The sequence below is a fragment of the Enterococcus gallinarum NBRC 100675 genome, from assembly GCF_001544275.1.
Lineage (GTDB): Bacteria > Bacillota > Bacilli > Lactobacillales > Enterococcaceae > Enterococcus_D > Enterococcus_D gallinarum.
In genome coordinates, this window is the sequence record NZ_BCQE01000005.1 from 1 (window position 1) to 57671 (window position 57671).

Sequence of the window (57671 nt, forward strand, 5' to 3'; positions counted from 1 at the left end):
CCATGAAAAACAGACCTGCTAGTCAGCAGATCTGTTTCAATAACACGTTCTACGCTTTTAAGAAACGGCGCATTGAGATGACCGATCCTAATGACCCGATCACGATTCCGATCAGAGCCATGACACCACAAACTTGCAGTAGAAATTGATTTGGTGCGATCAGACTATAATTGGAACGTAGCAGTGCGGGATTGACTAACAAGTAAACTTGGTGATAACCAAAATACATAATAGCGATAGGGACAATTGATCCCAGCAATCCGATCCAGCCACCTTCTAAGAAGAAAGGCCAGCGAATGTAACCATTTTTAGCGCCTACCAAGCGCATGATTTGAATCTCTCTTTGACGAGACAAGATCGTGATCCGAATCGTATTTGAAATCAAGAACATTGCCACAAAGATCAATAGGATAGCAGCCCCAAGCCCCCACGTACGAACCGCAGCTGATAGAGCAAAGATCTTGTCAGAAGAATCGCCACCATAGTCTGCTTTGAAAACATTTGGCAAATCTCCAGCTTGTTTTGCAATTTCTTTCGTGTATTCAGGATCTGTGGCGCTAACAACGTATACGTTATAAAGCGGGTTGCTGTCTCCTTCAAATAAGTTCCAAGAATCCCCCATCGCATCCTGAATTTTTTTCAATTCATCATCACGACTCGAAAAACGAACGTCTGAAACATTCGGTAATTCTTTAAGCGATTGTTCCAAAGTATCCATGTCTTTTTGTTCTGTTCCGATATCCACAAAGACAGAAACATCCACATTCTTACGGATGTCTTCGGCTAACTTCGTTGCATTTAAAATAACACCCAAAAAGATACCGACTAACGTCAACGTGATCGTGACTGCACTGAGTGACGCGATCGTCATCCAGCCGTTTCGTTTTAAACTTTTGATACTCTCAAGGAGATGACGGAAAAACGTTCTAATCATCGTAACCATATTCTCCTTCCGCTTGGTCGCGAATGATCCGACCATTTTCAATTGCGATTACACGGTGACGAATCGTATTGACGATCGTGCTATTGTGTGTCGCCATCACTACTGTTGTTCCTTGTGCATTGATCCGATCCAACAACTTCATGATCTCCCAAGAATTCTCAGGATCTAAATTTCCTGTTGGTTCATCTGCAATCAATACTTTCGGGGTATTCACGATTGCTCGTGCAATAGAAACCCGTTGTTGCTCCCCGCCTGAAAGCTCACTTGGGAAGACCCGTACTTTGTGTTTCAATCCTACAAGGTCCAATACTTCCATTACCCGTTTTTTAACCTCCCGAGGCTTGCGGCCAATAACTTGCATCGCATAAGCAACATTCTCATAAACCGTTTTTCGCGGAAGCAATTTATAATCTTGGAAAACAACACCGATTTCGCGGCGCATCAATGGCACTTCGCGATTCTTGATCGTCAACAGGTCATACCCTGCTACATTAAGAACACCCTTAGTTGCTTTTTCTTCACGATACATCAATTTGATAAAGGTCGATTTCCCTGCACCGGAAGGTCCGACGACATAAACAAACTCACCTTGATCAATTGAAATCGAAAGATTACGGATAGCAGTCGTACCATTAGAGTACTTTTTCATTACTTCTTTCATTTCAATCATGCAGCTATCTCTCCATCTCACTTTTTTTCATACTGGCTTATTATAGCATGAATATATTTCACAATGCTTTCAACAGATTACAATTATATTTCAATCTGTTTAATAGCCCAGTATAGTTATTTTTGATTTAATTTCAACTTGAGGTAGGCGTCGATAAAGCCGTCTAAATCACCATCCATTACTGCTTGTACATTCCCTGTTTCAAAGTTAGTCCGGTGATCTTTGACCATGGAATACGGATGAAAGACATAGGAACGAATTTGTGAACCCCAACCGATCTCCATCTGTTCTCCGCGAAGAGCTGCAGCTTCCTGTTCTTTCTTTTCTACTTCTAGTTGATAAAGTTTTGCTTTCAACATTCCCATTGCTTGTTCCCGGTTTTTCAACTGCGAACGTTGTGCTTGACTGGCCACAACGGTACCAGTTGGAATGTGCGTGATTCGTACAGCAGACTCCGTCTTATTGATGTGCTGACCGCCCGCACCGCTCGCACGATAAGTATCGATTTTCAAGTCATCACTATTGATTTCGATATCAATCGCACCATCCAGCTCTGGCATGACATCTACCGAACAAAAAGAGGTATGCCGTCTTTTGGCTGAATCAAATGGTGAGATCCGAACTAAGCGATGGACGCCTTTTTCTGATTTCAAATACCCATAAGCATTATGGCCTTTGATCAACAAAGTGACACTCTTGATTCCGGCTTCGTCTCCTGCCTGATAGTCCAATGTTTCGACTTGGTATCCATGTTGCTCGCAAAAACGAGTATACATCCGCAACAACATACTGCCCCAATCTTGGGACTCGGTGCCGCCAGCACCTGGATGCAGTTCGATGATTGCATTGTTTCGATCATATGGTTCATCTAACAGCATAGACAGTTCATAAGTTCCCATTTTTTCATTCAAAGCTTGGATACGTTCTGCTAATTCTGCTTCCATCTCTGCATCTGGTTCTTCTTGGATCATTTCCAAAAGAACTTCTAACTCTTCAAATTCTTCTGCCAATTGATTGAACTGATCGTAGGTTTCTTTATTGGCATTGTTCTCGTTGATCACCTTCTGTGCTTGCTCAGAATTATCCCAAAACGTAGGGTCCGCCATCTGGTGTTCTGCTTCAGCGATTGCCTCTTCTAACTGATCTAAGTCAAAGAGACCCCCTAAAACTATTTATTTTTTCATTCATTTGATTCAATTGATTCCGAATATCTGCGATTTCCATTTGAATTCCTTCTTTCTTCACGCGTATTGTAAATGAACGGAAAAGGCTGGACAAGAAAAGCTGCCAGCCTTTTTCCTAACGTATCAATTCTTCTATTTTTTGCCGTGACAGTTTTTGAATTTTTTGCCACTGCCGCAAGGACACGGATCATTACGGCCAACATTTTTGAAACTAGGATCTTCTTCTGGGACTGTTTCAGTTTCTTGAGCTTCTCCTTGAGCGACTTGTTCTCGTTGTACATTTTGGCGAATCTCAGCTTTCATGAACAAGCGTGTCACTTCATATTCGATCGCTCCCACCATATCTTCAAACATGTTGTATCCTTCAGTTTGGTATTCAACCAATGGATTGTTCTGACCATATGCTCGCAGACCGACTGACTGTCTTAATTGGTCCATCGCATCGATATGGTCCGTCCATTTCGTATCCACCACTCGCAGAATAACTACTTTTTCAAATTCTAACAATTGTTCTTGACTGTTTAATTGGGCTTTTTTCTGCTCGAAAACTTCTTCTGCCCGTTGATAGAGATAGTCTTTGATTTCTTGTGGTTTTTTGCCTTTGATATCATCAACAGAGATGGAATCTTCATGCACTAAAGCATTTCCGGCAAAGTCGACGATCCCTTCATAATTCCAATTGCTTTCTTCTAATTGGGTATGGCTATCGACAACTCGTTCAATCGATCGTTTGACCATATTCATCAATGTTTGTGAAAGATCCTGCTCTTCCATGATCACTTCTTGACGTTGACCATAAATGACTTCCCGTTGCTCACGCATAACATCATCGTATTGCAAAACGTTTTTCCGGGTATCGTAGTTGTTACCTTCTACTCGTTTTTGCGCAGATTCTACTTGTTTAGACAACATCTTACTTTGAATCACGGCATCTTCTTCATCAATCTTCATCCGATCCAAGAACACTTTGATCCGCTCAGAACCAAACCGTTTCATCAAATCATCTTCCAACGAAAGATAGAATTGAGAAACCCCTGGGTCTCCTTGACGCCCAGAACGTCCTCGTAATTGGTTATCGATCCGGCGAGATTCATGACGTTCCGTACCGATGACCGCTAATCCGCCTAATTCAGCAACACCTAAGCCTAATTTGATATCTGTTCCCCGACCAGCCATGTTCGTTGCGATCGTTACAGCACCTTTTTGTCCTGCGTTCAGAATGATTTCAGCTTCTTTAAAGTGATTTTTGGCATTCAGTACTTCATGAGGGACTTTCTCTCTATCCAACATACTTGAAAGCAGCTCGGAAGTTTCTACAGCTACTGTACCAACAAGCACTGGTTGCCCTTTACGATGCCGTTCTTTGATATCTTGCACCACTGCGTGGAACTTGCTTTCCAGCGTTGGATAAAGTAAATCTGCCCGGTCATCACGAACGATTGGTCGATTGGTCGGAATCTGAATGACTTGCATATTGTAGATTTCACGAAATTCTTCTTCTTCTGTTTTTGCAGTACCAGTCATACCAGAAAGTTTTTTGTACATCCGGAAGTAGTTCTGGAAAGTGATCGTAGCCATCGTTTTGGTTTCATCTTCGATCTCAACATTTTCTTTTGCTTCGATCGCTTGGTGCAATCCATCAGAATAACGACGTCCATCCATGATCCGTCCAGTAAACTGGTCAACGATCAAGACTTTGCCTTCTTGTACGACATAGTCGATATCGCGGATCATGATATAATTCGCCCGCAACGCTTGGTCCATATGATGGGTCAACGCTGTATTTTCGATATCATACAAGTTTTCCAAGCCAAATGTTTCTTCGGCTTTCTCGATCCCTTTTTCAGTCAATCCAATTGTTTTTGATTGGATGTCGATTTTGTAGTCTTCTTCTTCTTTTAATCGTTTCACAAAATTATCGACCCGATTGTATAGTGCAGTCGATTTTTCTGCTTGTCCAGAAATAATCAATGGTGTTCTGGCTTCATCGATCAAGATTGAGTCGACTTCATCGACGATGGCATAATTCAATGGCCGTTGAACCATTTGATGGCGGTAAACCACCATATTGTCGCGTAAATAGTCAAAGCCTAGTTCATTATTCGTACTGTAGGTGATATCGCAGGCATATGCAGCCCGTTTTTCTTCTGCTGTCTTCGAATTGATGTTTAACCCAACAGTCAATCCTAAGAAATTATACAACTCACCCATTTCTGTAGAGTCACGAGTTGCCAAGTATTCATTGACCGTTACAACATGTACACCGGCACCACTTAACGCATTCAAATAAACCGGCAATGTCGCAGTCAAGGTTTTCCCTTCACCGGTACGCATTTCAGGGATATTTCCGTCATGAAGCACGATCCCCCCCATTAATTGGACATGGTAAGGATACAGTCCTAAGACGCGTTTTGCCGCTTCGCGAACCACAGCAAAGGCTTCCGGCAATAATTGGTCTAACGTTTCACCTTGTTGAAAACGACCGCGAAATTCATCTGTTTTTTCGCGCAATTGTTCGTCAGATAAAGCGGCCATTTCGTCCGCATGAGATTCAACTTGTGAAGCAATATGGTCAAGACGTTTTAATTCTTTTTTATCATTCTCGATTAATTTTCTAAAAAAATTGGCCATGCCTATATAATTCTCCTTTTATTTCTACTTTTCCTAACTGGAAACTCTCCTAACTATTTTATCACTAGTTCATCATAAAGGAAATATTTTTCGGCGTAGTTCATGTTTCTCCACGATTTTTTAACTCTTTTTTTCTTTTTTCAATTGCTTTAAATAGATTTCTTTTACGCCCATTGCTTCTTGTGTCCAAAAGAAACGCTACTTCTCTTGCTCCTTAAAATAATCTCTGAAACAGAAAGCAATCGTTTGCTTTACGACCGATGGAAAAATGAGCTGCCACATTTTCATTTGCTTTTCAAATGTGAATAGAATAACTAAGTTATTTCCAGGAAATTTCGACCTTATCATTCCAACTGTAGAAAGGTTTTATGTTAGATTGATTTCTAATTTTTCTTTTAAGCAATAGAAAACTAAAAAAGTTGTTCATTTTCTGCTTGACTATTATTGCAATCGATTGCATAATTAGGTCTGTAAACGCAAACAATTAATTTTTAGGAGGAACAAGAATGAAGGTAGATGTAAAACGATTACTTATTGGGGGAAGTATTTTAAGCTTGTCTGCAATCGTACTAGGCGCTTGTGGCAACAGCAACGACGATGCTGCTTCAAGCAATGGCAGTGCAGCGGAGTCTAGTGCAAAAGTCGAAGGTGATATTAAATTATGGGTAGACACCGAACATATTGATGCCTTACAAGGGCAAGTCGACAAATTTGAAAAAGAGTATCCTGATGTAAAAGTAACAGTTGCAGCTGGTTCTTCTGCCGATGCCAAAGCAGACGTCTCAAAAGACCCTGAACAAGCAGCCGATGTATTCATGATGCCTCATGACCAAGTAGGACAAATGGCTGAAGCTGGTCTGATTTATCCAATTGGCGATAAGCAAGCAGCAACAATCAAAGATACAAACGTGGAAGCAGCAGTTGATGCCGTGACTTGGAAAGACAAAATTTACGGCTATCCTTACGGTGTTGAATCTCAAGTGCTTTATTACAATACTTCTACATTGACAGCAGATGATGTAAAAACTTGGGAAGGATTGACTTCCGCTGGAAAAATCGGTACCAACTTTGCAGAAGACGGTGCAAACTACATTTTTGGCCCTCTATTTATGAGCAACGGAAATGTTCTTTATGGAGAAGACGGTGAAGATATTAATGGAACCAATTTCAACAACGAAGCTGGTGTGGAAGTCTTACAATGGATCGCCGATCAAAAAAATAATAGCGGTGTCCTTCAAGCCAGCGAATCCGCGTTGTCTGATTTGCAATCTGGAAAATCAGATGCATTCCTTTCAGGTCCTTGGTCAAAAAATGACGTAGAAAAAGCGCTTGGAGACAACATGGGTGTTGCCGCCTATCCAACGATCGACTTCGGTAGTGGTGCGAAACAAATGAAAGCTTTCTTAGGTGTAAAGCTTTATGCTGTCAACCAACAAACCGAAGCGCCATTAGCAGCTATGGCTTTAGCAGAATATTTAAGCAACCAAGAAACACAAGAAATCGAATTTACTGAAAACGGCGTTGTCCCTTCAAATAAAGATGCACAAGAATCCGATGCAGTAAAAGCTGATGCAGTAGCAAAAGCTGTGATGGAAATGTCTGATGCAGAACACTCTGTCGTGATGCCTAAATTACCTGAGATGGTTTCTTTCTGGCCACCAATGGATGCGTTAATCAACGATACCTATAAAGGTCAAATTAAACCGGATCAGTTCCAAGATAAACTCGATAAGTTTGTTTCCGATATTTCAAAAGTAACAGAATAATCAACAACACATCACTATACATGACAAAGGGAAAGCCTGCTTTCCCTTTTCTAGTTAATTACGAAAGCAAGGTGAGAGGATATGTTCAGGAAAAAAAATGCGTCGCATATCACTTTTAGAGAATTATTCAAAAAAGGCGATCTAGCGACAAAGCTATCTTTTATTTTGATGGGAAGCGCCAATTTCGCCAATAAACAATGGCTGAAAGGAATTATTTTCATCGTATCACAAGTTGGTTTTATCGCTTGGTTCATAAGAAATGGTTTCCACGCTCTTCTGATGCTGCAAACATTAGGAACACAAAAACAAGGGTTGGTCTATAACGAAGCACTTGGTATTGAAATCTTGCAAAAAGGTGACAATTCAATGCTCTTATTGCTTTTTGGTATTGCTTCCCTGCTCGTTTGTACACTCTTGATTATTCTCTATATCATTAATTTGAAAAGCGCCCGTCATTTGTACGAATTAAAACAACAAGGACTTAAAATCCCTACGACACGCGACGATTTACATAGTCTGGTGAACGAACGCTTTCATGCAACATTGATGACAATCCCATTGATTGGTGTCTTATTTTTTACTATCTTACCGCTCTTATATATGATTTCGATTGCCTTCACCAATTATGATCACAAAAATTTACCCCCAAAAAATCTGTTTACTTGGGTAGGATTGAAGAATTTCTCTAATGTCATTACTGGTGATATGGCGTCCACCTTTTTCCCAGTACTAGCTTGGACATTGACATGGGCTGTTCTCGCAACGATCACTTGTTTCTTCTTCGGCGTAATCTTAGCCTTGTTGATCAACGCGAAAGGGATCCGTTACAAAAAATTGTGGCGCACCATTTTTGTTTTGACGATGGCAGTTCCTCAATTCGTATCACTTTTGATCATGCGTAACTTACTAAACGGTTCTGGTCCGATTAACTCACTCTTACTGAATTGGGGATGGATCTCTTCTTCGATCCCGTTTCTGACCGATCCTTTCTTTGCGAAAGTCAGCATTATCTTTGTGAACATGTGGATTGGGATTCCAGCAACCATGCTTGTAACAACAGGAATCTTACAAAATCTTGATCAGGAACAACTAGAAGCAGCCGAAATTGATGGCGCCAATAAATTCCAAATTTTCCGCTCCATCACATTTCCTCAGATATTGTTTGTAATGATGCCCGCATTGATTCAACAGTTTATCGGCAACATCAACAACTTTAATGTTATTTTCTTATTGACTGGCGGCGGCCCATCTAACTCTAATTTTTATGGTGCTGGCTCGACCGATCTGTTAGTAACGTGGCTGTACAATTTGACAGTCAACACGATGGATTACAATTTAGCTTCCGTAATCGGTATCTTGATCTTTATCTTATCTGCTGTCTTTAGCCTGTTTGCATACACGCGAACAAATTCTTATAAGGAGGGGTAACAATGTCTGTAAAGAAAAAGAAATCCGGCTACCAACAAGGGCAGTCAAAAACCCGTTTTCTGATTTATACGATTTTGATCATTCTTTCTGTTCTTTGGTTATTCCCGATCGTTTGGATCATTTTGACAAGTTTTAGAGGAGAAGGCGGGGCCTTCGTTCCTTATATCATTCCCAAAGAATTCACTTTTGAAAATTACCGACAACTATTAGCCAATGATAGCGGCAGCTACCCTTTTGTTCGCTGGTTCTTGAATACATTGTTTGTTGCTGTCTGCAGCTGTCTTTTGTCCACATTTATTACAATCGCAATGGCCTACTCCCTTTCCCGGTTGCGCTTTCGACTTCGTAAACCTTTCTTGAAAGTTGCCTTGGTATTGAATATGTTCCCAGGCTTTATGAGCATGATCGCTGTTTATTATATTCTAAAAGCCCTCAACCTAACACAAAGTTTATTGGCGCTGATCTTAGTTTATTCGGCTGGAGCGGCACTGGGATTCTATGTTGCCAAAGGGTTCTTTGATACGATTCCAATGGCGCTAGATGAATCTGCCATGATCGATGGTGCCAATAAATGGCATATTTTTACCAAAATCACATTGCCGTTATCAAAACCAATTATCGTCTACACATCTTTGATGGCCTTCATGGGTCCTTGGATGGATTTCATCTTTGCTCGAATCATCATGGGTGATGACGTCAAAAACTATACCGTTGCGATCGGACTTTATTCTATGATGACAAAGACAACAGCCAATTCGTTGTTTATGTCCTTTACAGCTGGCTGTGTGCTGATCGCTATTCCAATCACCCTACTCTTTATCTATATGCAAAAATATTATGTACAAGGAATTACTTCCGGTTCAGTGAAATAACCCTCTTCCTGCCTCACTTCTTTTAAGCAAAACTAGCAATCGCTGAGTGACTCTCGACTCGACGATTGCTAGTTTTTGTTTTTGATCTTCCCTATGCCTCTTGACTAGCTAACGCTACTTCAACACCTTGTTCTTTCAATGTTGAGACATGCATTTCTCCCCAATGACAGAGAGCATCCAATACGCTACTTAATGTCAGACCATAGTCGCTGAGAGAATAGACAACCTTTGGTGGGACTTGGTGATAAGAGGTTCGCAAAACGATACCGTCTGTCTCCAACTCTCTTAGTTGCTGCGTCAGCATTTTTTGACTAATATCAGGTATCCGTCGCTTCAAATCACTCGGACGCAAGGCGCCATCTCGCAGATTACACAGAATAATCGGTTTCCATTTTCCACCGATCACATCCATAGTAGCTTCCACACCAATGTTATATTTTTTGGGGGTCATACTTCAAACACTTCCTTTAAATTTACAAAAGTTACTTTTTTGACACTATAGCACAAAAAAGTAGGTACTATTCATCTGAACTTTTTTAGTATAAGGTATATTTACCAAAAATCAAGGAGGAAATTTATATGATCCACTCATTAACCGACACAATTACATTGAACGAACAAGTCAGCATTCCTGGCTTTGGTTTGGGCGTCTTTCAAATTCCTGATGAAGAAGTAGCTACTGTTGTAAAAAACGGCATTTTGAAAGGTTATCGTTTGATTGATACCGCGCAAATATATGATAATGAAAGAGGAACAGGCCAAGGGATCAAAGAAGGGCTAGCAGCAACTGGACTTACACGAGAAGAACTCTTTGTGACTTCTAAAGTTTGGAACAATTATTTGACCTACGATGAAACGATCGCAGCTTTTGAAAAGTCCCTCGCGCTTTTGCAATTGGATTATTTAGACCTTTATTTGCTCCACTGGCCTGGCAAAAATGCGTATCAAGAATCTTGGCGGGCACTTGAAGACCTCCATCAAGCTGGAAAGATCAAAGCCATCGGCGTCAGCAATTTTCAGATCCATCATTTGAAGGAATTGCTCGCTACAGCAAAAGTCAAACCTGTGTTAAATCAAGTGGAACTACATCCAAAATTAGCTCAAAAAGAACTGCGTGATTATTGTCAGCAACAAGGGATCAAGATACAAGCTTGGTCTCCATTGATGCAAGGTCAGATTCTCCAACATCCGACCCTCGTAAAGATGGCTCAACGCCATCACGTATCCCCTGCACAAATCGCCTTACGCTGGCATATCCAGCAAGATATTTTACTGGTAGTTAAGACAGTTAATCCTGACAGAATGGAACAAAATCAGCAACTCTTTGATTTTTCTTTGACGGAAGAAGATATGCGTGTACTTAATCGTTTGAATGAAGATCACCGGGTAGGTCCCGATCCGGATCAATTTAACTTTAACTAAGGAAATGGAGTGAAGGAAATGGAATTAGGATTAACAAAGAAAACAGCACTGGTCACTGGCTCTACGAAAGGTATTGGGAAAGCAATTGCATTCGAGTTGGCAAAAGAAGGCGCAGATGTCATCGTCAATGGACGGCAAGAGGACAGTGTCAAAGCTGTCGTTGCTGAGTTAAAAGAAAAATTTCCTAAGACGAATCCTCAAGTGGCTCCATATGATCTAGCCGATGCAGCAGCTCGCCAACAGCTTTTTGACCACTTCCCTAAAGTAGATATTCTTGTCAATAATATGGGGATCTTCGAACCAATGGATTACATGGAAATTACCGATGAAGTTTGGGAACATTTTTTCCATGTGAATGTTTTGTCGGGAAATGCTTTAGCAAAATTTTATTTGCCTCATATGCTCCAACAAAACTTCGGTCGTGTGATTTTTATTGCCAGTGAGGAAGCCGTTATGCCTTCTGGAGAAATGCCGCAGTACAGCATGACAAAAACGATGAACCTCTCTTTGGCTAAAAGTTTGTCAAAACTCACCGCTGGGACACAGGTCACTGTAAATACGATCATGCCTGGTTCAACACTGACCGAAGGCGTAGAAACGATGCTGAAAACGATGTATCAAGAAAGTGATTTGCCGGAGTCCATGTGGGAAGAAGATTTCATGAAAAAGCATCGCCCACTGTCTCAAATTCAACGACTCATTCGTCCAGAAGAGATTGGACGCTTTGTAGCTTTCGTTGCTAGTCCTTACGCATCCTCTTTCTCTGGAGCCGCCTTGAGACTCGACGGTGGTTTAGTACCAACGATTTATTGATTTCTCAGTAAAGAACTATGGCAAAAAGACTTTAGCAAACACAGTAGCCGAAAGGCCATAAAATTGCCTCTATGATCCTGCAGATCGGATTTACACCTGCAGGATCATAGGGGCAATTTCATTTCACTCAGCGAATCATTTCATTTAGCGACCCCTTTTATCACAGCTTTTTTATTCAAAAAAACAGAGCAAATCACTCTGCTCTGTCAAAAAAGACTTTTTTGGGGATTTCCGGCAAGTCATTCTTTGATCAATCGGTTTCGATCAATCCATACTTGCCGTCTTTACGGCGATAAACAATGCTTGTGCCGTTTGTTTCGGCATCTTCAAAAATGAAGAAGTTATGTCCTAGCATATTCATTTGCAAAACGGCTTCTTCGCTATCCATCGGTTTTAGAGAAAGACGTTTTGTACGTACAATGTCTAGTTCTGCTCCATTGGTCTCTTCTTCGTTTGTATCCGTTGTGAATAAGTCGCCATTGTCTGGAGCCACTAAAGCTGTTTCCCGAGATTTACGGTTGATTTTCGTTTTGAATTTACGGATTTGGCGTTCCAATTTATCAACAACCAAATCAATACTTGCATATAGATCAGGAGAAGTTTCTTCCGCACGCAAGACTAGGAATGGTAACGGAATGGTTACTTCAACTTTTGCTGTTTTTTCGGTATATACTTTCAAATTAACATGCGCTGTTGCTTCAGGCACATCATTAAAATAACGTTCTAGTTTACCTACTTTTTTCTCAACGTAATCGCGGATCGCTTCAGTTACCTCGATATTTTCGCCACGTACATTATATCTAAACATAAAAATTACCCCTTTCGTCTACCACACTAAGAAGGAAAAGGACCACTCTCTTCTTCTTCTTAACTCTATTATATCGAAGTATCTTGCATTTGGAAAGCAAATCGCTAAGATTTTTTTAAGCGTTTACAATTCCTTATCTGGCAAAAGAAAAGGACGTGATCGTTTTCGGCTGGCAAGTCAAAAGTACTTCTGCTGCATGATAAATTGTTTGTCCAGTCGTATACACATCATCCACCAGCAACACACGTTTGTCCTTGATTTCTTGACCCTTTTCGATAATAAATGGTTGCGGAGCTGCTAATCGTTCATTTCTAGTCATTGCTGCTTGAGGAGGTAAATGGATCTTTTTCTTTAGTAAGGATCGGTAATCAATCCCAGCAGCTTGTAATACTGCTGTCACTTGATTAAAGCCACGCTGCTGATAGCGTTCATGAGAAAGGGGGATCGGGATGACCAGATCATAGAGCAGTCCTTTGAAAGCTTGCTTGATCTCTGGGAGAAAGGTAGCTCGCAGACGAAAATCGCCCATTAATTTGTATTGATGGAGCCACTCCTGCATTCCTTGATTGTATCTCATCAGAGCACGATGCTGCAGCTGAAACTTTGGATAACGTTGCCGCCAATAGCGACAATCCCGACAATTTTGGCTTTCATTACAACATGTCTTGCAACAGCTAGTCAAATCAATAAGCTGCAATTTACTCCCACAGTCTGGACACTTCTCTGAAGCAGGAATTCCTAATGGCCATAAAATCTCCCGCAGCCACAGTTCTCGTGCAAACTCCTGTTGGCACCAGCTACACTTCACTTGCCAGCCACTCCTTTGCTAATCGATTCATCGCTTGGATTTCTAAGATCGCCTTACGAATCGCTGATGTTGCTTGATCATAGAAAAAGAGAACTTCTCCTTGATTGAATGGACCTTTTCGATCAACTCGTCCAGCGATCTGGACCAGTGCTGATTTAGAAAAAACAGGATGATCCGCTCCCATCACCACTACAGAAACATTTTCAAAGGTAACACCTCGTTCCAAGATGGTAGTTGTGAAAAGAATCTGATACTTTGAATTGCGCGCCTTGACTACTTTTTCTATTCGAGCAGGGTCTTTTGCTGAAACACTGGTTATCGTAACCTCTTTTAAGAATGATCGAACAGCTTTTTCTAGCCGTTCCATAAAAACAATACTTGGGCAAAAAACTAAGACAAAATTTGTTTGAGACAGGCGTTGCAGATGAGACAATAAGCGCCGTAATCTTCTTTTTGTTTGATACACGTTACGCCAGCCTTCATACCAAATCAGTTGAGGAACGATCAGCGGTCGCTGATGAAAACGCAGCGGCATTTTTTCCACTGCAAAATTTGATGTTTCTTTTAGTAATGCATCTGAAGGTGTGGCACTTAGATAAATCAGACAGCCGGTCGCTTTCAATGCATTCATTAACCCAAATCTTAGTTGCTGGTCCCCTTCATAAGGAAAAGCATCTACTTCATCAACGATCATCAAATCAAACGCCTGATAAAAATGCAGAAGTTGGTGAATGGTCGCAACAAGCAAGTCTGTATAGCGATACTCCTCTTCTGAATCTCCGTAAAGCAGTAAACAAGATTCTTTGGGGAATGCTTGTTGGATCCGAGGGAACAGTTCGCGGCACACATCGATTCGCGGAGAGACGACAGCTACCCGATGTCCTTTTAGTCTCGCCACTTGTATCACCTCAAAAATCATTTCCGTTTTGCCAGAGCCGGTTACTGACCAAACCAATGTCGCTTTTTTTTGTTGATAATTTCTTACCAACGCTTGTGAGATTCTTTTTTGAAAGACCGTTAGCGGACCTGGCCAATCAATCTCTGGAAAGCTGACATCGCTTTGTTCGGGAACTGTCACAAAGATTTTTGACGTATCTGACCGACCGTAATGAATACAGGTGGGGCAATAGTGAATCCCTGTTGGCAGCTGTACCGTCTCTTTATTGAAGCAGCTGCCACAACGCTGACATTCAATCTGTCCCTCATTGACTAAGACAGCTGGACGAATTTGACCATTTGTTTTGTCGGCATTGCTGCATTCCCTTTCGTTTACTAAAATTTGACGTCCGCCTACTCCCATCTCACTCTTCCTTCCATTATTTTTGTATATCCAAACCTTCAAAGCAGTGCCTTTTTCGAGGCTTTTTAATTTTTGAAAGTCTTGAACACTCGACACAAATAAAGTACGCCATACACAAAAAAAAGAACCTTACTAGTTCTCATTTTCTGCCAAAACAGAGAAATTCGAAACCTGTAAGGTTCTAATCAATAGTCTTAAGTAATCGTTGAAAACGGATTGGGCTTATTCACCAATCAATGTCAATGCTTGATCCAACACTTTTTCACCATTCATCATACCATAGTCAGCCATGTTGATAACTTCCAATGGGATTCCCTTTGGTGCTAAACGTTTTTCAAAATCGCCTTTCATGAAACGAACTTGAGGGCCTAATAATAAAACGTTCACATCTTTGCTTTCTAAATGTTGATCTGCTTCTGAAGCGGAAACAGCAAAAATATCTGTATCAAGACCTTTTGCATCAGCAGCTTTCTGCATTTTTGTCACTAATAAGCTGGTGCTCATTCCTGCGGAACAAACTAACATAATCGTTTTTTTAGCCATATCGAACACTCCCTAAAATTTTAAATAATATAACATTACCTATTCCTAGTATAGAACAAGTTTCAAATTTGTCAACGCTTACTGTCTATTAACCAATTGGACTTGACCAATTGATTGAAAACAACATATTCCTTCTTTAAATTCACGTGAACCACTTCATATCTTGCATTCAACCAAGCATAGGCCCCGTTTTCCGGATGCCGATAATCATTAGCCCACCAATCAATGCTTTTGCGGGCACTCTTTGGCAGCCCTGTCGCCGGAAATAACAGTTCATCAAATTGTGTGAAAGTCAATGTGACTTGAGAACCGCCATTAGATTTTAAGTAATGAGTGATGATATCGTATTTCTTGCGTTTACTCAATGGCAACGCCTCCTTTTTTATCCGTTCACTTATTCTTTACTGATTTCTTTCATTGAAACTTTTCTCCACATTACCTATACTGAAAATAAAAGGAGGAGCCTATGAAGAATAGTTACCGCACCATTCGTGAGGATGGACAAAGTGAACAAGAAATCAAGAAATCCCGATTCATTTGTTCCCTTAAACGTGTCACTTCCGAAGAGGAAGCCAAAGCATTCATCCTCGCCCTCAAAAAAGAGCATTGGAAGGCCAATCATAATTGCAGTGCTTTTGTTATTGGCGAAAACAACGAGATCCAACGAAGCAGCGACGATGGGGAACCAAGCGGTACCGCTGGTGTTCCCATGCTAGATGTTCTCAAAAAAAATGAATTAATCAATGTGGTTGCTGTTGTGACCCGTTACTTTGGTGGAACGAAATTAGGCGCTGGCGGTTTGATCCGCGCTTATGCAAGCACTGTTGCCGCTGCCTTAAAGGAAATCGGTATCGTTGAAGGGACACTTAACCAAACACTTTATTTGACCATTGATTATCCTCAGCTAGGAAGGCTGCAGAATCACTTAGAGCATCAAAACATTCACTTGTCATCCATTGACTATACGGATAAAATCCGAGTAACGCTGATGGTTCCCGAAACATCCTTGCCCGCGATAGAAGCCGATCTAACAGATCTGTTACAAGGACAACTAGAGATCGCACATGGCCCTGTCAGCTATGTGGAACGACCGATTTCCTGAGAAACAGATCAAATTTGTGTTGTCATTACTTGCTAGTGAAGCAGAATGATTGTTCAAATAGCTAATTGTCAAGCGATGCCTCATGAATCTGCTTGAGGCATCATTTCTGACAATTCTCTCTACTCTTTCACCTCGTTTACTAGCTTCGCTTTTATCTTTCACTTTGGTCAATATATCTTTCTATTTCCTGTCTTATTTTTCTAAATAAAACTCAAAACGATTCCCTACGTATTGTGTACGCACGTATTCAAATGGTTGTCCGTTTTCAAAACAGGTAATTTGCCGCATTCTTAAAATTGCATCCCCGCGTTTAATCTGCAAGTAATCAGCGATTTGCTCCGAAGCAATCATTGCTGAGATCGTTTGTGAGGCAGCCCCGATCTTATGACCACCCTTTTCTTCTAACACATGATACAAAGATGAGATGATTTCTTCTTTACTAAAATTGTGAATCAGTTTCTCTGGAATACTCGCCACTTCAAAACAAATAGGTACATCATCTGCATAACGAATGCGTTCCATCCGTAAAATCGTCTCATGCCCTTCTAATTGCAACTTTTCCATTTCACTCGAACTTGGTGCTGTCAAGAAGTAAGCCACTGCTTTACTAGAAGGCACCCGTCCAAGTGAGCGCATGATCTCAGTAAAACTCGTGGTTCCGCTCATTTTCTCCTGTACTTTCTGACGAGCCACATAAGTTCCTGATCCAATTTTTCTTTCCAAAATCCCTTCGTCGGCTAGTGTCTGAATAGCTTGGCGCAATGTCATGCGACTAACACCGAATTGTTTCGCTAACTCGCGCTCAGAAGGCAAACGGTCACCGATTTTGTAGGTTTCATTCTCGATGTTTGCTTTGATTTGATCATGTATCTGTATGTATACGGGTAAGTTCTCTGCCATAGTCTATTCCTCCATTCAGTTTCTATTATAACTGGTATATACCTAAATAACCAATGAAAAAACTAAAAAGACTGTCAATTTAAGGGAAAAATCCTTTTTTTCATTCTGTTCTTCTTGCAAAAGACAAAATAAGAAAAAAAGTTCCCTCAAATTGGTACAGTCTTATTGGATAGTTAAAGCGCTGAATGTTAGTTGCTGCTTTGCAAAGCTTTATTGGCCGTTGCCAACATTAAACGAATCCGATTCAATTGATTGACCATGGAGACTCCAGGATCATAATCAATCGCAGCAATATTGGCTTTAGGATATTGGTGCCGCAGTTCTTTGATCACACCCTTGCCGACCACATGATTTGGCAAACAACCAAAAGGCTGCATGCAAACGATATTAGTCACATCGGATTTCAATAGATCAATCATTTCACCAGTCAAAAACCACCCTTCACCCGTATGATTACCAATAGATAAGATTTTGCTAGCATCATCTGCTAATTGATAAATCGAGTGTAATCCTTCAAATCGCTGAGAAGCCCGTAACGCTCGGTCCATCGGTTTTTGGATCCGTTCGATCAATCCAATGGCAAATTCAGCGATCCATTTGCTTTTTTTGGCCATTCCTAGGTTTTGATAGCGCCAAATCTGATTATAAAGCGAATAATTCATAAAACCAACCATGTCTGGTACTACCGCTTCTGCCCCTTCAGCTTCCAAGAGCCGCACGATATCATTATTAGCCGTAGGTGAGTACTTCACTAAGATCTCGCCTACCACACCGACTCGCGGCTTGATGATATCTTGCAAATCAATGGTATCAAAATCGGCAATGATTTTTTTCATATTATGGTTGAACAAAGTAAAAGAACCGTTACGTACGTTTTTTTCGACTTTTTTGAGCCACGTTTCATGAAGCCGATCCACAGAACCAGAGATGGCTTCATAAGGCCGCGTACGATAAACAACTCGTTCAAATAAATCTCCATACAAAAATGCAACAGCTACCCGTTTCAGCATTGGTAATGTAAACTTAAAGCCAGGATTTGACTCCACGCCTTGATTTCCCATGGAGACCGAAACGACGGGAACTTGTGGAAAACCCGCATCGTTCAATGCTTTACGCAGCAGCGGGATATAATTGGTTGCCCGACATCCTCCGCCCGTTTGTGTCATCAATACGCTAGTGTTTTGCAAGTCATATTTTCCACTTTGGAGTGCTTCGATCAATTGACCGATGGAAATAATGGCTGGATAGCAAGCATCGTTATTTACGAAACGCAGGCCCACATTGACTGCTTCTCGATCATCCGCCGGCAAGCAGACCACATTGTATCCCGAAGCTTGCAGTGCCACGTCGACTAACCCGCTTTGATGGATTGGGCTTAGCATGGGTAATAACAAAGTATGTTGTTTACGCATTTTTTTAGTAAATGTGATCTTGGCAGGTTCTTCAAAACGTTGAGTAGGAATAAAATGGTTTTTCTCCCTTTCATTGACAGCTGCCTTAAGAGAGCGTAAGCGGATCCGAATGGCGCCTAAATTAGCCCCTTCATCGATTTTCAATACAGTGTACAGTTTGCCATATTGTTCCATGATCTCTTCTACTTGATCTGTTGTGACGGCGTCGATTCCACAACCAAAGGAGTTTAGTTGGACCAATTCCAACTGCTTGCTTTTGGCGACGACCCGTGCTGCGGCATATAAACGAGAATGGTAAACCCACTGATTAACGACACGTAAATGACCGACATTTCCCAAATGCGCAATGCTATCTTCTGTTAATACATGAAAGCCCTCTTGGGTGATCACTTCTGCGATCCCATGATTGATCTCCGGATCCAAATGATAGGGTCTGCCAGAAAGTACGATGCCCCGCTGATTGGTTTCGGTCAGCATCCGTAAGGTTTTTTCCCCTTGCTGACAGACATCTAGCTTAAATTGATCCAATTCTTCAAAACCATGCCGCAATGCGTGCGCGATCTCTGTCTCAGTGATACCCAAATCTTGGAATTCTTCCGTCAACACTTTGACCATCGAAGCTTCGTCTGCCAAATTTAAAAACGGGTTCCGATAATCCACACGACCAGCGCGGATATCATCCAGATTGTTGCGAATGACGTCAGGGTAGCTTTGTACGATGGGACAGTTGAAATGATTCTCAGCCTGCGCTGTTTCTGGTCTTTCAAAAATAATTCCTGGATAAAAAATCAATGGGACCCCTTGATCAATCAACGCTTGAATATGTCCATGAGCGATTTTGGCCGGATAACAAGCGGTATCACTTGGAATCGTCTCGATACCTTTCTCATACAATTTTTTGTTTGATCGTGGGGACAATTCAACGCGAAAGCCCAGTTCTGTAAAAAAAGTATGCCATAACGGATAGTTTTCATATAGATTCAATACACGAGGAATGCCGATACGCCCACGAGACGCTTCTTTTTTGCGAAGCGGGCGATACTTAAACAAGCGGCGGTATTTGTAATCGACTAAATTTATCTTGCGCTCTTCTTTTTTGATTTTGATGCGGGCACCCCGCTCGCAGCGATTTCCGGTAATAAATTTGCGTCCATCCGAGAATAAAGTGACAGTCAGCATACAATTATTTTCACATAACCCGCAATGAGTGAATTCTTTTTCAGCAGTAAACTGGCTCAAATCATCACTTGAAAGCAAGGTTGTGACTTCACCAATCTCGTAATTTTCTAACGCAATCAGTGCTGCACCATAAGCACCCATCAAGCCAGCGATTGATGGCCGAACGACTTCCCTGCCGCTGATTTTTTCAAAAGCTCGTAACACCGCCTCATTATAAAAAGTTCCTCCTTGGCAGACGATTTTCTCGCCTAGATCTTCCGGGCGCCGAATTTTGATCACTTTATACAAGGCATTTTTGATCACAGAATAGGAGAGACCCGCAGAAATATCCCCGACAGACGCGCCTTCTTTTTGGACTTGTTTCACTTTTGAATTCATGAATACCGTACAGCGAGAACCAAGATCGACTGGATTCTTGGCAGTAGTGGCTGCCAACGCAAATTCTTTGACTTCGTATTTCAGCGAACGCGCAAAGGTTTCAACAAAGGACCCACAGCCTGAGGAACAAGCTTCATTCAGCTGGATCGAAGAGAGCGCACCATCTTTGATAGTCATGGCCTTCATATCCTGCCCACCAATGTCCAAAATAAAATCGACCCCCGGTTGGAAATGTTCGGCGGCTTTATAATGAGCCATCGTTTCAACTTCACCAATGTCAATTTTCAGTGCATTTTTGATCAACTGTTCCCCATACCCTGTGACCGCAGCTTTCCCAATGAAGACAACTGGGGGCATCTGCTGATACATTTCCTGTAATACCCGCATGGTGGTTTCCAATGGCTGCCCTTCATTGTTGCCATAAAAAGAGTAAAGAATCCTCCCCACTTCGTCGATCAATACGACTTTCGTTGTCGTTGAACCCGCATCGATGCCGAGAAAGGCTGCTCCTGTATGAGAAGCAAGTTTTTTTTCTTCCACCGAAGATTGTCCATGACGCTGTCTAAAAACTGCGAGCTCTTCTTCCGTAGCAAATAGCGGCGCCAATGTGTGGGACGGTTGCAATTTCGCTGAATCATCGGTTGATAACCGAGCTAATAATGTATTGAGTTGAGCTGTTTCTTCTCCATATAAAGCGGCGCCGATCGCAACAAACAGCTGGGGATTTTCTGGAAAAATAACGTCTTCTTCAGCAATCTGCAGTGTCTCCACAAAGCGGCGCCGTAGTTCAGACATGAAATAAAGGGGACCACCTAAAAAAGCCACTTTCCCCTTGATTTTACGACCAGCAGCTAACCCTGCAATCGTCTGATTGACCACTGCTTGAAAAATACTGGCGGCGATATCGGCTTTATCCGCTCCTTCATTGATCAAAGGCTGCACATCTGTTTTTGCGAATACCCCGCAGCGGGAAGCGATAGGATAGATCGTTTGATAATTTTTCGCTAAATCATTTACACCATTGGCATCGGTTTTCAACAATACCGCCATTTGATCGATAAACGCACCCGTCCCACCTGCACAGCTACCATTCATTCGTTGTTCCAACGCCCCTTCAAAAAAGGTTATTTTGGCATCTTCTCCCCCTAATTCAATGGCAACATTTGTTTCAGGAATCAGTGTCTCAACTGTTTTAGTACAGGCAATGACCTCTTGCACGAAAGGGATCGCTAAAACTTCGGCCAGTCCCATCCCTCCAGAGCCAGTGATTGCTAGTGCGACCTGTTGATTACCGATGACTTCCTGAGCTTCCAGTAAAACTTTTTTTGTGGCAGTTTTGATATCCGAATAGTGGCGTTCATACTTGGCAAAGAGGGGCTGCTTTTTTTCATTCAAGACCACCATTTTGACAGTCGTCGATCCTACATCGATACCAGCATTTAATTTTTTCATAGGGTGCCTCCGCTTTATCCAACACTTTGTTGATTATCTTACAAACTGTTTGTTATAATACTTATGTCTATTTTAAGAACAATCTATTGACATTTCAACAAACAGATTCATGTGATGTGTGAGATAAGCAACAGGAACGGTAAAAGTGTCGCTTAAATTGAGAGGAAGTTCACAAAATGAAAAAAGTTGATTTGCGGGTTCAACGTACGAATAAACATATCATGGAGGCTTTTATCCGACTCGTAGAGCAAAAAGGCTACGATCAAGTGACTGTCCAAGATATTGCCGACGAAGCCATGATCAATCGTGCGACATTCTATGCTCATTATAAAGACAAACAAGATTTATATGAAAAAATTTTTGATATGGCAATCGACTCCTTTACTTCGATTTTGTCCCTTGAAGATTTAGTCCAGGGAAATCGAATCAAGATCAAACGAGTCGAACTGGCGATGACAAAAATCTATCAGCACATTCAGGACAATCGCTTTTTTTATCTGACTATCATGGATGGCGCGGCCATCGAATTAGTCCGGCAACGAATCGCGGAGATTCTCTATGAACAATATGACCATATTTTTTCAAAATTAAAAATTACAGAAAGCTCTATCGAAGTACCACTGGATTTCGTTATTGAATATATGACATCGATTTTTGTTGGTACTCTGCACTGGTGGCTTACTGCCGATAGTCAAATGACTCCTGACCAACTAGCTAAACTGGTCATTAAATTAGTCGCCAATGGACACTTAACCGTTCTCGGTATCGAAATCGAAGGGTAACATACGGGAAGAAGAGTATTATCGTATAAATCAAAAAACCGAACCAGAGTTGCCTCCCCAGTACTTCCTCTCAGAAATCAGGAAAACGTGAAACGGGTGACAACTCTTGTCCGATTTATTTGTTATTAGGCTGTTTTACTCAATGTCTTTTCGCGATCAATGATTCTTTGAACGCCATTTGATTGTATCTTTTGTTTTACGCAATTGTGTAACTTTGATACCTTTTGGTGCAATACGAATAGCATAGTCTTCACGTTTGACAACATCATAAACATGCTCAGCTGCTTCGGTGACTTTTTCTTTTAGATTCAATTTAAATTTCATCTTCTCATCTCCTGAGTTCTTTACCTATAGCCTATCGTAAATAAAAAAAATCTTCAACTTTTAACCCTTAGAATTTTGCTATAAATAACGAAGAAAAGTCAGCAAGACATGCTTGCTGACTTTTCTTGATTGTTCACTGACTGGGGTAGCTGGATTCGAACCAACGCATGACGGAGTCAAAGTCCGTTGCCTTACCGCTTGGCTATACCCCAATGGTGGAGGAGAGTGGATTCGAACCACTGAACCCGAAGGAACGGATTTACAGTCCGTCGCGTTTAGCCACTTCGCTACTCCTCCAAACGGCTTTTAAAAAACCTGACTCAGTTATAATACCTAAAAATATAACAAATTGCAAGAGCAAAATGTCATTTTTTTTAAGAAATTATTCATGTAAGTTCCATTGGCGCAAAATCGTTTCAATTGCTGCATCCAAAGTTCGGCTTGCACCTAAATCTTCTTCGCCTAGAAAGCTTTGGAATTCTTTCGGACCGGATGCGAGAATTTCACCAATCACTTTTTTCCCTAATACTAGTTGATGGACTTCATATTCTTTTCCTTGGATCACCTTAACGGTTTCTTCCACACGGACTTCAATATCTTTATTTTTTTTCGACATCATACTCACCTCTTTCAGATACCTTGTTTATTCTACCAGAAAACACCGCAAAGCAAAAGCAAATCTAGTCAACCATTCACCCCAAAAAAAATCATGCAATCACTGATTGTGTTTGCATGATTTTTGCTTATTTTTGATTGGTCAATACCGCACTCAATACCGTATACCCAGCATTGGCAAAAATTTTCTCGATTTCTGACACTTGCCTGGATTCAACTTGAATCTCTACGATCGTTTTCAAAGCCATTCGATTGACCACGATCGTTAAAATACTTAATTGATGATCTGCTAATAACTGCGTGATTTCCGCTAAGACACCGCTGTGGTCATCAATAATCTCAAGAGCTACTCTTGTACCGCCCTCATAATAACCTGTGATCTTCAAGAATGCATCGAAGATATCATTATTCGTAATGATCCCTACTAGTTCGTCATCTGCTAACACAGGCAACACACCGACATTTTCTTCCCGCATGACTGCAATCGCGTCTTCTAGCAGCGCCTCCGGTTTGATGGTGGTCACTTTCTTCAGCATGATATCTGCTACAGTCGTTTTGTTTAATAAATAATTCATTTCATAAACACTTAAACTTGTCGCTTTTGAAGGCATTGCTTCTGCAATCGTGCCTTCTGTAATCAGGCCAACTAACCGTTGCTGATCAACAACCGGCAATCGATGGATGTCATGCTTTTTCATTAAGTCTATCGCATCAAATATTGGCATTGCCGAATGAACAGTGATGACATTCTTGGTCATAAAATCACGTACGCTCATTTTTCATCCTCCTTGTTGTAAGCTATCAACCGCCTAGATAGGCTTTCTTGACTTCATCACTTTCCAATAACTCTTGCCCGCTTCCTTGCAAGACGATTTTACCGGTCTCTAGAACATACCCTCGGTCAGCAATGGACAAAGCCATTTTGGCATTCTGCTCAATCAATAAAACGGTTGTTCCTTGCTGTTTGATTTCTTGGATAATCGAGAAGATCTCTTTGATGAATATTGGGGCTAAGCCCATGGATGGTTCATCGAGTAAAAGCAACCGAGGCTTGGACATCAGTGCACGTCCCATTGCCAACATCTGCTGTTCTCCTCCTGATAACGTTGAAGCATCTTGACTTAGTCGTTCTTTTAGGACAGGAAATTTCGTGAAGACCTGCTGATAGTCCTCTTTGACTTGATTGTCTTTTCGCAAAAAAGCGCCCATCTCAAGGTTTTCTTGAACGGAGAGTCCTGGAAAAACGTGACGCCCTTCAGGTACTTGTGATAATCCATTAGCAACGATTTTTTGTGGAGCTTCTTTTTGGATGGGTTTGCCTTCAAAGAGAATCGTGCCTTTAGAGGGTCGGATCAGACCGGAAATCGTCCGCAGAATCGTCGTTTTCCCTGCACCATTGGCACCGATCAACGAGACGATCTCTCCTTGATTGACTTCAAAGGAAACATCATGAACCGCTTGGATCATGCCGTAATGGACACTTAAATTTTCAATACGCAACATTAGAGTTCCCCTCCTAAATAGGCTTCGATCACTCGCGGATCATTTTTGATCTCTTCTGGCTTTCCATGAGCAATCACTTGCCCATATTCCAGTACATAGATGCGTTCACAAACCTCCATGACTAAACTCATGTCATGTTCGATCAATAAAATCGTCAATTGAAAATCTTTTTGGATACGGTAGATCAATTTAGTCAGTTCCGCTGTTTCCTGAGGATTCATCCCGGCGGCTGGCTCATCAAGAAAAAGGATCTTTGGTTCAGTAGCCAATGCCCGAACGATCTCAAGACGTCGTTGTTCACCGTAAGGAAGATTTTTTGCTAGTGTTTGGCTTTTATTTTCTAAGTCAAAGATACGCAATAATTCCATGACTTTCTCTTTCATTGCAGCTTCTTTGTGATAAAACTTTGGCAACCGCAACACACTCGTAAAAAAACCTTCTTTTTGTTTGCTGTTCATGGCAATCAGAACATTGTCCATCACTGTAAGGTCTTTGAACAACCGAATGTTTTGGAAGGTGCGGGATAATCCCATAGCTGCGATATGATAGGGCTTCTCCCCATTCAATCGCTTGGATTGTCCTTGTTCTTCTAAAAGAACGTCGCCTTCACTTGGTTCATAGACGCCTGTCAGCAGATTGAAGAGTGTCGTTTTCCCTGCACCATTCGGACCAATCAAGCCAACTAGTTCATTAGTTTCTAAATGTAAATCGACATGTGAAACTGCCGCCAAACCACCAAAGTTCTTAGTCAGCTTCTTAACTTCCAATAGAGGCATTCGTGTCATCCCCCTTTTTTGTAAATTTATCAAAGATGCGCTTCACAGAAAATTCCCAAGTTCCCAAAAGTCCACTTGGCTTGAAAATCATAATGGCGATCAATGCCAGTGCGTAAATAATCATGCGCAAATCTGAGAAGCCTTGTAAGTACATATTCAATATACCTAATACGACCGCTGAAACCACTGCTCCTGTCGTACTACCAATCCCGCCAAACACAACGATGATCAGGACATCGATCGATTTCATAAAGCCATAATCTTTCGGAAATACCGATTGTTGATAACTTGCATATAATGTACCGGCAATACTAGCCATGACAGCACCCATCACAAAAGCAATCACTTTGTATTTCGTTGTATTGACCCCCATTGCTTCCGCAGCGATCTCATCTTCTCGTATCGCTAATGTGGCTCGTCCTGGACCACTATGGATAAAATTAGAGACCACCAAGATTGAGCCGACAGCAAAAAGAAAGACGATTTGCCAATTACTGAATTGCGGTAACCCGAATATCCCTGCAGGTCCATTCGTCAATCCTCGTAAATTGACTAATAAGATACGGATAATCTCTGAAACACCTAACGTTGCAATCGCTAAGTAGTCTCCTTTCAAGCGCAATGTTGGAATCCCGACAACTAGTGCGATCAGCCCTGAAACGAACATCCCCACGATCAGACCAGAAAGAAATCCGCCAAATGTAGGGTTGTTGGCTGTTAAAATTGCTCCTGCATAAGCACCAATCGCCATAAAACCTGCATGACCTAAAGAGAATTGTCCCGAAAAACCAATAATTAAATTTAGCCCTACTGCTAAAATAATATTGATTCCGATATTGACGATGATCGCGTCTGAAAATAGATTGATCAACCCGCCGTTATAAGCTGCAAACAAACCGAAGTAGATAACAGCGGCGAGTGCTAACCAAGTAATGTTGTATTTCAAATTCTTTTTCATCACTGACACCTACACTTTCTCTTTCAGGTTCTTGCCCAATATTCCTGCCGGACGGACCAATAATATAATTATTAAAATGACATAGACTAAAGCATCTTTATAATCAGAAAAACCTAATGCAGTAGCAACTGTTTCAATTAGTCCGATCACGAAGCCACCTAATGCTGCCCCAGGAATGATTCCTATACCGCCTAATACAGCCGCAACAAAAGATTTTAGTCCCGGCACAACCCCCATCGTAGGATCGATCGAATTGTAATACAATCCAATTAACATCCCACCCGCAGCTGCCAACGCAGAACCAAGAGCAAATGTGAAGGAAATCGTCCGATTGACATTGATCCCCATCAACCGTGCGGCATCCGCATCCACGCTAACAGCACGCATCGCTTTTCCCATTCTGGTTTTCTTGACGATCAGCTGTAATAGGATCATTAACGCCAATGAGACTGCTAAAATTAATAATTGTATATTACTTACCTCCACAAAACCAATACTATAAGTTTTGCGGGCAATGGCTTGTGGAAATGGTCGGACATCTGGAGAAAAGAAAAAAATCATGACATTTTGCAATAAATAGGAAACACCGATAGCGGTGATCAAAGCCGAGATCCGGGTGGAATTCCGGAGTGGGCGATAGGCCAAAAACTCGATCGTCACGCCTAACGCTGCACTAGCGATCATTGAGATGAATAGTGCAGGAAAAAAGCCCAGATTCCATTGATTGATCAAAAAATAACCAATAAAACTACCGATCATATACACTTCACCATGAGCAAAGTTGATCAGTTTAATGATGCCGTAAACCATCGTGTAGCCTAACGCTAATAAGGCATAGATACTACCTAGAAATAAACCGTTGATTAGTTGTTGGATCATCATTTCCATATTTTCACTTCCAATACCTTAAATTCTTGATGCTTGTCTAAGAAAAAGGAACCGCGACAGAAGTCTGCAGCAACGAGTCAAATGAGTATCTGCCATGATTGATGGGATCACAGATTTACGACTTTTTCATTTATCGTTCATCATTTTGTTCGCTTACCTTCGACTTCGTCTCAGTCCCTATTTGATCGTGTAAAGAACGGTCCTTCTATTTAAGGATTTACTGTATCAGCTGACGTTTCTTTGCCTTCAGTTAGTCCTAATACAACTGCTGATTTTTCTGGATTATGATTTTTGTCCATGGTGATCTCTCCCGTCACACCTTGGAAGTTTTTCAAAGCAGATAGTCCTTCAGCAATCGCAGTTGAGTCTGCTGAATCTTGATCTTCAATGGCTTGTTTGATCATGTAGACAGCGTCGTATGCCAATGCATTAAATGCGGAAGGTTCTTTGCTATACTTTGCTTTGAATGCTTCAACAAAAGGTTCTACCTTGTCATTGGCAGGAGCTTTAGTTGAGAAGTGTCCTGTATAATAAACATCCGATACATTTTCCACGCCTGCTGTTTGGACCATTTTTTCATCACCAAAGCCATCCGCACCAATAATTGGCTGATCGATTCCTAATTCTCGGGCTTGCTTGATGATCAAACCAGCTTCGGTGTAGTAGCCAGGAATGAACAATACATCAAAGTCAGCATTTTTGATTTTCGTCAACACTGCTTGGAAATCTTTGTCACCTTCTGTGAAATTCTCTTCGAGTACAATCTCGCCATTGTAGCTATCTTTAAAGGCTGCTGATAATCCATTCGCATAGTCGCTGGAATTATCGCCTAAAATAATTGCTTTTTTAGCATCCAAGTTGTCTGCAGCATATTTTGCTAAGATCGTTCCTTGGAAACTGTCTTGGAAACAAGAACGGAAAGCAAATCCTTGAACTTTGTCACTGCTGACAGTAATCGCATCATCTGTTCCGGAAGGTGTCACTAACGGAACTTGTGCTTTGGTGACATTTGGCAATGCCGCCTTCGTCGCACCTGAAGTTGCTGGCCCGATCATTGCTACTACTTTATCATTGGTCGTTAAATTGGCTGCGACTGTCGCTGACTCATTATTGTCAGATTTGTTATCTTTTGAAACAATTTCAATTTGTTTTCCTAAGATACCGCCACTCTCATTGATTTCTTCAACCGCCAGATCAATTCCTTCTTTTTCCGCCGTTCCATAAGCTGCAACAGCACCTGATAATTCTAAATTGACCCCGATTTTGATCGTATCACCTTCTTGTTTGTTGCCACCGCTAGCAGAACCGCTACCGCTAGTGGAACCACCAGTTGGTCCCGCACTACAAGCTGATAATAAAAATAAACTAGCAAATAAAAATGCAAATTTCTTTTTCATCATTATTCCTCCCCTACTCCCATGGATATGTTATCAAATATACTTAATAATAGGGAAAATGTCAACGAATTATCAGAATATTTTCTTTATTCAGATACTTTAAATTATTTTAAAAAAAATAGATAAAAAATAAAGATTGATGCGTCGCGATTGTAATCGATTTCCGAAAAAAAAAGTTGTGACCACTCTTTCAAAGTGATCACAACTTGTTGTATCTGTTGATTCAAGGTTTATGATTAAAATTGGCAAAAAATGACAGCAACAATGCGCTGAATCAGTTCAGCACTTGTGCGGTGAAATTAGCTGCCGCTCCAACTAGATTGGCATCATTTCGATAATCACAAAGCTTAATCAGTGGAACAAAGTCATTTAAGTCTTGTGCTGCCAGCATTTTCTTCATTCGTTGATTGATTTCTGGCAACAATCCTGCTTTTGCACTGACTCCACCACCAATAATCAATACTTCAGGGTCAAAAGCAAATTGGATGCTGAATAACCCTTCAGTCAAATAGCGATAAAATTTGTCTACCTCTTCTTTGGCGATAATATCACCTTCTTCTGCTCGACGAAAGACTTCCTCGCCACTAATCGTTTTGCGGTCCACACCGGTTCGGTCACAATAACGCCAAGCCATTTGAACAGCCGTCCCTAACTGTGAAAAAGATTTGCCTTTATCAAGAACCATCAAACCAAACTCGCCGCCGTAAAGATGGGCGCCTTTGATCAGTTTTCCTTGTTGAAAAAGTGCTCCGCCGACCCCAGTACCAATCACAATGAATGCTGCCGTGTCAAAGTCTTTCCCAGCGCCTTGATAAAATTCTGCCATTCCGGCACAATTGGCATCATTCTCAATAGTGACTGGCAATTGAAATAACGCTTCCAATTCAGCGAAAATATTAAATCCGTGAATATATGGAATGGCGCTGATCCCATTGATCTGCTGCTGTGCAACATTCACCGCTCCTGGCGCACTGATGCCAACGCCTTCAAGGGGTTTTTTAATGCTATCTCGAATTGCTTTGAGCTCTTCTTTCATTTTTTGCCAAGTATCAGGCGTCGCAAATTGTCCTTTGTCACTTAATTGTTCGTCCTGCCATAATCCATATTTCACTGCAGAACCGCCCATATCAAATACTAGTAATGTCATCTCAACATTCCTTTCTCACTCAGTTGTCTCCCTTATTTTACTGTACTTTCCTCCGTTAAGAAAGCGATTTCTGCTGATTTCATTGAAAAGGACAATAACGCGCTCTGAATCATTTGATTCAGAGTAACCATGAATGGCAGACAAAACCCAGTATTCAAATGAAGCCAGAGAGCGCTAGATACTTTTTAAAGAATTTTCTCTAAAATCACTTGATCAGTAAGTAGAATGCCATTCTCATAAATGGGGTCCTGGTAATGATCGACAAAATAGTTTTTGACTACTTTTTTTTCAATGAAGCCCATTTTTTTATAAAGTGTTAACGCCGCGGAAGGAAGATTACCAGTTTTGATAGTTACACAAAGAGTATCCGTAGTTTTTGTTGCGGCAATCTTACTTAACGCTGCGGTCAGTAAACGACCACCGATCCCTTGATTCTGTGCTTCCGGTGCAACAGCAACATTCATGATTTCCCATCCTGCTGTTTGCAGTTGATAAACAATCACTCCTACGATCTGCTGTTCGTTTTCAAAAACAAGAATCTCACTGGCTTGTATGTATTGATCTACCACTTCTTTTTCTGGATCAGCATCCAGTAATAGTGTCCATGGCAAAGATTCTTTTGGTGATAAAGCTCGAATCATCGTTTTGCTCCTTTACTCCGTTCATTTCTGCCTACCCCAAAAGTTTGTAGGGTTTATTTTTTGCGATAGTGATAAGTAGGCTGCTCCTGATCTTGGGTATTTCGTTTTAGTGTAAAGCGCTGAGGTACGTAGTCGATTCCCCCTTTTACAAACGGATGACAACGTAAAATTCGCGAGATTCCCATCAAACTTCCTTTCCCTGCCCCATGTACTTGGATCGCCTGAATCATATAGGACGAACATGTCGGATAATAGCGACAGCTAGGGGGAAATAAGGGAGAGATGAACCGCTGATACAGCCGAACAAATCCAATCAAAAGCTTGCTCACATCTCATACTCCTCTCTCTTCTATTTATAGAATTGAAAAAAACTAGAATAAAGCAATGTGCTCCATTCTAGTTCCAGCTTTGTTTACTTCATGAAGTCCAATATATGGTTCCATAGATGAGGCGAGAATACTTTTAACGGCATACCGTCTCCAATGATACCATAGCCGATCATAGTGCCGGCAATAAAGAGCAGGATCGCCAATAAGATAACCAACAAAATTTTTACCAAACTAGTTAAAATATATCGATTAAGCTTCAAGGTCGCATCTCCTCTTTAGACGGTTACTGGTGCTGTTTTTTCAGAAGTTGTTACCCGCTCAACAGAAGCACCTAGCTGTTGCAATTTTTCGTGGAATTTATAATAGCCACGGTCAAGATACTTCAGATTACGGACACGAGTCAATCCGTTTGAACGCAAGCCTAATAAAATCAAAGCTGCTGCCGCTCGTAGATCCGTTGCATAAACTAGCGCGCCTTGTAATTCGTGGCCGCCTTCGATCACAGCGATGTTTCCGTCAATTTTAACATGGCCGTTCATACGGCGCATTTCTTCTAAATGTTGGAAGCGATTTTCAAAAACCGTTTCATTCACGATGCTAGTCCCATCAGCCAACATTTGAATCGCAGTCATTTGCGCTTGCATATCTGTTGGGAAACCTGGATGAGGCATCGTTTTTACATCAGTTGCTTTGATTGTTTTAGGTCCGACTACCCGGATCCCTTCTGGAACTTCAGTGATCTTAGCACCCATTTCAGTTAATTTTGAAATCAGTGGACGATTGTGTTCAGAAATTGCATCTTTGATAATCACATCGCCTTCTGTCATTGCAGCAGCTACCATGAAAGTACCTGCTTCAATACGGTCTTGTACGATCGCATGAGAGACCGCATGCAAATGGTCGACGCCTTCAATGCGCATGGTTTCTGTCCCAGCACCAAAGACTTTTGCGCCCATTTTATTTAAAATGTTCGCTAAATCTACGATTTCAGGCTCTCGAGCGACGTTCTCAATGATCGTCGTTCCTTTGGCTTTGACTGCTGCCATCATGATGTTTTGAGTAGCGCCTACACTCGGAAAATCAAGGTAGATCGTATTTCCTTTTAACTCACTAGCAATCGCTTCTATGTAGCCATCTTTTTGAATAATTTCAGCTCCCAGAGCTTGGAAACCTTTGAGATGCAGATCTATTGGTCGTTTGCCAATAGCACAACCGCCTGGCATTGCAACTTTCGCATGACCATTTCTGGCTAATAAAGGTCCCATAACAACGATTGACGCACGCATTTGACTAACATATTCATACGGTGCTTCAATAGCTAATTCGCGGGAAGCATCCATTGTAATGGTATTTTTTGATTGATCAAAAGCAATCTCGACGTTTAAATGACGAATCACTTCGTTCATTGTCAAAACATCAGATAAAATCGGTACATTCTCTAAAGTCGTTGTTCCTTCTTCTGCTAACAAACTTGCTGCTAAAATAGGTAAAACGGCATTCTTAGCACCTTCAACCTTGACAGTTCCAATTAAACGATTACCACCTTGAACGATAATCTCTTCCATTTTGTTCCCTCCAAATAATGCAGTTGAATCATACACAAAATCTTGACAATTATAGCATACAATCGCACAACCTGCATGTATTATTGAATTTCTTAAAAACCTATTAAAAATAAATTACGGCATAATGCAATCAGTTCAAGGAAAAAAGTGCTAGCAGTATAGCCTAAAGCAATTGCTAAAAAGACCATGACCATCCGTATTTGCGTCGTTTGTAAGGCTTTAAAAAAAGCATCGATCCGCAAAGACTGCAACGCCCAAAACGCTAAATAGATAAATGCTAAATGACTGACGATACGAATAATCGCATCTACTCCATAAACTTGCATCCTCGATTCTCCTTTTCACATCTGAACGTTACTATCATACCACAAAATTTAAAAGAGCCAAAATATTCTTTCTTGAAACTTTCATTGGAAGACTTTAAAAAGACTTTAAAACGTTTTTGAGATAAAAAAAAAAGCAAAGACCACTGGTCTTCGCTTAGGAATGTTTTGACACATTGATTCGATTGATTGCACGATGCAAAGCAACAGTCGCACGCCGTAATTGGTCGATATCTTCTACTTGTTTTGCTTCTTCGATTTGCTTTTCGGCACGCTGTTTGGCACGTTCAGCACGAGAAACATCGATATCACGATCACGTTCAGCACTATCGGCTACAATTGAAACTACATTGTCCCGCACTTCCATGATTCCGCCATTGACAGCGATCCAATCGACGTGAGTATCGGAATCGATCCGTTTCACTCGAACTTCATCGATAGCCAAAGGCACGATGATCGGCGCGTGTTGCGGTAAGATCCCGATTTCTCCATCTGTCGTTCGTGCAACCACGATTTTGGCATGGTGTTCATACACCAAACCAGCAGGTGTCACCACATTAACCGTTAAAAATTGATCCATGAGGTTCCCCTCTTTCTCTATGGTTGCTTATTAATAACCTAGTGCTTTTGCTTTTTCAATTACATCTTCGATTCGACCCACACTTCGGAAGGCTTCTTCAGGAAGATCATCGTATTTACCTTCTAAGATCTCAGCGAATCCTTTGATGGTTTCTTCAACTGGCACATAAGAACCTGGTTGTCCTGTAAATTGTTCCGCTACGTGGAAGTTTTGTGATAAGAAGAATTGGATTCGACGCGCACGCGCTACGAGAGTCTTTTCTTCATCTGACAATTCATCCATCCCTAAGATCGCGATGATATCTTGCAATTCACGGTAACGTTGCAATGCATGCTGAACTTCGGTTGCTACTTCATAGTGTTTTTCCCCTACGATTTCAGGAGCTAATGCACTTGATGATGAAGCCAATGGATCTACCGCAGGATAAATCCCTTGTTCAGTCAATTTACGTTCCAAGTTCGTTGTTGCATCCAAATGGGCAAATGCAGTTGCTGGCGCTGGGTCAGTATAGTCATCGGCTGGCACATAGATGGCTTGAATCGATGTTACAGATCCTTTTTTCGTAGAAGTGATTCGTTCTTGTAATTGACCCATTTCAGTTGCTAGAGTTGGTTGATAACCAACGGCTGATGGCATCCGGCCTAACAAGGCAGATACTTCAGAACCCGCTTGTGTGAAACGGAAAATATTATCGATAAACAAGAGCACATCTTGTCCTTCAACGTCACGGAAATACTCAGCAATGGTCAAACCAGTCAAAGCAACCCGCATCCGGGCACCTGGTGGTTCATTCATTTGACCGAAAACCATGGCTGTCTTTTCGATAACGCCTGATTCTTTCATTTCATAATACAAGTCATTACCTTCACGCGTCCGTTCGCCAACACCGGTAAATACTGAAATTCCCCCATGCTCTTGAGCGATATTGTGAATCAATTCTTGAATCAATACGGTTTTACCAACACCGGCACCACCGAACAAGCCGACTTTACCACCTTTTAAGTAAGGAGCTAATAAATCGATAACTTTGATCCCAGTTTCAAGGATTTCTGTACTTGTTGACAATTCATCGAAATCTGGGGCTTTTTTGTGGATGCCACTACGTTTGGCATCTTCTGGGAATGGTGCTTCCAAGTCGATAGTATCGCCTAGTACATTAAATACTCGGCCTAGAGTATCTGTTCCTACAGGGACAGAGATTGAGGCACCGGTATCGATGACTTCCATTCCTCGTTGCAAACCGTCTGTAGATTCCATTGCGATGGTGCGGATCACACCATCCCCTAGTTCTAAAGCGGCTTCCAATACTACTTTTGTTTTTTTCTCGTCTTTTTTGTAAACGATCAACGCATTGTTGATATCTGGTAAGGATTGGTCTAGAGAGAATTCCACGTCGACAACGGGACCAATGACTTGAACAATCTTGCCTGAACTCATTCGTATTCCTCCATTCGTTCTCGAAATTATTCTAACGCGGATGCCCCCGCAACAATTTCAGTAATTTCTTGGGTGATTGCTCCTTGACGCGCCCGGTTATAAGAAATCGTCAAATCCCCAATAATATTTTTGGCATTATCTGTTGCCGTCTTCATCGCAGTCATTCCAGCAGCATGCTCTGCTGTTTTGGCATCGACAATGGCACCATAAATCAAGCTTTCAGCATATTGCGGCAACAACTGATCCAAAATTGCTTCTCTTGAAGGCTCAAACAAATACTCTTGTTCATAGCTTTCTGCTTCTTCTGGATCCAAATCTGAGATAGGCAGCATCTTTTCCACGCGAAATTGGCTCGTCAACGAATTGATGTGATGGTTATAACAAACATATAGTTCATCAAATACTTCATTTTGATACATCGTTGTAGCTAAGGTAACAATCTTACGCACTTCGTCAAAACTTGGCTGATCGGAAAGATTTCTCAACTCATAAGCTAACTTGATTCCTCGTGTTTTAAAGAAATCTGCTCCTGTCGCACCGATGGCGATCATAACATATTCTTCATCTTGAGCGTGATCTTCGTCCAGCATTGTCATCATTTGTTTCAAAATCGAACTGTTGTAGCCACCGACTAAACCGCCATCTGAAGTAATGACGATATAGCCAGTGCGTTTTACAGGACGACTAACAAGCATACTGTTGTAATTGACGCCCTCTTTAGGTCCAGCAGCTGCAAGATCTGAGAGTTGTTGCGCAGTAAGGTGAGTAACGATCTCACGCACTTTCGTTGCATAGACTTGAAATTGTTTTGAGTGTGCTTCTGATTTAGTCAATTTAGCAGCCGAAACCATTTGCATGGCGTTTGTGATCTGACTGGTTTTCTTGGTTGAGGCAATTCGTTGCTTGATCTCATTTAATGAAGCAGCCATTCATTCTCACCTCTTTTATGCATTTTGCATTGTTGACATTTTGTCTTGCGCTGAAACACGTGATGTATTTGCAGCCATGAAAATATCTTTGAATGCTTTGATTGTGTCATCTAATAAGCTTTCTTCTGGCAAGTCTTTCGTTGTACGAATCGTTTCAAACACATCTGCTTGATTTGCTTCAATGTATTCAAACAATTCTGCTTCAAAGTCTAATACTTTATTTACTGGCACACTGTCAAGGAATCCGTGCGTCAATGCGTATAAAATAACCACTTGTTTTTCAACTGCTAATGGTTCATGCAGTTTTTGTTTCAAAATTTCAACAGTCCGACGTCCACGATTCAATTTTGCTTGAGTAGCGGCATCTAAATCAGAACCAAATTGCGTGAAGGCTTCTAACTCGCGGTAACTTGCCAAGTCCAAACGCAATGTTCCAGCCACTTTCTTCATCGCTTTGATTTGTGCAGAACCCCCAACCCGTGAAACGGAAAGTCCGGCAGCTACGGCAGGGCGAACACCTGAATAAAACAGGTCATTTTCTAAGAAAATTTGTCCGTCTGTAATGGAGATCACGTTGGTTGGAATATAAGCAGAGATATCTCCTGCTTGGGTTTCAACGAATGGCAAGGCAGTCATTGAGCCGCCGCCTAGTTCATCACTTAATTTTGCAGCCCGTTCCAATAAGCGAGAATGCAAGTAGAAAACGTCCCCTGGGTAAGCTTCACGACCTGGCGGACGACGAAGTAGTAAGGAAAGTTCCCGATAAGCAACGGCTTGTTTTGATAAATCATCAAAAACGATCAAAACGTGTTTGCCGTTATACATGAATTCTTCACCCATTGCTGCTCCAGCATAAGGGGCGATATATAATAGTGGTGCAGGTTGAGAAGCACCGGCTGATACCACGATCGTATAGTCAAGCGCACCATAACGGCGCAATGTTTCTACTTGTGCCCGAACCGTGGAATCTTTTTGACCGATCGCTACATAAATACAGATCATATTTTGACCTTTTTGGTTGATGATTGTATCGATTGCGATGGTTGTCTTCCCTGTTTTACGGTCACCAATGACCAATTCACGTTGTCCGCGTCCGATTGGAACTAAAGCATCAATGGCTTTCAATCCAGTCTGCATTGGTTCTGAAACGGATTTACGTTGCATAACACCAGGTGCAGCTGCTTCTACCGGACGAGATTTATCTGTATCGATTGGACCTAAGCCATCGATTGGTTGTCCTAACGGATTCACTACTCGTCCAATCAAGGCATCTCCAACAGGGACTTCCATGATTTTTCCAGTACGTTTTACTTTGTCACCTTCACGAATGGATTCAAATTCACCTAAGATGATGATCCCTACATCGTTGGATTCCAAGTTTTGGGCCATACCGTAAGAACCGTTTGAAAACTCAAGCAATTCTCCACTCATCGCATTTTCTAATCCGTGAGCCCGGGCGATCCCATCCCCTACGTATGTGACTGTTCCAATTTCTTCTACAGAAAGTTCATTTTGATAATTTTTGATTTGTTCTTTGATCAAGGCACTTATTTCTTCTGCTTTGATGGCCATCCGATTCACCTCTTATCTCTTGTTTATCTGCCTATCTGTTGTCGCAGATAATCCAGTTGGCTCTTAATACTACCGTCGATCACTTGATGATTGGCTTCCACGATGACCCCACCTAAAATGGCTGGATCAACTTTTTCTGAAAGCACCGCTTTCTGGTAGCCGAGCGTCTGTGCGATTTGTTTCGACAATTGTTCTTTTTGACTTGACGACAATGCAACTGCTGTGGTCACCGTACCACTGACTAAACCTTGCTGCTCGTCATAGCGGCGTTCATACTCATCAATGATCAGCAATAGGTCGTCCATACGATTATATTCATACACGATCTCAAGAAAATTTTTGACTAATCCATCAAAGTTATTAAATAACTGATCAACAAGTTTTCTTTTTTCATGAAGATCCAAACGATTATCGGTCACGATTTGGCCAAACATCGGAATCTCTTGATAAATCTGACGTAGTGTCATCAACTCATGATAAACAGCTTCAGCTCGTTGTTCTTCCATCGCCAATTCGAACAACGCCTTGCCATAGCGTTTACCTACAGTAAATTTATCGAGTTTCATTGACTGAACCTAATCCTTCGATATATTGATTAATTAAAGATTCATGATTTTCGGGAGTCAATTCACGGCCCAAGATTTTTTCTGCGATTTGAAGTGAAAGATCTGCAACATCATCTTTGACTTCTTTTAACGCAGCTTCTTTTTCAAGCGTGATATCTGAGTGAGCTTTTTCTTTCAAACGAGAAACTTCTTCTTTGGTCTCGTTCAAAATATTTTGGCGACTCAATTCTCCGCTGTCTTTGGCGCTTTTGATGATCTCCGCAGCTTCTGAATGGGAATTGGCCAATTTTTCTTGGCGTTCTTTTTCCAGTTTTGCTGCATTCAAGCGGGATTGTTCCGCTGAATCCAAATCATTGGCGATTTTTTCTTCCCGTTTTTGCATCATGCTACTAATGGCATCCCATGCAAAGTGTTTCAACAAGAATAGCAAAAGAAGAATTGAGCCGCTGACAAGAATAATATTGCCAAGCATAGCATTTTTTACTTCTGCTAGAACCAAGTGATTTAGCATAACGACTCTTCCTTTCTGAAAGTAATTCTCTCATTTAAAAAAGCAAAAACGAGTGCATTGTTCGTTTCTGCCTTTTTCACGTTTAGCCTTGGAAGACTAATAGCAACGCGATAACTACCCCCAAAATAGGCACAGCTTCGACTAGCGCTACCCCGATAAACATTGTTGAACGTAATTGACCTGACATTTCAGGTTGACGTGCCATTGATTCGATCGTTTTGGCGATTACTTGTCCGTTACCATAACCTGCACCAATTGCTGCTCCGATAATTGCTAATCCTGCTCCGATGAAATTCATATTGTTTTTCCTCCTAAAAGTGTTTGTTTTGATTAGTGTTCCGCCACGATTTTGTGGCTCATAAATACCATGGTCAATGTGACAAATACATAGGCTTGGATGGCGCCTATAAACAATGAGAAGCCAATCCAAATCATTTCAAGCGGCATCGCGATAGGCAATGACCACCAACCTAGACTTGTGAACATATTCGCTATCAATCCTAACAAGACCTCTCCAGCAAAAATATTCCCATAAAGCCGTAAGCCCAAAGTAATAACATTTGTAAATTCTTCGATAATTTTCAATGGTAATAAGAAACCAACTGGTTTCAAGTAAGAATTGATCATAAAGTTTTTGAAACCAAGCGTTTTGATACCAAAGAAATGTGTCAAACTAATAACCATAAGTGCAAGTGTCAAGGTGACAAAAGGATCCGCTGTGGGACTCTTCCATAAAGAGACATCATCAGCTGTCACGATCTTTGTGACCAGCCCAATTTCATTCGCCACAAACACAAAAAGAAACATTGTTACACCCAGCAAATGAAAGTTGTTCACTTGCGATCCTGGTATATTGTCAGCTACGATTCCGCGAACAAAATCAATGACCCATTCAATAAAGTTCTGCTTCCCTTTTGGCTTCATTTGCAAATTTCGTGTACAAATGAACACCACCAAAAAAACAATTATACAAGAAATGATTGTCATCATTGCTACAGTTCCATCAAACCAAATCGGACCGATGTGAAACATAAGCGATTTTTCATCCAATCTTTCTCACCTCTTTTCCTGTCATCTCCAGAAAATATCTGGTGTTACAATGCGTTTCCTCTCATAACAATCGGTATCATACCACCACGACAAGAAAATTTCAAAGTATTTTCAAGAAAATTAGACAAAAAAGTTTTTCTGCCAAAATTCGAAAAAAAACTTAATTGAAACACTGTCGTGAAATTTCATAAAAAGCTTGGTACATCAGTACCTTTGCCTTAAATGCTACCAAATTTTTCCCTAATCTCAAAGCAATACACTTTAAATGATTCTAAAAGAACTTCTTAGAAGATTAAAAGTTTCTAAGAGCACGATCAATTTGCCGTTCCTGATCTTTTCGTTTTAGGGTTTCTCGCTTGTCATATTCGCGTTTTCCTTTGGCTAAGCCGATCAAAACTTTGGCATAACCATCTTTGATATAAACTTTTAACGGAACAATGGTCATTCCTGTATTTTTGCTTTCACCGATCAACCGAGCAATCTGCTTTTTATGCAGTAACAATTTTCTTGTACGCAAAGGATCATGATTAAAAATGTTTCCCTGTTCATAAGGACTTATATGAACATTATACAAATAGGCTTCTCCATTACGGATACGAACAAAGCCGTCTTTTAGATTGATCCGACTGTTGCGGATCGATTTGATCTCAGTCCCTTGCAGCACGATCCCTGCTTCGATCGTATCAAGGATCGTGTAGTCATGACGAGCTTTTTTGTTTTGGGCAATTAGTCTGCCCTCTCCCTTAGGCAACGGTCATCCCTCCTACTTTTTCTTAATTCCTTTATAGAAAGGTTTCTTTTTTGAATTTCCGTTTTTTTTCTTTTTACGAGGAGATTTTCCCCGTAAATTTTCTTTTTTCTGTCGATCTGAGGTTTGTCTTCGCTGTTTGTTTTCTTTATTTTGCTTATTTTTAGGCTGTTGGATCCGTACGACTTCTTCTGCTTCAATCAATTCAAAATCGATTTCGCGAGTCTCTGGATCCGCTTTGATCACTTTGATGCGGACTTTTTGTCCGATCTTAAACGTTTGCCCAGTACGTTCACCTACTAATGCAAGGTGGTTTTCCAAGTAATGGAAGTAATCTTGTTTCAATGCAGTAATATGGATTAACCCTTCGATGGTATTCGGCAACTCCACGAAAAGTCCGAATTTTACTACTGAGCTAATAATCCCGTCAAACTCTTCTCCTACTTTATCGGCCATAAATTCAGCTTTTTTAAGAGCATCTACTTCACGTTCTGCTTCCACTGCTCTTCGCTCCATTTGTGAACTGTGTAAAGCAATATCTGGAAGGTTCTGCTCCCACTTTTCTTGATTGCTTTCTGACGGATCAGTACTGTATGAACGAATCAGCCGATGAACGATCAAATCGGGGTATCGGCGGATCGGTGATGTGAAGTGGGTATAGTAGTCTGCAGCCAGTCCGTAATGCCCATAGTTATCTTCAGAATATTTTGCTTGTTGCATACTTCGCAACAGCATTGTGTTGACCACCATCGCTTCAGGTTTATCTGCAACATCTTCCACGACTTTTTGTAGATCTTTGGGCGTGATGGAGCCTTTTGTCTGCTTGACAACAATTCCTAACGCAGAAGCAAAATCAAAGAAGCGCCGCATTTTTTCTTCTTTTGGTTCTTCATGGATCCGATAGATGAACGGCAATCGACGTTTGTTGAAATGCTCTGCCACTGTTTCATTAGCAGCCAGCATAAAGGACTCAATCAATCGTTCGCCAACTCCTCGTTCGCGAAGAAGGATGTCCTGAGGATGCCCTGCTTCGTCAACCAATACTTTGGCTTCACGATCCTCAAAAGAAACTGCCCCCCGCCGAACGCGCATCGCTTCTAAGATTTGATGCAATTCAGCCATTTCCTTAAACATCGGAACAAGAGAGGCATAACGCGCCATTGTCTCAGGCTCTTGGTCTTCCAAGATTTCATTTACTGCTTGATAAGTCATTCGTTCGGTTGTTTGAATGATGCTTTGAAAAATCTCATGTTTGATCACTTTACCTGAAGAATCGATCTCCATCTCACAACTCATTGTCAACCGCGGAACGTGAGGATTCAGTGAACAGATACCATTTGACAGCCGCTGAGGGATCATAGGAATGACCCGATCGGTCAGATAGACACTGGTGCCTCGTTCAAAAGCTTCCTTGTCTAGGGCACTATTTTCTGTCACATAATAAGAAACATCTGCGATATGGACCCCTAAGAAAAAGTTGCCGTTGGCTAATTTACGAACGGTGACCGCATCATCAAGGTCTTTCGCATCTGCCCCATCGATCGTGACAATCAATTGTTCCCGCAGGTCACGACGTTCTGGGAATTGTGCCGGATCAATGGCATCAGGAACTGCATCAGCTTCCGCTAATGTTGCTTCTTCAAACTTTGTCGGAATGCCGTTAGCTACGACGATCGACAAAATATCCATTCCAGGATCATTTTTATGACCAACTACTTTTTTGACTAGTCCTTCCAAGCTTTTAGAGTAGCCTTTCTCCGGATAGTGAGTGATCTCAACGATCACAATGCTGCCATCTACCGGACGAACGCCTTCTGCACCGATGAATACTTTTAAATCATTCATTTTTTTATCTTTTGGCTGAACGACTCCGTAGAGGTCTGTTTCTTGGATCTCCGCTTCATCAAAGAGTGTAAACTCACCGACGACTTGTGTGACTGCCCGTTTGCGGATTTCAACGACTTTGCCCTCTGCCCCTTTATCGGAAAAAGGATCAGCAGCTTGAAGTATGTCGATAGCCACTGTATCTCCATCCATCGCATAGCCAGTCGATTCTTTAGGAATATAGATGTCTTCTTCTTCCTCATCGATACTCACAAATCCAAAGCCTCGTTCGTTTGCTCGAAATGTTCCTTCAACTAAGACTCGTTGCATTGGCAATTTGACTTTGCCTTTCTTATTGAAGAGAATGCTCCCCTCTCGCTCCATTGCGGCTACTGTTTGAACGAGATTTTTGAAATCCTCGCTTTTTTGCAGTTGCAATGCTTCGGCAATTTCTTCCATGGAAAAGCTTTTCTTGCGGCTTTCTTCCATGAACTGAATAATTTTTGTTTTAATCGTCTCTTTCATTTTTTACCCTTCCCAAGCGAGGCTTTCCAGAAAAGCCCAAACATCTTGTTCTAATTTTTTTCGTTCTGGGCCGACAGTCACTACATGTCCACTATGTGGATACCACTGTAATGTGTAGGGCACATGAGACAATGCTGCTGCTGTGCGAAAAACCGTCTGGGGATCGATCATACGGTCTCTTCCTGCTTGTGCAAGAAAAACAGGCACATCGATCGTGTCAAGATTAGTTGCTGTTTCTTGCCCAATTGATTCAATTTCTAGCAGTTGAGCTCTGACTTGTTGCGGTACGCGAGCCAAAATTATTTGCTGCTCTTCGGATGAATAAGAAGAGTATTGCAGAATCATTTCTGCATATTTCTCAAAATTTCGCGGCACATCATTCTTTGTTTCAAAGAGCGGTGAACAGAATAGCCCACCACCGATTAGCACAGGTTCCGCTTGTGTCAAACTGTTCATGGCAAAGATGCCTCCCATGGACAATCCCAACACAGCAATTTTTTGGTAGCCTTTTTCTTTCAAAAATTCAATCGCTGCTTTGGCATCTGCTCGCCATTGTTGAATTCCTTGATTCAAAATATCTTCAGGGTTTGTTGTCCCATGACCCGAAAACATCGGTGTATAAACAGTATACTCTTTTTGTTCTAAAAATCGGCAAAGCATCCGCACATCATTGGGACTACCAGAATAAGCATGGAACAAAATCACTGCCCGATCTCCGTGGGGAGCAAACACTGGTTTTGGTTGGTTAAAATTCTTCATTTCTTCGTTTCACCTCACGTCCAATTCTACCATAGTTCGATGATTTCAACGATAAATGCGTTCATAAGATTTTTGGCAAAGAAAAAACCCCTCGCAGCCGAGAGGTTCCAAATTTCATCCAATTATTTTGATGACAGATAGGCCAAAAGAAATAGCAAGACCATCCATACAAAGCCTAAAATGGCAGTTGAACGTTGCATTACCGCTTCAAATCCACGCGCTTTTTGTTTACCGAACAATTGGTCTGCTCCACCCGTAAACGCGCTGGCAGCACTATTTTGTTTGCTTGGTTGCATCATAATCGTAATAACCATGATCACAGAAATCACAATCACTGCTGCTAATAATATATTGTACACGATAGTTCCTCCTTGCTTGCTAGAATCGTCCTTCTAACTCTACCACATTCGGGACCTTTTTTCCAGTTTATTTTATGGATGCTATGGCGATGTTGCCCACATCCAAACAAGACAACTACTAAATCCTGAACAAAAAAAGACACTAGCCGTACAGCAACATAAAGATCGTTGTTGCACGACTGTTGTCTAAATCATTTTCTACCGAAATTTAGCGAGCCAATACATCATCATATTCTGATTTTTCTTTGAACTCTTTGACAGCGAATGAACAAACTGGCATGATTTTTCGATCTTCGCGGCGCGCTTTTTCTACCACCGCGTTCAGTAATTTTTGTGCTAACTTCTGACCGCGATACGCAGAATCAACAAATGTATGATCAACCACCAACACATCGTCTGGCGCCTCTTGCCAGGTGATTTCTCCGATTTCCTTGCCGTCATCGTATAAGGCAAAACGTTTGTTTTCTTCTTTGATTTCCATTTTTTCACATTCCTTTCTAGTTAAAAAAAATTCAAATGCCCTATTACTCTGTTGCCTGGATAAATTGTAGAATAGTCGGCCAATATTCTGGACTTTCTGTGACCGCTTGAAGATGACCCATCTTTGGAAAAATGACTCGCTTTTTTTCCCCAGCAGTTGCTTCCATCAATGTGTCTGTTTCTTCTGCTGAGACAAATGGATCTTCAGAACCATGTAAAAATAAAACAGGTAAATGGTTACTACCTAGTTGGCGCGTGACAGAGATCTGTAGAAATGGGTACCCTACTAATTGTTTACTGTAACGATTTGCCATACGCAGGAACCGTTTGACGGGTAATCCAGAAAGACGCGGTAAATTGGCTCGTATCAAACTATAGATCGAGGTATAGCTGCTGTCTGCAATCAATCCTCGAACTTGAATAGGCAATACTTCTCCACTCGCTAAGAGGACTGTTGCGGCCCCCATCCCTTGACCATACAAGAAAATCTGGCATTGCGCATCTTTTTCAACTAATTTATCGATCCAGAGAATCAAATCTAAGCGATCCAACCAGCCTAACCCGATTTGAAGACCTTCACTTTGCCCGTGTCCGCGAAGATCTGGCACTAAGACATTGTGTCCGGCTTGCCACAAGCGTTCCGCGGCATCTTGACAATCGACTTGTCCAGAACTGCGATAGCCATGAAGACAAATCACCCATGTTTTGGCACACTGATCAAAGACCCGTGCATGTAACAGAACATCATCCGTTGAAGTAAGGGTACATTCGGACCCTCCTTGCCAGAAAGTTGAAGGTGCTTCCTGTGATCGCTGTCCCGAAGGAACAAGTTGTTTTCTGCCTTCTTTTTCATACCAATGGTTATTGCGCATGATCAGAGCAGATACAAAATAACGTACACCTTTTTTTAGGACTGCAGTTCGGTAAATATAGTATAACCCAGCAATCAGTCCAATAAGTACAATTATCAGCCAAAGCATAGGATCCCTCCCTTGTCTCTAGTGTACCATCTGCACAGCAAATGAGCCAAAAATTTAAACAGATTTTAGGTGTCCTTATAAAATAACCAGTAATCAAAAACCTTTGAGAAAAACATTTCTGAACTAAATAAATGGATTTTCCCCAAAGAATGTTTTATTACGGTGTCGGTAAATGAGGATACCAGCAATCAGAAGGAGCAAACCTCCGAAGACGATTAAAGCACAGAATGATCCTTCATTCATCTGCGACAGCTTGGCTGAAAGATGATTGCCGATGACCATTGCCCTATTCGAGTATCGGATTTAAGCAAAAAAATCCAACTACGAGAAAAAGAGAATCTTGATCGATAAACGATCAAAATTCTCTTTTTCTTTGCTAAATGGAAGGCTCCTTGTCATCATTGATCAAGAACTTAAGCAATTCTGACTGTTCTGCAAAAATTGCTTCCACAGATGAGCTTCGATAATGACTCTTTTGCTCGATAACTTCTGATAGCTCGGAATCAATTTGGTTAGTTGTTGATTCGACGTACTCTTCGATTGGTGCAGGTTCTGCACGCACTTCCGGTTCTGAAAAACCATGATTCATAGCTGATGGACGGCTATCCTCAAAGCGAGCAGCCGAAGTCTTCGGTTGGTCTTGCCAGAACAATTCTCCAAATAAATACATTCCCAGCGCATTTTTATTATTAAACACTTTACAAGATAGCCCCATTTTAGCTAAGGCCTGATTCACTGTGTTTTCATTGATCGTTCCTGCAGAAATATCCCGGATCAGTATTGTATCCGCATATTGAACATCCTGATCACTATTGACATAATCAATGAATTGATCCGTCAGAGCCGTCAGCTCTTTTTTAACGATTTCGGTTAAATCGACGGTCTGACGTCCATTGATCGTCACAATAAATGGATTGTTCTTCTTCGTTGTGACCAGCATATCGTAGATTACCCCAGCATCCAAATCAAAAGTTGACGTGGGATGATTTCCCTCATTTTCTTGGTAAGCTTGTACCACGTTGCCGGCTAATTCATACAAGCCGTCTGTAACTTTTGTACTTTTGATCAGTTCGCCATTTTCATAACTGTCACAAGTTAGATAATGATCATTGATCTCAAACACATAAGTCAATCCAGCCAGAATTTCTTCAACGCCTAACATTAAATGAATATCGTTTCGTCTGCTTTCAAAAATCACAGCCAGCGATTTGGGGATCAGTTTTACTCGTTCGATTCGTATCCGATAGTGGGTACCATTAACGACTGTCTCGAATTCATCTGCCAGTTGCCTCTCGATTTCAGCCAGCCGGTCAAAACTTTCTGTTGCTACGCCAATGCACAATGAACAGCTAAAGCAATCCTTTGCAATTTCAGTGAAAAGCGAGGTTCTCTTCTCTACTAAATAAGAAAGTATCGTTTTGATATATGTCTTAAAATTTTGGTCTCCAATGGCTGCCAGTGGATTTCCAAAGGTTTGGTACGCCTTTGAACGTCGACTATATAACTTGTCGAAGCCCCAAGTAATTTCTTGCTCGCTTCCCCCGAGAAGAATTCGTTCCCCGACTTTGTTTTTGGAGTGGGTCGGTTCATTATTCTTTCCTAAAAGATACTGCAGATTATTTTTTTTGACTTCTGAATAAACAGAACTTCTGACATCTTGATAACCATAGCCAACGACGCCTACTCGAAATTCATCAATGTCTAATGCAATGATTTTGTCCACACTAATCCCCCTAACTTCCCTATTGGTCATGATTTCTTGCTCCCCAAACATCCTGTTGTTGTTTCAGCCGCTACTCTTTTGTTTCCGCTTGGATAAAGAATGCATTTGACAGTTCTTGTATTTTCTTCGCCTGTTCGTTGACTTCTGTTTCTAAAAAAAACAAATCGTTGAAAATCGCTTTTGTATTGCGTACATGTTCCAAAAGATCATTGACTTTGACCCGCTGCAAGTCAATTTTTTGGCAAAGATCTCTCAGCTCATCTTGACTGTTCTTCAGAATAAAAAAATCGCGATACCCAATGGTGGACTGTTTTTTTTCTGAAATCATTTGCTTTAATCGCGCAATTTTACTATCCCGTTGTTCGATCGTTTGATTCATCTCTGCCAGCATCTGGTCTAGCTCGCTGATCTGGACAATTGTGGATAATTTTTTTGTGATCATCGATTGTGTCATTCTTGATTTGCCCCTTTGTTTAGGAGTATTTTTACTTCTGAATCCACTAGTGCAGTCCTAGTAAATATTCCCGATCGTAGTAAGCAACTAAATGAAAGAACATTGTTCTTCATTCGCAGCATTTCTTCATCTGTTAACTCACCTAATTTATGGTCAATTTCTTCAATCCCAGCGATAACAATCCCAAGTCCTAGTTTCTGTACCATCTCTGCTATGGCTGCTTGTTGCCATACAATGACAGGGATGCCTAATGAAAGATACAATGAAATTTTGTGAGGCGCATTATACTTCGTGTACTGTTGATAGTCACCACCAGCTGGCAATTTATCATCCCACGCAAGACCAAAGCCGTTCTTCTCCATCTTGCGAATCAATTCTTCTTGCTCAAATACACCACAATAATGGACATTTGGACCAAAAGGGCGGTCATCCTTTTCACCATATACGAGAATTTCAGTGCGATTGGGCCATTGCTGTAAAAAAAGGGTTTTTGCTAAATTCCCTGCAAAGACAACTCGTTTTTCTGGTCTTTCATGATTGACACTTACTTCCTTGTGTCGATAGTCAAAAAACGGTTTTTGGACCATTTTTCGGGTCACTCCTCGTTCGACTAAGGCTGTTTGCATAGCTTGACTATGAACGATTAATAATGTGGCTTCGTTGAAAAGAGCTGCTTCATCAAAGTCGACTTTCCCCCGCAACATCTCAGCATCATGGATGAATAAGATCGTATAGATCCCTCTTTGCTTCATTCTTTGTAAAAACATCCGGTCGAAATGGGCACCGTTATAACTTGGATATTGGTAGACCACCATATCTTGATTGGCAACACCAGCTGTAATGCCATCGATCCTCGAGATAAGTGCGTAATCATCTTCATTCTCATCGATATAACGATAAATATATAAAGGCTGATAATCCATCCCCTTGGCAATGTCATAAACATCTGCTTTCGCCTTTTTGACTGAATCTGCTGCATTCGATTCAATGATCGTAGTCACCCACCGATTCACGCTTGCCCCATCTCCTTTTCCATCATTGCTCGTACAAACATCACTTCATCTTTTGGTAAGCACCATTCTGCACCTTTCAAATTTTTGGAAAACAGTTGGACAGCTGGATCTTCTTGCGAAGTATTCCTTGTGAGGATCAGATATTTGACTAGCTTTAGAACCGTTTGATTGTAGACATCAATATGCCAATGTTCTTCCATTAAACGACTCGCATGTTGAAGCAATTGAATGGCATCTTCACAGTGTTGCATATCTACCAAACATTCCGACAAATCCAATACAGCTCCTACTAAAACTGGTCGCAGTTCAGTAAAGTCAGTTGCATTTATTTTCTTTAATAAACAGCTTTCTAACAAAAAAATTTGTTTTTCTAAAGAAGAGGATTGCAATCCATAGCGATGTTTGATGCGCAACGTAGCCAAATATAAGAGACTATCAAATAATGTATAAAAATCAGTTCCCAGAAAAAATGTTTCAAGCATCTCTAAACTTGCTTGTGGGACTTTCTGGTTCATACAGCCGAACACGAGGTCAGAATAGGCCAGCATAAGTTTAAACATCACATTATCCTCAGTAGAGGGACGAAATTTTTCTAACTCTTTTCTGACTTTGAGAAAGGTGACGAACATGTCCTCTTTCGTTGATAAAGAACTATAAATCAATACACTTAATAGATGAAGTTGTTCATCTGTTGACATAGCAAACATGTCTAACAATTCCGTATCTGATATGCTCAACATTTTCTTGATTCCAACAACCAATTCGAAGGGCAGGTCGATCTCATATTGTACCCACCTATAATATCGTGAGCGAGATAACCCAATCTTTCTTTCAAAAGATTTCACAGATAGACCTTTACATTTGCGGATTTCTTCTAATTTCTCGCGATCAATATTGACAGCAACTACTGATGTATCAGGTATCTTTAAGTCTGGGTTGATCGTACTGATTAATCGACAAACGCTTAGTAATCTAGTTTCCATATTTTTCAAATCCTTTTTTCTAAAATGCAGGACCTATTTCCAATTTTTACTTCTGTAATGCTTCCAACAAAGAATAGACCAACGATCCAAGGATCACGATCGACATAACCAAGGAAAGCACGATGGTGACAGCTTTCCCTTTTTTTTTCTCTTCCGAGTGATCTCTTACGTTTTCTCGTTCTTCTTGAAATCCTGCTTGAATCGTTTTATCTAACTGATTATTTGCCAACGAAATCACCTCTCCCCAGTTTATTTCCAGCTAACAACTATGAAGAATACAGTGTTTAACTATTGGATTTGATCAGTTGCCAGCTATAGCGACTCACTCATTTCTGCAACGTTTTCTGTTGGTTCGTTTTCCTCTGTACCTGTATTAGCTTCTACTTCTGTTTCTTCTAATGAACGCAATTCATGAATCAGCTCTTGACTCAATTGACTCACTTCGCTATCCTGTCTTTCTACGGTTGAGGTCAACATGTCAATGATCTGATCGGTTTCATTCAAGAAATACGTCCGAAGCATTTGCTTTTCAACCTCGTAAGCAGAAAAGAGTTTTTCATAAATCATTTGCAATCTGTTTTGCTCTTCCTGCTGCTGCTCAAAAGACGCATTGAATTGTTTTTTTAACGCTTGGATCTCATTTAGATCGATGTCATTTTCTGACTTATTGATCATTGCTTTCATCTCTTGATTGATCTGAATCAATTGATCAATCAATTCTTTTTGTTGATGCAGGATGCGCTTTGCTTCCTTCTGCTCATTCTCAAAAGAGAGCATGGATCCGCTGTTTTCTTTGATTAATGACATGATTTGCTCATACAATTCATTGGCCTTCATTTTCTTCATTTCGTCTTCATCCTTTCAAGACAACTTTGTCCATGCAAACATTCTTATTTGCCAATAGTTGATAATTCTTCTGATCCACTTCCACCCTATGGATGTAAGAGATGTGATCATCTAAAATACTCATTAAATTCCCTTTGATATTCCCTTTGCCATCAAGAGGCGACTCTTCCAGATACAGGGTATTTCTTGATTTAGATGTTGCTAAAGCGAACAATTCTAATCCCATGTATGAAATTCCCACGGTATCATTTTCTGTTAACCGCAAAGCTAACTGTTCCCGAATGAAATCAAGTGTTGTATTAAATTTTTGGGTTACCTTCAATGTTGCGGTATCACGAATCGTGACCAAGTTGATTGCTCCTTGATAAAAGTAATAATTCAAGATGCTTTGCTGCTGATCATTGAAAAAAGCAATCTCTTGAACCTGATCGTTACAATAATAAATAGTTGAGAATAATTTCCCGTCAGCGGCATATTCTTCAATGAAGTCTGTCGTGCCATCCGGATAGAAGTACCGAACCTCTTTGACATGTCTTCTAGTCATAGGGTATAAGCTCACTTTGCCTATTTCATCTCCGTCTGTAATCAACGAAATGGTACGATCTTCGTTCATATAGACTTCTGTACAATAAGCCGTTGGGACTTGGTTAAAAAATAAAAAGGTTTCTGGATCGTGGCTCCGTTGTGTGACTTGATCTAAAATATTTATTCCCTGCACCGCTTCTTTTTGAAGCATCGCTTGAAAATTTGGACTTGGGGAGATAGACAACACTTGGTTTCCTTCTTTGATTCGTGATCTTTGTGACATCCATATCCGGTCATTGGGTCGGATCACAGTGACTAATTCATAATGCATCGATCAACTCACTCCATTTCTCTGCAATTATCGAGTCTTGAAACATCCGGACAGACTTGCGGGTGTTGGCTTTAAGTTGGTTTAAATCAGTAGCGACTAACTGACGAATTCCTTCTGTTAGTTGCTGGACATTGTAGGTATCATCATTTCTGGAAAAGTCTTTCAAATACCCGTTGACCCCTTCTTTGATCAACTCCATCGCCCCAAAACGTGCCTTGTACGTCACAATTGGTAATCCCGCATTCAATGCTTCGATATAGGTCAATCCAAATCCTTCTGAAAAAGAGCCAGAAATAAAAGCATCATAATTGGGATATACCTCATTGATCGCATGAGAGTGGCCTTTTAATTGAATATATTCTTCTGCATTTAGCTCCTTGATTATTGCGTTCAACTTGCTTTCTTCTCCGCCTTGACCATAGATATCTAAAGAGAGGGTTGGATGTTCTTTTTTTGCTGCAGCAATTGCACGTATCACAAGATCAATGTGCTTTTCTGATGCCAAGCGAGAGACCGTCACAAACTTCTCCGCCTGTTGTTTGCCTATTTCAAATGATTCTTCTGCCATATCGCGAATCCCCCCCACAGGGATCGTCACAATTTTTTTGGATTCGTTCGGAAAATCGATCAGTAGATCTTGTCTCTGCAATTCTGTCGCAACAACGATGTGAGCAACTTGCTCTAAATGCGTCAATGCAAATTCATAATAATTGTTCCAAAGAGGCGCACAAGGTACATCGCGATCAGATAAATGATCAGCATGTACTATTTCGATCAATTTGATTTCCGGAGGACAATGATCATATAAGGCGGCCTCACTTTCTTCTCCTCGATCAATGATGATAGTTTTGGTTTCTGGGAACTCTTCCATCAATTGTTTAAAGAAAAAGCGTTGCAGCAAGACTTCATTTCTAAAGAACCGATGTTTGCCCTTAAAAGCAAACAAGTGAATATTCGTCATCACTCTTCCTCGATGAGGATCATTGCGATAGCTGTACATGATTTTTCTTTGATTCGTTCGATAGTCAAAAATCTCTACCCGATAATCTGAAACTAGCAATAACCCTTCTTTTTTTCGGCTAGGGGATTTTTCCATGTGCTCAACGATCTTCAATCCTGATGATGTGATGGTTTCTTTAATTCTATGCGTGTTCGTGGCGTCTACTAAGAGATCTTGTTTCGCGGTAAAAGCCGCTTTAGCTCCTTGTCTTAAATAGTCACCTTCTAGGGCAAAATATTCCCACATGGAGATGACTTTATTGTCTGGTATCTTCCAAGCTGCCATCGCTTCATGAAGATTCTTTACTAATTCCATAAAAATATATTTATACGGAATATTTTTTCTATCAAAACAAGCAGCACGATAGAACTGTGCATGTTCCACGCCAGAATTGCCGATTCCCATTGCTTTATTTACAAAAAAATTCATGATGTCCCCCTTTTATTTAGGTTGATTTTTTTCTATTTTCTTTTAAATTTTCTAATACATTCAGTGCCCTTCGATTAAGTACGATTTTTTTCTGCAAACGATGCATAAGCTCAGTTGACTCAGTTTCTTTGTTTGGTTTTGCAAATAATAAAGCCAGTATGGAAAAATCATCGTGATAACAGGATTCCAGTAAAGAAAAATTTTGTCCCATTTTAAGGGTGATTTGATCAGGATTATCGATTCGCTGATAGATTTGTTCAAGCAAAACTTCCAAAAACGATGAAGCAGCCGTAACACCTGGTTCAATAAATATTCCCGCTTCACAATCAGGAAGTGAATATTCTTTGACATAACTATTCTGTTTTTCGAATACGACCGATAATGCAGCACTTTCCCCCACCAACGGAGTAACTGCAACAATGTTTGCTCCTGAGTTTGAGTCTGAGTTTGCTCCTATAGGAACCACCGCCAAAGCTTGGTTCTCCTTAGTGGATAAAACCAATTCCTTAAAAAGAATTTGTTGGTGCTTTTTGTTTACCATATGAATTTGGTAATCAGTGGCATTTTGTGGAAAGCGGAAGCTCTCCTGGTTTGTTTCGAAAACCAGTTTTTCAAGAAAAAAACCGTCTTTACCAAAAAATTCTACCAGCAGCTGGACTGCTTCCTTACGATCGAATTCAGCATGAAGTGTTAACTCGTACTCGTGTCCAGGCAGCAGCATCGGCAACATAGGTGATTTTCGACTACTGTGAAATTCTGTTTTCGAATACCAGGACTTAATACTGACGCCAGGAGGCATCAGAGGTGAAGAATAAGCGACGTCACCAGAGGATGTGTAGGCTATTTTTGCGCCATAATTGTAATTATCATTAAAGTCGATCCCCCACTTGATACGGTACATGCTATTCATCGACTCCCCCATTTCTTATAAAATTTTCTTGATATTCCGATGAAATGTATGCACAAGAATATTTTTGTATTGTTTCAAAAACCAATTGTTGATGGCGGGACTATTGTCGTTATGACGGCCTATCATGCCTTTATATAGAACACGAGTCATGGGAAAATTGTTTTTTAAAAATTCAAATAACATTGGAAATGCCTCCATGTCATAATCGTCTTGTTTCATGTAGGCGATAGCAAATGTCGTTTGCCTGTAGTCTCCACTTTTAAACTTTTCCCAGAAACGTCCATTCAATTGACTACTTGCTTCTTCTGAAACATTCCCAATATTGTAAAGCAACATATCCAATGAGGTTGGAAATCCTGTTGGCCGATTGATGCGTTCATTGAGTGCAATAGAACCAAGATTCGTCAACGGTTTCCCCACGATGACACTGTTTGGACTCAAATCACTCGCATAATAAAGAGCGCCGAAAGTGCCCATCGACAATCCAGATAAAATGAGATCCGACTTTTGAAATCCCAACAATGCTAGTTTTTCTAATATGATTGTTACGATTTCTTGTTCAAATTTCTGGCTGCCTAGATAGAAATTCCCTCCTTCTAAACGGGGGTCACCAATCAGTAGAAAAGGACAGCCCATGCTCCCCATCATTCCACGGCCTTCGAATCCTTCAGCAGAGCGATATCCGGAAAAATAAACCGCTAATGGAGGTTTTAGGTCTCCTGGATTAAAGTAATAGATCACTTCTCCGCCCAGATGCTCATCATCCCGGATCCGGCCTCCGCCTGGAATCATGACACTTTCATCTGCCATTGCTCGTCGCAAGTGCATTTGTCCGAGCGTAAATTGCCCTTGATTTCCTTTGGCATACAATGAGACGTTGATGTATGCCTGTTGATCCAATTTGAAGTAAATCGGATCCCCATTTAGAATGCGATCGTGGGCGATCTCAATCACTTGGATGACCTGATTTGTGTTTTCTTTGATGAAAAAAAGTTTGATCTTCAGTATCGCCTCTCCTTGGATATTTGCGATCTCGGGATAAAAACATGTCCGTTCCTCTTTAGGGATCAGGTTCGTCATCTTCCAAGTAATGATTTGCTGATAATCCGGTGTCAATTGGGCCTTTACCTGACAAGCTGCATGCCCTTCTTTAGTGATCTGCAACGATACATCTTTATTAAATTTCATATGATCCATCGATAACTTATATCCTTGCTGCTTCGCTGAAAATTGTTCATTGATGCTACTAAAAACATTTTCCAACTGTTTTTCATCAAACATCTCCGCAGCTTTTAATGTGAAGAGCGTTTGAACTTCGGGAGACATCTGACATTTTTTTTCGTAAAAGATTTGATAGGCTGGCAGTTGTTCCAATAGCTCCATGTTTTCAAGAATCGCCGCATCCTTCTCTAGTAGAAAAAGGGCTCGATGGTACTTGCTGTTATATTTGTCTTTCTCGAACAGCTGCAGTTCCTGCTCATCTTTTCTGAAATCATAGACTAACGGAAGCCATTGATAAACAAACAAAGGAGAAAGCTGTTTTTGCCACTCTGAAGAAACAGCTGCAGCCGCAACATGGAATATCTTTATTTGTTTAGACGACGCCATAGAGCAGATCCCTCCATTGTTTGATGACATTTTCTTCGCTAAATCGTTCAATATAACTGATATTTTCTACTAACGCTTGGTTCCAATTGTTTAAATCATCCATATAAAAAGCGATTGCTGGATCTAGGTCTCTGATTTGACCAATGATTTGCCCATTCTTTTGGTCATCAACATAATCGGTTTTCTTCCTAACGAGCTGAGGAATTCCTGCGCTTACTGCCAATGCTTGTTTCTGCACATCAACTTCAGCAGACAAATCAATATACAAACGTGTCTCATTGAAATCCTGTCGAATCGTCGTGAGGTGAGAATCCAATCGAAAGTGAATCCTGAAATTAACGTCAACTGCTTCTACCAGATTTCTCCAGTTTTCGCTTTCTCGAATCTCTTCAATCGCCTCTTCATCTGTTTTAAATAACTTCTTCGCTTTTTTTGCTTCAAAATACTTCAATACCTTCTGATACTCCTCAGATTCACTATCGACACCAAAGTGAGTATCAATCATTTCTTTTTGTGCTTCACGTAAAACGACTTCGCTTTGGAATGTCGTCGTTTCGATAATTAAGTCATAACGATCATTTTGAATGACTTTTTGCAGCAATGAGTGATGGATTCTCAGAACGTCTTCGTTAAGCTCACCGGCGTTCCAATAAAGAACCAGCTGCGGAATGGAGTTGCTATTGCCTAGATGGAAAGAAGTTGTGTAAATAGGTATGCGCTGTATACGAGATGGGTCATTGACACCGGAATGTCTCATTAAAGATAAGAGCGCTGTTTGATTACTAGTGGAATCAGTAATAATTTTATTTTCGGCTGCCCACAATTCTGCTTTTTCCTCTGGTGCACACATTGAAAGTTGGTGAGCATCAGAAACGATCTGAATCACTCGCTTTCGTTGCTCATTCGTTTTGACCAATCGCAGATTCCGCTCATTTGTCAAACAGATCAGTTGATCTTCGGATTCACTGTTCCATTGAAATTGATTCATCATTTCTAAGAGAAGATCCTCCATACTTCGATACTGACTTTTCTTTAATCCAATTCTTTGAGGATCAATCAGCTCAACATGCGGATTTTCTCCAAAGTATTCCACACATTTTTCCATTCCCGATTCGTTATAATAAATCCTCTTTACTTGTTCCCCCTTATCTGTCTGCAATGATTTTGCAGAAATAAATCCTCGATCATCGAAGAAGAGAATTTGTCGGTAAGGGTCCGTCATTAAATACATTTGTTCCGCAAAGCCAAAAGCATTGAAACGAATTTCACCAAATGGTTGATCTTCCTTGATCAGCGTGATACCAAAAGGCGTATAGACTTTCTCCACATTATGAGAAAGAGGCAAGTCATCTACATCTAAAGGAAACCCATTGCTCTTGTGAATATCTTGCAAGCGATCGTAAAGCGAAGTCATCTGAGCTGCTTCTAACCCATACGCATGCATCTGATAGCGTAAAAACGGGATATGTTCCAATAACAATAAGTGGTACGGTTCTCGATTGTTCTTGAAAAGCTGAATGACATTCATCATGTAGTCACTTTCTAAATTGCCGCTGCTGGTCGTCCAATCGGGAATAAAATAATTCAAAGAATTGCCTCCTAACATCCTCTAAAAAATCCGGTAAGTGCGTCTGGAAAAGAGGAAGCGTATTTCATTTGTGATAGTTTCCAAAATAATAATCAACATAAAAATACTTCCAAAATAAAAAGCCAAGTTGGAAATGATCTGATTTTGCAACCCAATCAATAATGGAATCATTGAAATGATCACAAGATAACTGTTGCCAAGCAATGCAACCGTAGATAATCGCTTCAATATATATCTCTCCGTCTGTTTACCAGGTGCAATATTTAAAATATAGTCTCCTGTCTCTTTAAGATTTTTGGCTATATCGTAGGGTCGAACGTTAATAAAACTAAATCCATAACCTAAAACATAGAGAATCAGACCATAAGTGAAAACACCCCGCACATTATTAAATGAAAAGTAAGTCGTAATAAAATTCGAAAAGCCTGTGTCTCCCCACTTTTCATTCAAGAGTAAAAGCTGCGGCATTGAAAAGACGGTTACCGCAAACATAAACGGCATCGCTCCTGCGGGCAAAAGACGAATGGGAATGTACGAATTGTTGAAGCGACTATCAATACCTGTCCGTTCAATATTGATGCGGTATTCTGCACTGTAAAGGAAAAGCGTTAGATAAATAAAGATTAAAGTCACTATAACCAAACCAATCATAAAGTTTTGACTCAAGTGGACGGATTCCGTTTGTCCCGAAATTAACATAGCTGGGATATTCATCAATAGACCTGGAACGATAAACAAGCTTTGACCACCGATTCCTTTGTCGATATTGATATCGGCTAGCCACGCAACGAACAATCCTCCAGCAGTCAAAATAAGGACTGCTCCTAAAAACAACAAGACAACGGATCCCCCAACAGCTTTTTGATCGATCATTGATGAACGAAATTTTAACGCTAATGCGCAACTTTGAAGGACAGCAAATAAAAGAGTCAAACAACGTTGAATATAGCCAATTCTTTTTGTGGAAAGATTTCCGATACTTTCTGTATCAATCATGCTGATCGTTGTCCAGATGATCAGAGCAGTCATGTACGGTCCCATGCCTAAAGAAAAAAGCGTTGGAACAGTGAAATTTCCACCGG

The 57671-nt window shown here is 40.9% G+C and carries 59 protein-coding genes and 2 tRNA genes (1 of these 61 running past the window's edge); 7 read left to right on the forward strand and 54 right to left on the reverse strand.

Annotation, left to right across the window (positions count from 1 at the left end; genetic code table 11):
- Positions 1-49: 49 nt before the first annotated feature.
- The 4 genes from ftsX to secA form a co-directional block, all read right to left on the reverse strand.
- Positions 50-934, reverse strand: coding sequence for a permease-like cell division protein FtsX (gene ftsX / locus EG2_RS03245; protein ID WP_060813450.1), 885 nt, complete (start codon positions 932-934; stop codon positions 50-52).
- Positions 927-1613, reverse strand: coding sequence for a cell division ATP-binding protein FtsE (gene ftsE / locus EG2_RS03250; protein WP_005471877.1), 687 nt, complete (start codon positions 1611-1613; stop codon positions 927-929). The genes ftsX and ftsE overlap by 8 nt, the downstream gene beginning before the upstream one ends.
- Positions 1614-1729: 116 nt before the next feature.
- Positions 1730-2837 (reverse strand): peptide chain release factor 2 gene (gene prfB / locus EG2_RS03255; protein ID WP_115241628.1). Its coding sequence is split into 2 segments (ribosomal slippage): positions 1730-2764 and positions 2766-2837, totalling 1107 coding nucleotides; the frame shifts between segments, so codons are not numbered across the junction.
- Positions 2838-2929: 92 nt separating this feature from the next.
- Positions 2930-5428, reverse strand: a complete 2499-nt coding sequence (secA, locus tag EG2_RS03260) for a preprotein translocase subunit SecA (RefSeq protein ID WP_003127623.1) — start codon at positions 5426-5428, stop codon at positions 2930-2932.
- Between the two features lie 506 nt (positions 5429-5934).
- Here secA and EG2_RS03265 point away from each other — a divergent pair.
- The 3 genes from EG2_RS03265 (at position 5935) to EG2_RS03275 (ending at position 9494) form a co-directional block, all read left to right on the forward strand.
- The gene (locus EG2_RS03265; RefSeq protein ID WP_060813454.1) at positions 5935-7194 is read left to right on the forward strand and encodes an extracellular solute-binding protein; all 1260 of its coding nucleotides are present in this window, start codon (positions 5935-5937) and stop codon (positions 7192-7194) included.
- A gap of 81 nt (positions 7195-7275) precedes the next feature.
- Entirely contained in the window at positions 7276-8622 is a 1347-nt protein-coding gene (locus EG2_RS03270; RefSeq protein ID WP_060813456.1) for a carbohydrate ABC transporter permease, read from the forward strand.
- Between the two features lie 2 nt (positions 8623-8624).
- The gene (locus tag EG2_RS03275) at positions 8625-9494 is read left to right on the forward strand and encodes a sugar ABC transporter permease (protein ID WP_003127620.1); all 870 of its coding nucleotides are present in this window, start codon (positions 8625-8627) and stop codon (positions 9492-9494) included.
- Between the two features lie 91 nt (positions 9495-9585).
- Here the strand turns inward: EG2_RS03275 and EG2_RS03280 are convergent, their stop codons facing one another.
- Entirely contained in the window at positions 9586-9945 is a 360-nt protein-coding gene (locus EG2_RS03280) for a winged helix-turn-helix transcriptional regulator (RefSeq protein WP_003127619.1), read from the reverse strand.
- A gap of 128 nt (positions 9946-10073) precedes the next feature.
- Between EG2_RS03280 and EG2_RS03285 the strand changes: the two genes are divergently transcribed.
- Both EG2_RS03285 and EG2_RS03290 read left to right on the forward strand, forming a co-directional pair.
- Positions 10074-10916 (forward strand): aldo/keto reductase, encoded by an 843-nt coding sequence (locus tag EG2_RS03285; protein ID WP_060813458.1) that lies wholly within the window; start codon positions 10074-10076, stop codon positions 10914-10916.
- Positions 10917-10934: 18 nt separating this feature from the next.
- Positions 10935-11729: an SDR family NAD(P)-dependent oxidoreductase gene (locus EG2_RS03290; protein ID WP_060813460.1), complete on the forward strand. Its 795-nt coding sequence runs from the start codon at positions 10935-10937 to the stop codon at positions 11727-11729.
- Positions 11730-11979: 250 nt separating this feature from the next.
- Here the strand turns inward: EG2_RS03290 and hpf are convergent, their stop codons facing one another.
- The 5 genes from hpf to EG2_RS03315 form a co-directional block, all read right to left on the reverse strand.
- Positions 11980-12537, reverse strand: coding sequence for a ribosome hibernation-promoting factor, HPF/YfiA family (gene hpf, locus EG2_RS03295; RefSeq protein WP_003127615.1), 558 nt, complete (start codon positions 12535-12537; stop codon positions 11980-11982).
- Positions 12538-12670: 133 nt separating this feature from the next.
- Positions 12671-13345 carry a ComF family protein gene (locus tag EG2_RS03300; RefSeq protein WP_060813463.1) on the reverse strand — a complete coding sequence of 225 codons (675 nt, stop codon included), beginning with the start codon at positions 13343-13345 and terminating at the stop codon, positions 12671-12673.
- On the reverse strand, positions 13335-14645 hold the full coding sequence (locus tag EG2_RS03305) for a DEAD/DEAH box helicase (protein ID WP_060813464.1): 1311 nt from the start codon (positions 14643-14645) through the stop codon (positions 13335-13337). The genes EG2_RS03300 and EG2_RS03305 overlap by 11 nt, the downstream gene beginning before the upstream one ends.
- Positions 14646-14867: 222 nt before the next feature.
- Positions 14868-15188: a PTS sugar transporter subunit IIB gene (locus EG2_RS03310; RefSeq protein ID WP_003127611.1), complete on the reverse strand. Its 321-nt coding sequence runs from the start codon at positions 15186-15188 to the stop codon at positions 14868-14870.
- Positions 15189-15259: 71 nt separating this feature from the next.
- The gene (locus EG2_RS03315) at positions 15260-15553 is read right to left on the reverse strand and encodes a DUF7662 domain-containing protein (protein ID WP_003127610.1); all 294 of its coding nucleotides are present in this window, start codon (positions 15551-15553) and stop codon (positions 15260-15262) included.
- A 101-nt stretch (positions 15554-15654) separates the two neighbouring features.
- On the opposite strand from EG2_RS03315, the gene EG2_RS03320 reads away from it, so the two are divergent.
- Complete coding sequence (locus EG2_RS03320) at positions 15655-16290, forward strand: YigZ family protein (RefSeq protein WP_060813466.1); 636 nt, start codon at positions 15655-15657, stop codon at positions 16288-16290.
- 192 nt (positions 16291-16482) lie between these two features.
- On the opposite strand, the gene EG2_RS03325 is transcribed toward EG2_RS03320, so the two are convergent.
- Together EG2_RS03325 and EG2_RS03330 are read right to left on the reverse strand one after the other, a co-directional pair.
- Entirely contained in the window at positions 16483-17190 is a 708-nt protein-coding gene (locus EG2_RS03325; RefSeq protein WP_003127608.1) for a GntR family transcriptional regulator, read from the reverse strand.
- A gap of 188 nt (positions 17191-17378) precedes the next feature.
- On the reverse strand, positions 17379-21611 hold the full coding sequence (locus EG2_RS03330; protein WP_060813468.1) for a 2-hydroxyacyl-CoA dehydratase: 4233 nt from the start codon (positions 21609-21611) through the stop codon (positions 17379-17381).
- 176 nt (positions 21612-21787) lie between these two features.
- Between EG2_RS03330 and EG2_RS03335 the strand changes: the two genes are divergently transcribed.
- Entirely contained in the window at positions 21788-22393 is a 606-nt protein-coding gene (locus EG2_RS03335) for a TetR/AcrR family transcriptional regulator (protein WP_060813470.1), read from the forward strand.
- Positions 22394-22549: 156 nt separating this feature from the next.
- On the opposite strand, the gene EG2_RS19100 is transcribed toward EG2_RS03335, so the two are convergent.
- From EG2_RS19100 to EG2_RS03535, 42 genes are all read right to left on the reverse strand, one after another.
- The gene (locus tag EG2_RS19100) at positions 22550-22717 is read right to left on the reverse strand and encodes a hypothetical protein (RefSeq protein ID WP_003127605.1); all 168 of its coding nucleotides are present in this window, start codon (positions 22715-22717) and stop codon (positions 22550-22552) included.
- 140 nt (positions 22718-22857) lie between these two features.
- Positions 22858-22929 (reverse strand) — tRNA-Gln (locus EG2_RS03340).
- A gap of 1 nt (position 22930) precedes the next feature.
- A tRNA-Tyr gene (locus EG2_RS03345) sits at positions 22931-23014 on the reverse strand.
- An 85-nt stretch (positions 23015-23099) separates the two neighbouring features.
- The gene (locus EG2_RS03350) at positions 23100-23336 is read right to left on the reverse strand and encodes a DUF2969 domain-containing protein (protein WP_005471857.1); all 237 of its coding nucleotides are present in this window, start codon (positions 23334-23336) and stop codon (positions 23100-23102) included.
- A gap of 124 nt (positions 23337-23460) precedes the next feature.
- Positions 23461-24108: a CBS and ACT domain-containing protein gene (locus tag EG2_RS03355; RefSeq protein ID WP_060813471.1), complete on the reverse strand. Its 648-nt coding sequence runs from the start codon at positions 24106-24108 to the stop codon at positions 23461-23463.
- Positions 24109-24133: 25 nt separating this feature from the next.
- Positions 24134-24835: an ABC transporter ATP-binding protein gene (locus EG2_RS03360; protein ID WP_005471855.1), complete on the reverse strand. Its 702-nt coding sequence runs from the start codon at positions 24833-24835 to the stop codon at positions 24134-24136.
- Positions 24835-25611: an ABC transporter ATP-binding protein gene (locus EG2_RS03365; protein ID WP_060813473.1), complete on the reverse strand. Its 777-nt coding sequence runs from the start codon at positions 25609-25611 to the stop codon at positions 24835-24837. The genes EG2_RS03360 and EG2_RS03365 overlap by 1 nt, the downstream gene beginning before the upstream one ends.
- Complete coding sequence (locus tag EG2_RS03370) at positions 25592-26569, reverse strand: branched-chain amino acid ABC transporter permease (protein WP_005471852.1); 978 nt, start codon at positions 26567-26569, stop codon at positions 25592-25594. Before EG2_RS03370 ends, EG2_RS03365 begins: the two co-directional genes overlap by 20 nt.
- A 9-nt stretch (positions 26570-26578) precedes the next feature.
- On the reverse strand, positions 26579-27457 hold the full coding sequence (locus tag EG2_RS03375) for a branched-chain amino acid ABC transporter permease (RefSeq protein ID WP_003127599.1): 879 nt from the start codon (positions 27455-27457) through the stop codon (positions 26579-26581).
- 209 nt (positions 27458-27666) lie between these two features.
- On the reverse strand, positions 27667-28854 hold the full coding sequence (locus tag EG2_RS03380) for an ABC transporter substrate-binding protein (RefSeq protein WP_060813475.1): 1188 nt from the start codon (positions 28852-28854) through the stop codon (positions 27667-27669).
- Positions 28855-29128: 274 nt separating this feature from the next.
- Positions 29129-30001, reverse strand: a complete 873-nt coding sequence (locus EG2_RS03385) for an ROK family protein (protein ID WP_060813477.1) — start codon at positions 29999-30001, stop codon at positions 29129-29131.
- 185 nt (positions 30002-30186) lie between these two features.
- Positions 30187-30642 (reverse strand): GNAT family N-acetyltransferase, encoded by a 456-nt coding sequence (locus EG2_RS03390; protein ID WP_060813479.1) that lies wholly within the window; start codon positions 30640-30642, stop codon positions 30187-30189.
- Between the two features lie 53 nt (positions 30643-30695).
- On the reverse strand, positions 30696-30971 hold the full coding sequence (gene yidD / locus EG2_RS03395; protein WP_003127593.1) for a membrane protein insertion efficiency factor YidD: 276 nt from the start codon (positions 30969-30971) through the stop codon (positions 30696-30698).
- Between the two features lie 83 nt (positions 30972-31054).
- A complete protein-coding gene (locus tag EG2_RS18285) occupies positions 31055-31231 on the reverse strand; it encodes a DNA-directed RNA polymerase subunit beta (protein WP_005471848.1) in 177 nt (58 codons plus the stop codon).
- 15 nt (positions 31232-31246) lie between these two features.
- Complete coding sequence (gene murA / locus EG2_RS03400; RefSeq protein WP_003127592.1) at positions 31247-32536, reverse strand: UDP-N-acetylglucosamine 1-carboxyvinyltransferase; 1290 nt, start codon at positions 32534-32536, stop codon at positions 31247-31249.
- Between the two features lie 92 nt (positions 32537-32628).
- Entirely contained in the window at positions 32629-32862 is a 234-nt protein-coding gene (locus EG2_RS03405) for a DUF1146 family protein (protein ID WP_003127591.1), read from the reverse strand.
- A gap of 154 nt (positions 32863-33016) precedes the next feature.
- Positions 33017-33439 (reverse strand): F0F1 ATP synthase subunit epsilon, encoded by a 423-nt coding sequence (locus EG2_RS03410; protein WP_003127590.1) that lies wholly within the window; start codon positions 33437-33439, stop codon positions 33017-33019.
- Positions 33440-33469: 30 nt separating this feature from the next.
- On the reverse strand, positions 33470-34876 hold the full coding sequence (gene atpD / locus EG2_RS03415; RefSeq protein WP_003127589.1) for a F0F1 ATP synthase subunit beta: 1407 nt from the start codon (positions 34874-34876) through the stop codon (positions 33470-33472).
- A 26-nt stretch (positions 34877-34902) separates the two neighbouring features.
- A complete protein-coding gene (locus EG2_RS03420) occupies positions 34903-35805 on the reverse strand; it encodes a F0F1 ATP synthase subunit gamma (RefSeq protein ID WP_003127588.1) in 903 nt (300 codons plus the stop codon).
- Between the two features lie 15 nt (positions 35806-35820).
- On the reverse strand, positions 35821-37377 hold the full coding sequence (gene atpA, locus EG2_RS03425; protein WP_060813481.1) for a F0F1 ATP synthase subunit alpha: 1557 nt from the start codon (positions 37375-37377) through the stop codon (positions 35821-35823).
- A gap of 23 nt (positions 37378-37400) precedes the next feature.
- Positions 37401-37943, reverse strand: coding sequence for an ATP synthase F1 subunit delta (gene atpH / locus EG2_RS03430; protein WP_005471844.1), 543 nt, complete (start codon positions 37941-37943; stop codon positions 37401-37403).
- A complete protein-coding gene (gene atpF, locus EG2_RS03435) occupies positions 37930-38454 on the reverse strand; it encodes a F0F1 ATP synthase subunit B (RefSeq protein ID WP_003127585.1) in 525 nt (174 codons plus the stop codon). Before atpF ends, atpH begins: the two co-directional genes overlap by 14 nt.
- A gap of 82 nt (positions 38455-38536) precedes the next feature.
- On the reverse strand, positions 38537-38752 hold the full coding sequence (gene atpE / locus EG2_RS03440; RefSeq protein ID WP_003127584.1) for an ATP synthase F0 subunit C: 216 nt from the start codon (positions 38750-38752) through the stop codon (positions 38537-38539).
- A 32-nt stretch (positions 38753-38784) separates the two neighbouring features.
- Positions 38785-39504, reverse strand: coding sequence for a F0F1 ATP synthase subunit A (atpB, locus tag EG2_RS03445; RefSeq protein ID WP_003127582.1), 720 nt, complete (start codon positions 39502-39504; stop codon positions 38785-38787).
- A gap of 292 nt (positions 39505-39796) precedes the next feature.
- On the reverse strand, positions 39797-40255 hold the full coding sequence (gene smpB, locus EG2_RS03450) for an SsrA-binding protein SmpB (RefSeq protein ID WP_003127581.1): 459 nt from the start codon (positions 40253-40255) through the stop codon (positions 39797-39799).
- 12 nt (positions 40256-40267) lie between these two features.
- Positions 40268-42601 (reverse strand): ribonuclease R, encoded by a 2334-nt coding sequence (rnr, locus tag EG2_RS03455; RefSeq protein WP_060813484.1) that lies wholly within the window; start codon positions 42599-42601, stop codon positions 40268-40270.
- Positions 42602-42604: 3 nt separating this feature from the next.
- A complete protein-coding gene (locus tag EG2_RS03460) occupies positions 42605-43360 on the reverse strand; it encodes an alpha/beta hydrolase (protein ID WP_060813485.1) in 756 nt (251 codons plus the stop codon).
- Between the two features lie 122 nt (positions 43361-43482).
- Positions 43483-43719, reverse strand: coding sequence for a preprotein translocase subunit SecG (secG, locus tag EG2_RS03465; RefSeq protein ID WP_003127578.1), 237 nt, complete (start codon positions 43717-43719; stop codon positions 43483-43485).
- 208 nt (positions 43720-43927) lie between these two features.
- On the reverse strand, positions 43928-44200 hold the full coding sequence (locus EG2_RS03470; protein ID WP_003127577.1) for a GNAT family N-acetyltransferase: 273 nt from the start codon (positions 44198-44200) through the stop codon (positions 43928-43930).
- 43 nt (positions 44201-44243) lie between these two features.
- The gene (locus EG2_RS03475) at positions 44244-45179 is read right to left on the reverse strand and encodes an alpha/beta hydrolase (protein ID WP_060813488.1); all 936 of its coding nucleotides are present in this window, start codon (positions 45177-45179) and stop codon (positions 44244-44246) included.
- Positions 45180-45555: 376 nt separating this feature from the next.
- Positions 45556-46902, reverse strand: a complete 1347-nt coding sequence (locus EG2_RS03480) for a hypothetical protein (RefSeq protein WP_249024258.1) — start codon at positions 46900-46902, stop codon at positions 45556-45558.
- Between the two features lie 70 nt (positions 46903-46972).
- A complete protein-coding gene (locus tag EG2_RS03485) occupies positions 46973-47356 on the reverse strand; it encodes a hypothetical protein (RefSeq protein ID WP_060813490.1) in 384 nt (127 codons plus the stop codon).
- The gene (locus EG2_RS03490; protein WP_060813492.1) at positions 47353-48369 is read right to left on the reverse strand and encodes a sugar transferase; all 1017 of its coding nucleotides are present in this window, start codon (positions 48367-48369) and stop codon (positions 47353-47355) included. Before EG2_RS03490 ends, EG2_RS03485 begins: the two co-directional genes overlap by 4 nt.
- The gene (locus EG2_RS03495; RefSeq protein WP_060813494.1) at positions 48366-49352 is read right to left on the reverse strand and encodes a helix-turn-helix domain-containing protein; all 987 of its coding nucleotides are present in this window, start codon (positions 49350-49352) and stop codon (positions 48366-48368) included. Before EG2_RS03495 ends, EG2_RS03490 begins: the two co-directional genes overlap by 4 nt.
- Before the next feature lie 46 nt (positions 49353-49398).
- Positions 49399-49590, reverse strand: a complete 192-nt coding sequence (locus EG2_RS03500) for a hypothetical protein (protein ID WP_003127570.1) — start codon at positions 49588-49590, stop codon at positions 49399-49401.
- A 74-nt stretch (positions 49591-49664) separates the two neighbouring features.
- Complete coding sequence (locus EG2_RS03505) at positions 49665-50198, reverse strand: hypothetical protein (protein WP_060813496.1); 534 nt, start codon at positions 50196-50198, stop codon at positions 49665-49667.
- Positions 50199-50205: 7 nt separating this feature from the next.
- The gene (locus tag EG2_RS03510; protein WP_060813497.1) at positions 50206-51054 is read right to left on the reverse strand and encodes a hypothetical protein; all 849 of its coding nucleotides are present in this window, start codon (positions 51052-51054) and stop codon (positions 50206-50208) included.
- Positions 51044-52483 (reverse strand): glycosyltransferase, encoded by a 1440-nt coding sequence (locus EG2_RS03515; protein WP_060813500.1) that lies wholly within the window; start codon positions 52481-52483, stop codon positions 51044-51046. The genes EG2_RS03510 and EG2_RS03515 overlap by 11 nt, the downstream gene beginning before the upstream one ends.
- Before the next feature lie 16 nt (positions 52484-52499).
- Positions 52500-53393, reverse strand: coding sequence for an accessory Sec system protein Asp3 (asp3, locus tag EG2_RS03520; protein WP_060813502.1), 894 nt, complete (start codon positions 53391-53393; stop codon positions 52500-52502).
- Between the two features lie 15 nt (positions 53394-53408).
- On the reverse strand, positions 53409-55001 hold the full coding sequence (gene asp2 / locus EG2_RS03525) for an accessory Sec system protein Asp2 (protein ID WP_060813505.1): 1593 nt from the start codon (positions 54999-55001) through the stop codon (positions 53409-53411).
- On the reverse strand, positions 54988-56589 hold the full coding sequence (gene asp1 / locus EG2_RS03530; protein WP_249024259.1) for an accessory Sec system protein Asp1: 1602 nt from the start codon (positions 56587-56589) through the stop codon (positions 54988-54990). The genes asp2 and asp1 overlap by 14 nt, the downstream gene beginning before the upstream one ends.
- Before the next feature lie 21 nt (positions 56590-56610).
- On the reverse strand, positions 56611-57671 hold the 3' portion of the coding sequence (locus EG2_RS03535; protein ID WP_060813510.1) for an accessory Sec system protein translocase subunit SecY2. The gene runs 157 nt beyond the window's last position; 1061 of the gene's 1218 nt are visible here — the last part of the coding sequence; the start codon falls outside the window, past its right edge — the gene reads right to left on this strand; the stop codon is at positions 56611-56613.

Coding starts and splice junctions, on each gene's coding strand:
- ftsX (WP_060813450.1), bottom strand. CDS start 934: ATGATTAGAACGTTTTTCCGTCATCTCCTTGAGAGTATCAAAAGTTTA.
- ftsE (WP_005471877.1), bottom strand. CDS start 1,613: ATGATTGAAATGAAAGAAGTAATGAAAAAGTACTCTAATGGTACGACT.
- secA (WP_003127623.1), bottom strand. CDS start 5,428: ATGGCCAATTTTTTTAGAAAATTAATCGAGAATGATAAAAAAGAATTA.
- EG2_RS03265 (WP_060813454.1), top strand. CDS start 5,935: ATGAAGGTAGATGTAAAACGATTACTTATTGGGGGAAGTATTTTAAGC.
- EG2_RS03270 (WP_060813456.1), top strand. CDS start 7,276: ATGTTCAGGAAAAAAAATGCGTCGCATATCACTTTTAGAGAATTATTC.
- EG2_RS03275 (WP_003127620.1), top strand. CDS start 8,625: ATGTCTGTAAAGAAAAAGAAATCCGGCTACCAACAAGGGCAGTCAAAA.
- EG2_RS03280 (WP_003127619.1), bottom strand. CDS start 9,945: ATGACCCCCAAAAAATATAACATTGGTGTGGAAGCTACTATGGATGTG.
- EG2_RS03285 (WP_060813458.1), top strand. CDS start 10,074: ATGATCCACTCATTAACCGACACAATTACATTGAACGAACAAGTCAGC.
- EG2_RS03290 (WP_060813460.1), top strand. CDS start 10,935: ATGGAATTAGGATTAACAAAGAAAACAGCACTGGTCACTGGCTCTACG.
- hpf (WP_003127615.1), bottom strand. CDS start 12,537: ATGTTTAGATATAATGTACGTGGCGAAAATATCGAGGTAACTGAAGCG.
- EG2_RS03305 (WP_060813464.1), bottom strand. CDS start 14,645: ATGGGAGTAGGCGGACGTCAAATTTTAGTAAACGAAAGGGAATGCAGC.
- EG2_RS03310 (WP_003127611.1), bottom strand. CDS start 15,188: ATGGCTAAAAAAACGATTATGTTAGTTTGTTCCGCAGGAATGAGCACC.
- EG2_RS03320 (WP_060813466.1), top strand. CDS start 15,655: ATGAAGAATAGTTACCGCACCATTCGTGAGGATGGACAAAGTGAACAA.
- EG2_RS03325 (WP_003127608.1), bottom strand. CDS start 17,190: ATGGCAGAGAACTTACCCGTATACATACAGATACATGATCAAATCAAA.
- EG2_RS03330 (WP_060813468.1), bottom strand. CDS start 21,611: ATGAAAAAATTAAATGCTGGTATCGATGTAGGATCGACGACTGTCAAA.
- EG2_RS03335 (WP_060813470.1), top strand. CDS start 21,788: ATGAAAAAAGTTGATTTGCGGGTTCAACGTACGAATAAACATATCATG.
- EG2_RS19100 (WP_003127605.1), bottom strand. CDS start 22,717: ATGAAATTTAAATTGAATCTAAAAGAAAAAGTCACCGAAGCAGCTGAG.
- EG2_RS03350 (WP_005471857.1), bottom strand. CDS start 23,336: ATGATGTCGAAAAAAAATAAAGATATTGAAGTCCGTGTGGAAGAAACC.
- EG2_RS03355 (WP_060813471.1), bottom strand. CDS start 24,108: ATGAGCGTACGTGATTTTATGACCAAGAATGTCATCACTGTTCATTCG.
- EG2_RS03360 (WP_005471855.1), bottom strand. CDS start 24,835: ATGTTGCGTATTGAAAATTTAAGTGTCCATTACGGCATGATCCAAGCG.
- EG2_RS03365 (WP_060813473.1), bottom strand. CDS start 25,611: ATGCCTCTATTGGAAGTTAAGAAGCTGACTAAGAACTTTGGTGGTTTG.
- EG2_RS03370 (WP_005471852.1), bottom strand. CDS start 26,569: ATGAAAAAGAATTTGAAATACAACATTACTTGGTTAGCACTCGCCGCT.
- EG2_RS03375 (WP_003127599.1), bottom strand. CDS start 27,457: ATGGAAATGATGATCCAACAACTAATCAACGGTTTATTTCTAGGTAGT.
- EG2_RS03380 (WP_060813475.1), bottom strand. CDS start 28,854: ATGAAAAAGAAATTTGCATTTTTATTTGCTAGTTTATTTTTATTATCA.
- EG2_RS03385 (WP_060813477.1), bottom strand. CDS start 30,001: ATGACATTACTAGTATTTGATATGGGCGGTTCTGCAGTGAAATATGGA.
- EG2_RS03390 (WP_060813479.1), bottom strand. CDS start 30,642: ATGATTCGAGCTTTATCACCAAAAGAATCTTTGCCATGGACACTATTA.
- murA (WP_003127592.1), bottom strand. CDS start 32,536: ATGGAAGAGATTATCGTTCAAGGTGGTAATCGTTTAATTGGAACTGTC.
- EG2_RS03405 (WP_003127591.1), bottom strand. CDS start 32,862: ATGCAAGTTTATGGAGTAGATGCGATTATTCGTATCGTCAGTCATTTA.
- EG2_RS03410 (WP_003127590.1), bottom strand. CDS start 33,439: ATGGATCAATTTTTAACGGTTAATGTGGTGACACCTGCTGGTTTGGTG.
- atpD (WP_003127589.1), bottom strand. CDS start 34,876: ATGAGTTCAGGCAAGATTGTTCAAGTCATTGGTCCCGTTGTCGACGTG.
- EG2_RS03420 (WP_003127588.1), bottom strand. CDS start 35,805: ATGGCTGCTTCATTAAATGAGATCAAGCAACGAATTGCCTCAACCAAG.
- atpA (WP_060813481.1), bottom strand. CDS start 37,377: ATGGCCATCAAAGCAGAAGAAATAAGTGCCTTGATCAAAGAACAAATC.
- atpH (WP_005471844.1), bottom strand. CDS start 37,943: ATGAAACTCGATAAATTTACTGTAGGTAAACGCTATGGCAAGGCGTTG.
- atpF (WP_003127585.1), bottom strand. CDS start 38,454: ATGCTAAATCACTTGGTTCTAGCAGAAGTAAAAAATGCTATGCTTGGC.
- atpE (WP_003127584.1), bottom strand. CDS start 38,752: ATGAATTTCATCGGAGCAGGATTAGCAATTATCGGAGCAGCAATTGGT.
- rnr (WP_060813484.1), bottom strand. CDS start 42,601: ATGAAAGAGACGATTAAAACAAAAATTATTCAGTTCATGGAAGAAAGC.
- EG2_RS03460 (WP_060813485.1), bottom strand. CDS start 43,360: ATGAAGAATTTTAACCAACCAAAACCAGTGTTTGCTCCCCACGGAGAT.
- EG2_RS03470 (WP_003127577.1), bottom strand. CDS start 44,200: ATGGAAATCAAAGAAGAAAACAAACGTTTTGCCTTATACGATGACGGC.
- EG2_RS03475 (WP_060813488.1), bottom strand. CDS start 45,179: ATGCTTTGGCTGATAATTGTACTTATTGGACTGATTGCTGGGTTATAC.
- EG2_RS03485 (WP_060813490.1), bottom strand. CDS start 47,356: ATGACACAATCGATGATCACAAAAAAATTATCCACAATTGTCCAGATC.
- EG2_RS03495 (WP_060813494.1), bottom strand. CDS start 49,352: ATGGAAACTAGATTACTAAGCGTTTGTCGATTAATCAGTACGATCAAC.
- EG2_RS03505 (WP_060813496.1), bottom strand. CDS start 50,198: ATGAAGAAAATGAAGGCCAATGAATTGTATGAGCAAATCATGTCATTA.
- EG2_RS03510 (WP_060813497.1), bottom strand. CDS start 51,054: ATGCATTATGAATTAGTCACTGTGATCCGACCCAATGACCGGATATGG.
- EG2_RS03515 (WP_060813500.1), bottom strand. CDS start 52,483: ATGAATTTTTTTGTAAATAAAGCAATGGGAATCGGCAATTCTGGCGTG.
- asp3 (WP_060813502.1), bottom strand. CDS start 53,393: ATGAATAGCATGTACCGTATCAAGTGGGGGATCGACTTTAATGATAAT.
- asp2 (WP_060813505.1), bottom strand. CDS start 55,001: ATGGCGTCGTCTAAACAAATAAAGATATTCCATGTTGCGGCTGCAGCT.